Source organism: Marinobacter sp. DSM 26671 (assembly GCF_900112835.1).
In the GTDB taxonomy this organism is placed as follows: Bacteria; Pseudomonadota; Gammaproteobacteria; order Pseudomonadales; family Oleiphilaceae; genus Marinobacter; species Marinobacter flavimaris.
The window spans coordinates 172353-229408 of sequence record NZ_FONF01000003.1; the positions used below are offsets into that span (position 1 = coordinate 172353).

At 59.2% G+C, this 57056-nt stretch carries 57 protein-coding genes (2 of these 57 cut by a window edge); 28 read left to right on the forward strand and 29 right to left on the reverse strand.

The features are described from left to right. A protein-coding gene (locus tag BM035_RS04705; protein WP_008173359.1) for an inositol monophosphatase family protein crosses the window boundary here: on the forward strand, positions 1–266 show its final stretch. It extends 559 nt beyond the left edge of the window; 266 of the gene's 825 nt are visible here — the last part of the coding sequence; its start codon lies off the left edge, out of view; the stop codon is at positions 264–266. Between the two features lie 501 nt (positions 267–767). On the opposite strand, the gene slmA is transcribed toward BM035_RS04705, so the two are convergent. From slmA to BM035_RS04750, 9 genes are all read right to left on the reverse strand, one after another. Beyond that, on the reverse strand, positions 768–1355 hold the full coding sequence (gene slmA, locus BM035_RS04710) for a nucleoid occlusion factor SlmA (protein ID WP_008173360.1): 588 nt from the start codon (positions 1353–1355) through the stop codon (positions 768–770). A 90-nt stretch (positions 1356–1445) separates the two neighbouring features. After that, the gene (locus BM035_RS04715) at positions 1446–2255 is read right to left on the reverse strand and encodes a thiazole synthase (RefSeq protein ID WP_092030486.1); all 810 of its coding nucleotides are present in this window, start codon (positions 2253–2255) and stop codon (positions 1446–1448) included. 72 nt (positions 2256–2327) lie between these two features. Next, positions 2328–2528, reverse strand: coding sequence for a sulfur carrier protein ThiS (thiS, locus tag BM035_RS04720; protein ID WP_064229836.1), 201 nt, complete (start codon positions 2526–2528; stop codon positions 2328–2330). A 26-nt stretch (positions 2529–2554) separates the two neighbouring features. Then, a complete protein-coding gene (locus tag BM035_RS04725; protein ID WP_092030488.1) occupies positions 2555–2914 on the reverse strand; it encodes a DUF423 domain-containing protein in 360 nt (119 codons plus the stop codon). A 43-nt stretch (positions 2915–2957) separates the two neighbouring features. Further along, positions 2958–3758, reverse strand: coding sequence for a symmetrical bis(5'-nucleosyl)-tetraphosphatase (locus BM035_RS04730; RefSeq protein WP_092030489.1), 801 nt, complete (start codon positions 3756–3758; stop codon positions 2958–2960). Then, positions 3751–4581, reverse strand: coding sequence for a 16S rRNA (adenine(1518)-N(6)/adenine(1519)-N(6))-dimethyltransferase RsmA (gene rsmA / locus BM035_RS04735; protein WP_008173367.1), 831 nt, complete (start codon positions 4579–4581; stop codon positions 3751–3753). The genes BM035_RS04730 and rsmA overlap by 8 nt, the downstream gene beginning before the upstream one ends. After that, positions 4578–5588 carry a 4-hydroxythreonine-4-phosphate dehydrogenase PdxA gene (gene pdxA / locus BM035_RS04740; RefSeq protein ID WP_092030491.1) on the reverse strand — a complete coding sequence of 337 codons (1011 nt, stop codon included), beginning with the start codon at positions 5586–5588 and terminating at the stop codon, positions 4578–4580. Before pdxA ends, rsmA begins: the two co-directional genes overlap by 4 nt. Beyond that, the gene (locus BM035_RS04745) at positions 5588–6928 is read right to left on the reverse strand and encodes a peptidylprolyl isomerase (protein WP_092030492.1); all 1341 of its coding nucleotides are present in this window, start codon (positions 6926–6928) and stop codon (positions 5588–5590) included. Before BM035_RS04745 ends, pdxA begins: the two co-directional genes overlap by 1 nt. A gap of 64 nt (positions 6929–6992) precedes the next feature. Continuing rightward, positions 6993–9314 carry an LPS-assembly protein LptD gene (locus tag BM035_RS04750; RefSeq protein ID WP_092030614.1) on the reverse strand — a complete coding sequence of 774 codons (2322 nt, stop codon included), beginning with the start codon at positions 9312–9314 and terminating at the stop codon, positions 6993–6995. Between the two features lie 243 nt (positions 9315–9557). Between BM035_RS04750 and BM035_RS04755 the strand changes: the two genes are divergently transcribed. Genes BM035_RS04755 through BM035_RS04765 form a run of 3 tightly spaced genes read left to right on the forward strand, consistent with a single transcriptional unit; the run spans position 9558 to position 12059 of the window. Further along, positions 9558–10616, forward strand: a complete 1059-nt coding sequence (locus BM035_RS04755; protein WP_092030494.1) for an aminoglycoside phosphotransferase family protein — start codon at positions 9558–9560, stop codon at positions 10614–10616. After that, positions 10613–11311 (forward strand): N-acetylmuramate alpha-1-phosphate uridylyltransferase MurU, encoded by a 699-nt coding sequence (gene murU, locus BM035_RS04760; RefSeq protein ID WP_092030495.1) that lies wholly within the window; start codon positions 10613–10615, stop codon positions 11309–11311. The genes BM035_RS04755 and murU overlap by 4 nt, the downstream gene beginning before the upstream one ends. Then, positions 11298–12059 carry a DnaJ domain-containing protein gene (locus tag BM035_RS04765; protein ID WP_254775367.1) on the forward strand — a complete coding sequence of 254 codons (762 nt, stop codon included), beginning with the start codon at positions 11298–11300 and terminating at the stop codon, positions 12057–12059. The genes murU and BM035_RS04765 overlap by 14 nt, the downstream gene beginning before the upstream one ends. Here the strand turns inward: BM035_RS04765 and BM035_RS04770 are convergent. After that, positions 12056–13012: a DUF3530 family protein gene (locus tag BM035_RS04770; protein WP_092030497.1), complete on the reverse strand. Its 957-nt coding sequence runs from the start codon at positions 13010–13012 to the stop codon at positions 12056–12058. The two genes, BM035_RS04765 and BM035_RS04770, sit on opposite strands and share 4 nt — an antisense overlap. Before the next feature lie 117 nt (positions 13013–13129). Here BM035_RS04770 and rpe point away from each other — a divergent pair, with 117 nt between their 5' ends. The 6 genes from rpe (at position 13130) to trpC (ending at position 18848) form a co-directional block, all read left to right on the forward strand. Then, entirely contained in the window at positions 13130–13816 is a 687-nt protein-coding gene (gene rpe / locus BM035_RS04775) for a ribulose-phosphate 3-epimerase (protein ID WP_008173385.1), read from the forward strand. Continuing rightward, entirely contained in the window at positions 13813–14502 is a 690-nt protein-coding gene (locus BM035_RS04780) for a phosphoglycolate phosphatase (RefSeq protein ID WP_014578485.1), read from the forward strand. The genes rpe and BM035_RS04780 overlap by 4 nt, the downstream gene beginning before the upstream one ends. A gap of 232 nt (positions 14503–14734) precedes the next feature. Next, positions 14735–16222: an anthranilate synthase component I gene (gene trpE, locus BM035_RS04785; RefSeq protein ID WP_092030618.1), complete on the forward strand. Its 1488-nt coding sequence runs from the start codon at positions 14735–14737 to the stop codon at positions 16220–16222. 16 nt (positions 16223–16238) lie between these two features. Beyond that, the gene (locus BM035_RS04790; protein ID WP_092030498.1) at positions 16239–16820 is read left to right on the forward strand and encodes an aminodeoxychorismate/anthranilate synthase component II; all 582 of its coding nucleotides are present in this window, start codon (positions 16239–16241) and stop codon (positions 16818–16820) included. An 11-nt stretch (positions 16821–16831) separates the two neighbouring features. Further along, positions 16832–17860 carry an anthranilate phosphoribosyltransferase gene (gene trpD / locus BM035_RS04795; protein WP_092030500.1) on the forward strand — a complete coding sequence of 343 codons (1029 nt, stop codon included), beginning with the start codon at positions 16832–16834 and terminating at the stop codon, positions 17858–17860. Between the two features lie 166 nt (positions 17861–18026). After that, positions 18027–18848, forward strand: coding sequence for an indole-3-glycerol phosphate synthase TrpC (gene trpC, locus BM035_RS04800; RefSeq protein WP_092030501.1), 822 nt, complete (start codon positions 18027–18029; stop codon positions 18846–18848). A 153-nt stretch (positions 18849–19001) separates the two neighbouring features. Here the strand turns inward: trpC and BM035_RS04805 are convergent, their stop codons facing one another. From BM035_RS04805 to BM035_RS04820, 4 genes are all read right to left on the reverse strand, one after another. Further along, complete coding sequence (locus BM035_RS04805) at positions 19002–19613, reverse strand: DUF4202 domain-containing protein (RefSeq protein WP_092030503.1); 612 nt, start codon at positions 19611–19613, stop codon at positions 19002–19004. Between the two features lie 36 nt (positions 19614–19649). Next, positions 19650–20267: a glutathione S-transferase family protein gene (locus BM035_RS04810; protein ID WP_092030505.1), complete on the reverse strand. Its 618-nt coding sequence runs from the start codon at positions 20265–20267 to the stop codon at positions 19650–19652. 91 nt (positions 20268–20358) lie between these two features. Then, positions 20359–21093 carry an alpha/beta fold hydrolase gene (locus tag BM035_RS04815; protein ID WP_092030507.1) on the reverse strand — a complete coding sequence of 245 codons (735 nt, stop codon included), beginning with the start codon at positions 21091–21093 and terminating at the stop codon, positions 20359–20361. Positions 21094–21134: 41 nt separating this feature from the next. Then, positions 21135–22235 carry a M14 family zinc carboxypeptidase gene (locus BM035_RS04820; RefSeq protein WP_092030508.1) on the reverse strand — a complete coding sequence of 367 codons (1101 nt, stop codon included), beginning with the start codon at positions 22233–22235 and terminating at the stop codon, positions 21135–21137. Between the two features lie 299 nt (positions 22236–22534). Between BM035_RS04820 and BM035_RS04825 the strand changes: the two genes are divergently transcribed. The 4 genes from BM035_RS04825 (at position 22535) to BM035_RS04840 (ending at position 26626) form a co-directional block, all read left to right on the forward strand. After that, a complete protein-coding gene (locus BM035_RS04825; RefSeq protein WP_008173409.1) occupies positions 22535–23500 on the forward strand; it encodes an ABC transporter substrate-binding protein in 966 nt (321 codons plus the stop codon). Between the two features lie 96 nt (positions 23501–23596). Beyond that, complete coding sequence (locus BM035_RS04830; RefSeq protein WP_008173411.1) at positions 23597–24631, forward strand: ABC transporter permease; 1035 nt, start codon at positions 23597–23599, stop codon at positions 24629–24631. An 11-nt stretch (positions 24632–24642) separates the two neighbouring features. Continuing rightward, on the forward strand, positions 24643–25701 hold the full coding sequence (locus tag BM035_RS04835; protein WP_014578493.1) for a quaternary amine ABC transporter ATP-binding protein: 1059 nt from the start codon (positions 24643–24645) through the stop codon (positions 25699–25701). A gap of 82 nt (positions 25702–25783) precedes the next feature. Beyond that, complete coding sequence (locus tag BM035_RS04840) at positions 25784–26626, forward strand: substrate-binding periplasmic protein (RefSeq protein WP_053113159.1); 843 nt, start codon at positions 25784–25786, stop codon at positions 26624–26626. On the opposite strand, the gene BM035_RS04845 is transcribed toward BM035_RS04840, so the two are convergent. Then, positions 26602–27576, reverse strand: a complete 975-nt coding sequence (locus BM035_RS04845) for an META domain-containing protein (RefSeq protein WP_254775369.1) — start codon at positions 27574–27576, stop codon at positions 26602–26604. The two genes, BM035_RS04840 and BM035_RS04845, sit on opposite strands and share 25 nt — an antisense overlap. A gap of 140 nt (positions 27577–27716) precedes the next feature. Here BM035_RS04845 and BM035_RS04850 point away from each other — a divergent pair, with 140 nt between their 5' ends. From BM035_RS04850 to modC, 6 genes are all read left to right on the forward strand, one after another. Continuing rightward, entirely contained in the window at positions 27717–28463 is a 747-nt protein-coding gene (locus BM035_RS04850; RefSeq protein ID WP_053113161.1) for a glutathione S-transferase family protein, read from the forward strand. 108 nt (positions 28464–28571) lie between these two features. Then, complete coding sequence (locus tag BM035_RS04855) at positions 28572–29558, forward strand: sterol desaturase family protein (protein WP_092030511.1); 987 nt, start codon at positions 28572–28574, stop codon at positions 29556–29558. Further along, positions 29518–30486 carry an alpha/beta hydrolase gene (locus BM035_RS04860; RefSeq protein WP_092030513.1) on the forward strand — a complete coding sequence of 323 codons (969 nt, stop codon included), beginning with the start codon at positions 29518–29520 and terminating at the stop codon, positions 30484–30486. The genes BM035_RS04855 and BM035_RS04860 overlap by 41 nt, the downstream gene beginning before the upstream one ends. Further along, positions 30470–31273 (forward strand): molybdate ABC transporter substrate-binding protein, encoded by an 804-nt coding sequence (gene modA / locus BM035_RS04865; RefSeq protein ID WP_092030514.1) that lies wholly within the window; start codon positions 30470–30472, stop codon positions 31271–31273. Before BM035_RS04860 ends, modA begins: the two co-directional genes overlap by 17 nt. Further along, positions 31273–31953, forward strand: coding sequence for a molybdate ABC transporter permease subunit (gene modB / locus BM035_RS04870; protein ID WP_092030516.1), 681 nt, complete (start codon positions 31273–31275; stop codon positions 31951–31953). Before modA ends, modB begins: the two co-directional genes overlap by 1 nt. Continuing rightward, entirely contained in the window at positions 31950–33032 is a 1083-nt protein-coding gene (gene modC, locus BM035_RS04875) for a molybdenum ABC transporter ATP-binding protein (protein ID WP_008173427.1), read from the forward strand. The genes modB and modC overlap by 4 nt, the downstream gene beginning before the upstream one ends. A gap of 82 nt (positions 33033–33114) precedes the next feature. Here modC and crp read toward each other — a convergent pair whose 3' ends face one another. Further along, complete coding sequence (gene crp, locus BM035_RS04880) at positions 33115–33756, reverse strand: cAMP-activated global transcriptional regulator CRP (RefSeq protein WP_007153756.1); 642 nt, start codon at positions 33754–33756, stop codon at positions 33115–33117. Between the two features lie 265 nt (positions 33757–34021). Between crp and BM035_RS04885 the strand changes: the two genes are divergently transcribed. From BM035_RS04885 to BM035_RS04895, 3 genes are all read left to right on the forward strand, one after another. Continuing rightward, positions 34022–34444: an OsmC family protein gene (locus BM035_RS04885; protein WP_008173433.1), complete on the forward strand. Its 423-nt coding sequence runs from the start codon at positions 34022–34024 to the stop codon at positions 34442–34444. Between the two features lie 247 nt (positions 34445–34691). Further along, positions 34692–35486 carry an adenosylmethionine decarboxylase gene (speD, locus tag BM035_RS04890; protein WP_008173437.1) on the forward strand — a complete coding sequence of 265 codons (795 nt, stop codon included), beginning with the start codon at positions 34692–34694 and terminating at the stop codon, positions 35484–35486. A 135-nt stretch (positions 35487–35621) separates the two neighbouring features. Next, entirely contained in the window at positions 35622–36470 is an 849-nt protein-coding gene (locus BM035_RS04895; protein ID WP_008173439.1) for a pirin family protein, read from the forward strand. 5 nt (positions 36471–36475) lie between these two features. On the opposite strand, the gene BM035_RS04900 is transcribed toward BM035_RS04895, so the two are convergent. Further along, positions 36476–37342 (reverse strand): phosphoribulokinase, encoded by an 867-nt coding sequence (locus BM035_RS04900; protein ID WP_092030517.1) that lies wholly within the window; start codon positions 37340–37342, stop codon positions 36476–36478. An 18-nt stretch (positions 37343–37360) separates the two neighbouring features. Further along, positions 37361–41122, reverse strand: coding sequence for a DUF1631 family protein (locus tag BM035_RS04905; RefSeq protein WP_092030519.1), 3762 nt, complete (start codon positions 41120–41122; stop codon positions 37361–37363). Between the two features lie 171 nt (positions 41123–41293). Between BM035_RS04905 and BM035_RS04910 the strand changes: the two genes are divergently transcribed. Next, entirely contained in the window at positions 41294–42364 is a 1071-nt protein-coding gene (locus BM035_RS04910) for an aminopeptidase (RefSeq protein WP_092030520.1), read from the forward strand. Here BM035_RS04910 and argA read toward each other — a convergent pair. From argA to coaBC, 7 genes are all read right to left on the reverse strand, one after another. Further along, positions 42338–43645: an amino-acid N-acetyltransferase gene (argA, locus tag BM035_RS04915; protein WP_092030522.1), complete on the reverse strand. Its 1308-nt coding sequence runs from the start codon at positions 43643–43645 to the stop codon at positions 42338–42340. The genes BM035_RS04910 and argA overlap by 27 nt on opposite strands. Positions 43646–43850: 205 nt before the next feature. Then, positions 43851–45020, reverse strand: a complete 1170-nt coding sequence (argE, locus tag BM035_RS04920) for an acetylornithine deacetylase (RefSeq protein WP_092030524.1) — start codon at positions 45018–45020, stop codon at positions 43851–43853. Between the two features lie 26 nt (positions 45021–45046). After that, the gene (locus tag BM035_RS04925) at positions 45047–46297 is read right to left on the reverse strand and encodes an acetylornithine deacetylase (RefSeq protein ID WP_092030526.1); all 1251 of its coding nucleotides are present in this window, start codon (positions 46295–46297) and stop codon (positions 45047–45049) included. 24 nt (positions 46298–46321) lie between these two features. Further along, positions 46322–47218, reverse strand: a complete 897-nt coding sequence (argB, locus tag BM035_RS04930; protein ID WP_008173452.1) for an acetylglutamate kinase — start codon at positions 47216–47218, stop codon at positions 46322–46324. Positions 47219–47275: 57 nt separating this feature from the next. After that, a complete protein-coding gene (locus tag BM035_RS23115) occupies positions 47276–49918 on the reverse strand; it encodes a phosphomannomutase/phosphoglucomutase (protein ID WP_053113170.1) in 2643 nt (880 codons plus the stop codon). A gap of 95 nt (positions 49919–50013) precedes the next feature. Continuing rightward, positions 50014–50475, reverse strand: coding sequence for a dUTP diphosphatase (gene dut / locus BM035_RS04940; RefSeq protein ID WP_008173456.1), 462 nt, complete (start codon positions 50473–50475; stop codon positions 50014–50016). Positions 50476–50516: 41 nt separating this feature from the next. Beyond that, a complete protein-coding gene (gene coaBC / locus BM035_RS04945; protein ID WP_053113171.1) occupies positions 50517–51716 on the reverse strand; it encodes a bifunctional phosphopantothenoylcysteine decarboxylase/phosphopantothenate--cysteine ligase CoaBC in 1200 nt (399 codons plus the stop codon). Positions 51717–51902: 186 nt separating this feature from the next. Between coaBC and radC the strand changes: the two genes are divergently transcribed. From radC to rpmG, 3 genes are all read left to right on the forward strand, one after another. Beyond that, positions 51903–52577: a RadC family protein gene (gene radC / locus BM035_RS04950; protein ID WP_008173460.1), complete on the forward strand. Its 675-nt coding sequence runs from the start codon at positions 51903–51905 to the stop codon at positions 52575–52577. A 228-nt stretch (positions 52578–52805) separates the two neighbouring features. Beyond that, complete coding sequence (gene rpmB, locus BM035_RS04955; RefSeq protein WP_008173462.1) at positions 52806–53042, forward strand: 50S ribosomal protein L28; 237 nt, start codon at positions 52806–52808, stop codon at positions 53040–53042. Between the two features lie 11 nt (positions 53043–53053). Further along, positions 53054–53209, forward strand: a complete 156-nt coding sequence (rpmG, locus tag BM035_RS04960) for a 50S ribosomal protein L33 (RefSeq protein WP_008173465.1) — start codon at positions 53054–53056, stop codon at positions 53207–53209. Between the two features lie 64 nt (positions 53210–53273). Here the strand turns inward: rpmG and BM035_RS04965 are convergent, their stop codons facing one another. The 3 genes from BM035_RS04965 to BM035_RS04975 form a co-directional block, all read right to left on the reverse strand. Beyond that, the gene (locus tag BM035_RS04965) at positions 53274–54134 is read right to left on the reverse strand and encodes an endonuclease/exonuclease/phosphatase family protein (RefSeq protein WP_053113172.1); all 861 of its coding nucleotides are present in this window, start codon (positions 54132–54134) and stop codon (positions 53274–53276) included. 59 nt (positions 54135–54193) lie between these two features. Then, on the reverse strand, positions 54194–54829 hold the full coding sequence (locus BM035_RS04970; RefSeq protein ID WP_008173469.1) for a thiol:disulfide interchange protein DsbA/DsbL: 636 nt from the start codon (positions 54827–54829) through the stop codon (positions 54194–54196). A gap of 143 nt (positions 54830–54972) precedes the next feature. Further along, the gene (locus BM035_RS04975) at positions 54973–55581 is read right to left on the reverse strand and encodes a c-type cytochrome (RefSeq protein WP_053113173.1); all 609 of its coding nucleotides are present in this window, start codon (positions 55579–55581) and stop codon (positions 54973–54975) included. Positions 55582–55757: 176 nt separating this feature from the next. Between BM035_RS04975 and yihA the strand changes: the two genes are divergently transcribed. Beyond that, complete coding sequence (yihA, locus tag BM035_RS04980; protein ID WP_053113174.1) at positions 55758–56381, forward strand: ribosome biogenesis GTP-binding protein YihA/YsxC; 624 nt, start codon at positions 55758–55760, stop codon at positions 56379–56381. A 7-nt stretch (positions 56382–56388) separates the two neighbouring features. Here yihA and gntR read toward each other — a convergent pair whose 3' ends face one another. Beyond that, positions 56389–57056: the 3' portion of a gluconate operon transcriptional repressor GntR gene (gene gntR / locus BM035_RS04985; protein WP_053113175.1), read on the reverse strand. 331 nt of this gene lie beyond the right edge of the window; 668 of the gene's 999 nt are visible here — the last part of the coding sequence; the start codon falls outside the window, past its right edge; the stop codon is at positions 56389–56391.

Sequence of the window (57056 nt, forward strand, 5' to 3'; positions counted from 1 at the left end):
GCGACCTGCGGCGCATCGGTTCCGCGGCACTGGATATCTGCTGGGTGGCCTGTGGCCGACTGGATATCTACTATGAAAACGTCAGCCCATGGGACTTCGCCGCCGCCCGCCTGATCGCCCTGGAAGCAGGCGCCACCGCTGGCCATTTCAGTGAAGTGCCCGACGGTTATCCTGCCGACCTCTGGGGCCGCGATATCCTGATTTCGGCACCGGCTCTTTGGGAGCCTGTTCGGTCTATCCTGCGGTCTGCCTCTGGGTACGACTGATTGTGCTTGTGATTGCCTTCGGGGGTTGTCACTAGCCTGTTAACTTCGGGGCGGGCACAGGATGGGAACCTGCTCCCCGGAACCGCTACTAGCACATCCATGTGCGCTTGGCGCCGGCCATCCTTGGCCGTCGACATTCCGGGGAGCAGGTTCCCATCCCGTGCCGACGTCGCTACGGTGATATCGCGAATTCATCTTGGGAAATTTGGTAGGTCGGATTAGACGAAGTCGTAATCCGACACAGTGAAGGTATTCCCAAAGTGTTTTGTTGGATTACCGCTTCGCCTAATCCAACCTACAGGCTTCGTGATTCTATTATTGGAGAGATATCGGAAAGACCGGAAAGGCGGGGGCAGGAAGGGCTTTCCCGAAATGTCGGCGGCCATGGATGGCCGACGCCAAGCGCACATGGATGTGCTCGTAGCGGTTTCGGGAAAGCCCTTCCTGCCTTCGCCTCACCACCGGATCTATCAGGCTACCAAAAGGAGGCCAACTCCAAGCTCAGCCCCAAACACCTTCTGCAACCAACCCCCAACTCTCGTCGAAGTCAGTAGAAGGCAACCGCGAGAACGAGGAGCGGATAAACCGCTGGATCCGCCCTTCAACAAAAACCAGTACAAAGTCCGCGCCGCGAGCAGACGTCGTCCGGGGCCGCAGGCCCTGGCGGATTTCGCCTTCTTTGAGGGTTTGCCGTACCTGGGTTTCCAGGCGCTCGAAGAACTGGGAGGCACGCTTGCGCAGGGTGTCGTTCTCGCCCATCAAAGCATCACCGGTCAGCACACAACACAGCCCCGGATTGCGTTCAGCAAAGACCAGCACCAGGTGCACCAATTGCTGGAGACGAACCCGCACGTCCTCCTGCTCCTGCAGGATCACCTGACAGCGAGAGAACACGGCCTCTTCAGCGAACTCGATAAGCGCCTCGAACATTTTCCGCTTGCTGGGAAAATGGCGATACAAAGCCGCCTCGGTAACGCCCACGGATTTGGCGAGGCCGGCGGTGGTGATTCGGGCACCCGGATCGGTCTCCAGGAGTTCCACAAGAGCATGAAGAATCGCCTCGCGGCGACTGGGTTTCTGATCAGTCATGGCAGGACAGCAGCGCTCTGATTTATCGTTGTCGGGGCCGGTCGTTCAATGCCAGCCCTCGGTTATCGTTAGTCAGGATTGTGCCCGAGATCAGAAGAAGGTGCCATCAATGGGCGAGGATGCACTGGCATAGAGTTTCTTGGGCATCCGGCCTGCCAGGTAGGCTTCACGGCCCGCTTCGATGGCAAGGCGCATGGCATTGGCCATCTTGATGGGATCTCTGGCCTGGGCAATGGCGGTGTTCATCAATACGCCATCACAGCCCAGTTCCATGGCGATGGTGGCATCCGACGCTGTGCCGACGCCCGCATCCACAAGCACCGGCACCCTGGCGTTCTCGACAATCAGGCGGATGTTGTACCGGTTCTGGATCCCCAGGCCGGAACCTATTGGCGCACCGAGGGGCATGATGGCCACACAGCCCATCTCTTCCAGACGCTTGGCCAGCAATGGATCGTCGGAGCAGTAGACCATGACCTTGAAGCCATCCTTGATCAGCTCCTCGGCCGCCACCAGCGTCTCGGTCATGTTCGGATAAAGGGTTTTCTCCTCACCGAGGACTTCCAGCTTCACCAGATCATGGCCATCCAGGAGCTCCCGGGCCAGCTTGCAGGTGCGTACGGCGTCTTTGGCGGTATAGCAGCCGGCCGTGTTGGGCAGAATGGTATAACTGCTCGGGGAAACCACATCCAGCAGGTTCGGCTCATCCGGATTCTGGCCGAGATTGGTACGACGAACCGCAACGGTGACGATCTCCGCACCGCTGGACTCAATGGCATGTCCGGTTTCCATCATGTCACGATATTTGCCAGTACCGACGAGCAAACGGGACTGGTAAACCCGTCCGGCAATTTCGAGGGGTCTGTCTTCTGGAAGCTGGAGTTCGGATGTCTCTGTCATAGTGTTCCTGAATCGTTTGAATACGGGAGGATGGAAACCGACGTGATCGGTGGGTTAGGCGGAGCGGGCTGTTCAGCCGCCGCCAATAGCGTGAACGACTTCTACACGGTCGCCATCGCTCAGGGTAAATTCCGGGTGCCGGCTGCGTGGCACGATATCCTCGTTCACCTCAACCGCCAGCCGCTTGCCCGCGAGAGCCATCTTCTCAATCAGCGTGGCAATGGTTGCACCATTTGGCAGCTCCATTGCATCGCCATTTACCTGAACCTGCATCGTGACTCCTGACCCTCTGTATTCATCTACTTGTTCCGGCGGAGACCGGAGGTTATTAACAGCGCCCAGCCCACCATGAAACACACCCCGCCGATGGGCGTGATCGGGCCGATCCAGCGGATGTCTGTCAGCACCAGCAGGTAAAGACTGCCACTGAATAACAGGATGCCGGCCAGAAAGAATCCCGCCGACCAACCCAGCAATTTCCTGGGCAGGCCCTGTCCGGCCAGCAATGCCAGCAGAACCAGCGCAATGGAATGATACATTTGATATGTGACGGCGGTCTGGAAAACTTCAAGGCCCCGCTCACTGACCAGATTGCGCAGCCCGTGTGCACCGAAAGCGCCGGCCATCACTGCCACCAGGGCCAGAAAAGCACCTGCCAACAGCGGTAACCGAAGAATCCCTCTCCTGGCCGGTTGTACGGATTCAGCAGTCACAGTGGATCTTTTCTCCCGAATCCAGGTTCATCATGGTCAGTGCGCCACCCCAGACACACCCGGTGTCCAGGCCGATAAAACGGTCACTACCGGTTTTTCCTTCCAGGGCTGCCCAGTGGCCAAACACCACCCGTACATCGTCATTGCGGGGAAAATGAAACCACGGCTGGTAACCTTCCGGCGCGCTGTCGACGCTTTCCTTGGCCGCCAGTTCCAGAGAGCCATCCTCGGCAATAAAGCGCATGCGGGTGAAATAGTTGGTAATGACCCGCCAGCGGTCCATTCCCTGCAGGGACTCGTCCCAGCGCTCGGGCTGATTGCCGTACATGTGGGTAAAGTATTCCTCGGCGGTTTCGCCCCGGATCACGGCTTCAACTTCCCTGGCACACTCCATTGCCTGGCTGACCGTCCAGATATGGGGCAAACCGGCGTGGGTCATCACCAGATTCCGGGCCGGGTCGTGAACACAGAGATTCTGCTGCCGGAGCCAGTTAACCAGCCGCTCGTGATCCGGAGCGTCAAGGATATCGGACAGGGTGTCTTTGCGACGCGTCTGATGACCGCCCAGGGACACCGCCAGCAGATGCAGGTCGTGATTGCCAAGCACGACGACCGCCGAATCCCCAAGGCTCTCGATATATCTCAAGGTTTCCAGCGAAGACGGGCCGCGGTTGATCAAATCACCGGCCACCCATAGACGGTCACGGGAGGGAGAGAAATCCACTTTCTCCAGGACATCCCTGAGACGCTCGTAACAGCCCTGAATATCGCCGATCGCGTAGTCAGTCATCACTTACCTCGTTTGCCGGATTGGCTGCACCCTTCTCGGTAAAAAGCAGGTCGGCAATCGCCACGAAATCGGCCAGCGCGAGGTTCTCCGGTCGCAGACCGTCATTGATGCCAAGGCTCCGGAGCTGTTCGGCCGACACCATGCCGCCCAGTGCCTTGCGGAGAGTTTTCCGCCGGGCGTTAAAGGCTGTGCGGACCACAGCCTGAAGTGTCGTCAAATCCTTCGCCGGGTGTGGCAGGGTCTTGTGAGGCACCAATCGGACAATCGCCGAATCCACCTTGGGCGCCGGTCGGAAAGCGCCGGGCCCAACTTCAAACAGCGGCTGAACCCGGCAGAAATACTGGGTCATGATGCCAAGACGCCCGTAATTGTTGTCACCCGGCACCGCTGCCATTCGTTGAACCACCTCTTTCTGCAGCATGAAGTGCATATCCTGCACAACACCGGCCTGGGACAGCAGGTGGAAAATCAGCGGTGTGGAAATGTTGTACGGCAAATTACCGATGATCCGCAGGGGGCGATCCACCATGAGCTGGCTGAAATCAAACTTGAGTGCGTCCGCCTCGTGAATCCGGAATTCGGGATAGTTGAAGAACTTGGTGCGCAGCACGGGAATCAGGTCCCGATCCAGTTCTACCACCTGGAGCTTCGGGTTCACCGCCAGTATTTCCTCGGTCAGTGCGCCCAGGCCAGGGCCAATCTCCACGATGGCGTCATCAGGTTTCGGGTTAATGGCGCGGATGATCTGCTCTATGACCCCCGGATCATGGAGGAAATTCTGGCCAAACCGTTTTCTGGCCTGATGGCCGGCTTTGTTGCTCACGAACGGGTCTCTTCAATTGCAGATTTTCGACAACGAGCCATTTGCTCGCCTACCTTCAGGGCCGTATGCAGACTGCCGGCATCGGCTCGACCGGTTCCCGCCAGATCCAGAGCCGTACCATGATCCACGGACGTGCGCACAATCGGCAGCCCCAGGGTAATGTTCACCGCACGCCCAAAGCCCTGAAACTTCAGCACCGGCAGCCCCTGGTCATGATACATGGCCAGAACCGCATCGGCCTGGTCGAGCCAGTGCGGAGTAAACAGGGTATCCGCAGGTAAAGGTCCGGTCAGAGAAATGCCTTCGGCACGCAGAGCCTCCAGGGTTGGCTCGATGGTGTCGATTTCCTCCCGACCAAGGTGACCACCTTCGCCGGCATGAGGATTCAGGCCGGCCACCAGTATCCTGGGCCGGGCAACACCGAAGAACTTTTTCAGATCAGCATCGAGAATTCGCGTTACCTGAGTCAGGCGCTCCGGGGTAATGGCGGCGGATACGTCCTTGAGCGGTAAGTGGGTAGTAACAAGCGCAACCCGCAACTCTTCGGTCGCCAGCATCATGACCACACGATCCACACCGCAGAGCTCCTGCAGGAACTCGGTATGGCCGCTGAACGCGATGCCGGCATCGTTGATAACGCCCTTATGGACAGGCGCCGTCACCATGCCGTCAAAATCGCCGCTGAGGCAGCCGTTAGCGGCGACTTCCAGCGTTCTGAGCACATAAGCACCGCTGCCGGTATCCAGTGTGCCCGGTTCATGATTGGCACAACCGTCCACATGCAGAACCGACAGCAGGCCTGCCTCCATTTCCGGCGAATCTCCGGGCTGCCAGGCACGCAGTTCAACCGCCAGGTTCATTTGCTTCGCCCGGGCCTCCAGCAATGGCCGGCTGGCAACCACCACCACACCTGCACTCCGGGCCTCAAGAGCCAGTTGCAGGCACAACTCCGGACCAATGCCGGCAGGTTCGCCGGCCGTCAGTGCCAGCACCACGGGATTACTCATCAGGAGACTGGCTCTTCTTCCGCCGGTTCGTCCTTGGCGTACTCGCCCTTGAACTCGACAAAGGCCTCATCGCGGATCTCCTGAAGCCAGTTCTGCAGTTCGGTCTCAAACTTGCGGCGATAGATGGCCTGGCGGGCCTCGGCGTCGCGCACATCACCGCTGATGTCTTTCTGGCGGCGCTCCTGAACCTGCAGAATGTGCCAGCCAAACTGGGAACGGAACGGCCCGCGCAACTCCCCAATATCAGCATCGAGCATGGCCTGCTCAAACGCCGGCACCATCTGGCCCGGGCTTACCCAGCCCAGATTACCGCCATCGGAGCCAGACACCGGATCATCGGAGTACTCTCTGGCCAGCGCACTGAAGCTGGCTCCATTCTGAAGCTGCTGGTACAGATCCCGAATCACGGTTTCAGCCTGGCTGTCCGTCGTGGCTTCGGAAGGCCGAACCAGAATGTGACGGACACGGTGCTGCTGGATCATCTGCTGCTGCTCGCCGCCTCGCTTGTCCATCACCATTACCAGGTGGAAGCCGCTGTTGTTTTCCAGGACGTCTGAGGGCTCACCCACCGGCAGCTCCGGCACGACCGGAGCAACCAGAGACGGCAGCTGACCCTCGGCACGCCAGCCCATATCGCCACCTTCCAGGGCATTACTGGCATCAGACTCGGCAACAGCCACTTCGCGGAAATCACGGCCATTGGCGATCTCACTGCGCAGCCGCTCGGCTTTCTCCCTTGCGGCATCCACCTCCGCCTCATCAGAGGGGTCGTCTACGCTCACAAAGATGTACGCCAGCCGGTACTGAGCGTTATTCCCTCCACGGGCCTCCAGACTTTCCAGATAGTTTTCAACTTCCCGATCAGTCACCCGAACCCGGTTGCCGACCTGGCGCTGCTGAACCCGGCTGGTCAGCATTTCCTTGCGGATCTGTTCGCGGGCCTGGTTGTAAGTCACGCCTTCGGCTTCGAGCTGGTTTTCAAACTGCGGCAGGCTCATGCCATTGCGTTCGGCAATGTTGGCCATGGTTTCGTTCAACTCGTTATCGCTGATGCGCATACCGGCCCGATCTGCCATCTGCATCTGGATCGATTCGGTGATCAGCTGGTCAAGCACACGCTCTTCGAGGACCTGCCTTGGCGGCAGCGCCGTGCCCTGTGCACTAAGGCGACTGGTGATAGTGTTGATTCGGGCCTCCAACTCGGTCTGAAGGATGACATCCTCATCGACAATGGCCACTACCTGGTCCAGCAACTTACGCTCGGCCTGAACAGAGAACGGGGCCAGGACGGCTAGAAGAACCAGTAACGCTTGTACACCATGGCGAAGGGTCGCCTTCATAATCACCTCTACAAATAGAATTTGAGCTTTTCTGGCGTTTTGGGGGCCTTAGTCCGGGATCCAGTCAGGGAGTTCCAAAACGACGACGCTCCCTTTCATCAAAACCGTAAATGGCCTCGGAAATACTCGATGAGGCACCATCGCTGCCACCCAGGCCCTTTAGCTGGATCTGGAACAGTATGCGGCTATCGAGCTCCCGGTCATCAGTCAGATAGTTCTGGTGAACCACCTGAACACTCCAGCAGCAGTTATTGTATTCCAGCCCGGCCAGGGATCCGACGGTTCGATCAAGGTCGGAGTCGTAGACCCAGCGGCCGATCAGACTAACACGGTCCGAGACCGGGAAAACCGCCGCGATATCCGACTGTTCCAGTTCGCCCCGGCTGTAAGTGTGCCCCACACTGGCCAGGTACCGGTAGTCAGTGGAGTGAAAGGTTAACTGGCTGCGGCCTTCCTCGGTATCCCCGGTATCAGGATCCCACAATCCGGAGGAGCGGATTTCCAGGGTATCGAGTGGGTTCAGCACGACTTCGCCCGCCAGCGGTGATCGGCTCCGGGTACCGGCACCCTCGCCGAACAACGTCACTTCGCGATCCTCGAAATACTGTACCTGTCCAATACTGAATCGGGCACGCTCCGCACCGGTGAGGAGGTCATTGAAACGGCTGGTCAGGGCAACGGTCAACTGGTTGGCATCGCCTACCCGGTCACCGCCGGTGAACCGGTCCGGTCGAAACAGCTGTTCAAAACGGAAGGTCTGGAGGTCGGTGTCAAAATCCGGGATGTCGTTCTGATCCGGATCGGCATCGGCCCAGGCGTAATAGAGCCGGGGCTCCAGAGTCTGGTTGTAGGGCACATCAAACAGGCGGCTCTGTCGGTCGAAATACAACCCGTTATCCCACTCGGCAACCGGCACGGTGCGATCGAAACTGCCATCCCCCAGCACGTAGTCGTCCAGGTTGTAGCGGGTGTAATCCACGCTTACCGACGGCCGACTGAACCCCCACAACGCCCGCATGGGCAACGCCAGTTCCGGCCGCGCCCGGAAACGCTGCCCGTTGGCCCGATCCAGACCGGTCAGTGCTTCGTTGTCCCGGTAAAACACTGTGTACTGGCTTTCCAGGTTCGCCTCCACAATCCCTGCGCCGGTCTGGCCTGCGTAGATCACTTCCGGCAACTGGGCATAGGGCTTGTCCACATCGGCAATGCGGTCACTGATGGTCTGGTAATCGTTGAGGTAGGCATCGAAATACTGCTTGTCGCTTCGGTAGGTAACCCCGCCCTTTCTTTGCAAGTGAGTGGCCTGGTTAATCTCCAGGCTGCGGTTCAGATCGCTGAGATAGTCCTCATCGCTCACCACGGAAAAATCTCCGTAGCCCCGCCAGCCACGGCCAAAGGCAGCCCGGGTTGTGGCATCCAGGGCCCAGCGCTCACCGGATTCACCGGGGTTTTCCTCCTGAAACGCCGAATCGTTGCCGATGTACCCGAGCTGCAGGGTAGTTTCCCCGAGAGAGCTGAGATACCGGCCCTCGACTTCGTTGAACAGGCCCCGGCCATGAATGTACTGGGGCGTCAGCGTCGCGTCGTAATGGGGTGCCAGATTGAAGTAGTAGGGCACGGCAAGAAAGCCACCGCTGCCGGCACTGGAAGAGCCGAACTGCGGGTAAAGGAAACCGGACTTGCGGCGATCATCAATAGGAAAGCTTGCCCACGGCCAATAGAACACCGGCACATCAAGGACTTCCAATCGAACGTGTTTGGCGGTACCGAATCCTTGCGCCCGATCCAGTCTGATATCCGAGGCAACGATGGCCCAGTCATTCTGGCTGGGGCCACAGGTGGTCAGAAAGCCATCTGCAATGACGACCTGCTCCTCGCTGATGCGCGACAGGCTGCCTGCACGACCGCGCATTTCCGGACCATGCAGCAGGAATGTTGCAGTGTTGATGTCCAGGCGTCCACTATCGACGTCGTAGTTCGCGTTCTCACCGGTGAGAAGGAAACCCTCGCCGCGACTGACCAGCGGCCCCTGCACCGATACTGCACCCTCCTGCTGGCTGTAGCGGGCCTCTGAACCGGTTACCTGAAAGCCGCCCTGGCGAATGCGGACATCTCCCTCAAGGAACAGCGTCCGGTCTATCTCATAGCGAGCGTTCAAGCCGCTGGCTTCCAGCGGTTGCTCGGAATCGCTGCCAACGGCAAACGCACTGCCAACGCCATTGGCGCGACCGGAAGGCAGATACCCCCCTTCGCAGAAAAGGGGCAACGAGGCCCGGGCCTCGGCTGGCAACTCTGCTCTGGGCCGCCAATCTATTTCCGCCGCAGACGGCGGTGTCTGGGCATGCCCATCCGTAACGCCCAACCCAAAAACCGCGGCCAGCAACACACGGCCATACCGGCTCTGCCACCGGGTTTCCGGCGATTGCAGTGGGCGTTCGGGACATGGCACGGTGGCTGGATCCTGTTCCGGGTGAATTGGAGGACGGGCAATAATAAACGCCGCCTAGTTTACACGTGCCCTGAAGGGTTGTTAACGGAAACTCCGCTGCAAAACCGATTTACCCTCTTTATACTCGTCTGCTAACTTTCGCTGTCAGCGACAACTTTTTTCAGGATCGCAACCCGAACTATGGATACCCGCCTGCAGTTGCTGACCAACTGGGTCAGACAATTTCCCGGCTTCGAACAGTGCGAAGCCGAACCGGTTTCCGGCGATGCCAGTTTTCGCCGTTATTTCCGGGTCTGGCAGCACGCAAATCCGACGACCGCTCCCGGGGACGGTGCACCGTTTATCGTGATGGATGCGCCCCTGGAACATGAGGACTGCGAGCCCTTCGTGGCCATCGCCCGGCACTGGCACCGGCAGGGTATTGCGGTGCCGGACATTGTGCAGGCTGATCTGAAGCAGGGCTTCCTGTTACTGGAGGATTTTGGCGACCAGCTGATGCTTGGCCGACTGAACACGGAGTCCGCAGACCAGCTCTACAGGAACGCTCTGCAAGAGCTGACCCTGATCGCGAGCCAGACCTCCCCCAGTGATTACCCGCTACCGCCTTACGATGCCACCCTGCTTGAGCGGGAAATGGCGCTGTTCCCGGACTGGCTTCTGGAGAGGCATCTGGGCATAAACCTGGAAAACAGCGAGCGGGCCCTGCTGGACACGACCTTTTCCATGCTGCGGGAAAGCGCCCTGGCGCAACCGGAAGTGACGGTCCACCGGGACTACCATTCCCGAAACCTGCTGGTTCGCCAAGACCAACCTCGCCCGGGTGTCATCGATTTCCAGGACGCGGTTACCGGGCCGGTCACTTACGATGTGGTCTCGCTGCTGAAAGACTGCTACATCCAATGGCCAGAGAAGCGCATCTGCGAATGGCTGGAAGACTACCGCCAGAGCAGCCTCGAGGCTGGCCTGCACCGTGCGGACCCGGAGACCTTCCGCCAGTGGTTTGAACTGATGGGCATGCAGCGGCACCTGAAAGCTGCCGGCATTTTTGCCCGGCTATCGATCCGCGATGGCAAGCACGGCTATCTCAAGGACATTCCCCGAACCGTTCAGTACCTGATCGTTGCCAGCGGTCGACAGCCAGCCCTGCGTCACTTCCACGAATGGCTGAGCGATACGGTTATGCCCCGGATCGAGACGAGCATCGGCCCGGCCCCGGGTCAGGAGCACCTGTCCCAGTGAAGGCCATGATTCTTGCTGCCGGCAAAGGTGAACGCATGCGGCCACTGACGCTGGCCACACCAAAGCCCCTGTTAAGGGCCGCTGGCAAGCCTCTGATCACCTATCATCTGGAGCACCTGCGGCGAGCGGGAATCCGTGAGGTGGTGATCAATCATGCCTGGCTGGGCGACCAGATTGAGGAAACCCTGGGAAACGGCGAAGGGTTCGGGCTATCCATTCAATATTCCCGGGAAGGCGAGCCGCTGGAAACCGCCGGTGGCATCGTGCGCGCTCTGCCTCTGCTTGCCGGTGACAAATCTGACTGGTTTCTGGCGATCAACGGCGATATCTGGAGCGATTTCGACCTTTCTCGACTGACACCGCCGCCTGACGCAGACGCCCTGCTGGTGGTCACCAGCAATCCGCCACACCATCCCGAAGGTGACTTTCACCTCACTGACCAGGGAGTACTCCATAGTGATGGCCCGGACAAGCTGACCTTCACCGGCATTAGCCTGTTACACCAGCGCCTGTTCGAGGGGCTTACCGATCAGGCGGGGAAACTGGGGCCGGTGCTTCGCGATGCCATGAGCAGAGGCCGGGTAAAGGGTCTTTTCCATCCCGGACAGTGGGTGGACGTCGGCACCCCGGAACGCCTGCAGGCGCTCGACCGGCAACTGGGCTCCAAGGAACCTGAAAGCCATGGCAGGCGATAACAGACAACCGGCACTGCCGCCCCGAATGGAAGCCGAATTTTCCAGCTTGATGCGGGAACTCTCGGCCTGTGGTCACCAGGCACCCGCTCTGATTGAGCGCGCCCGCCTGCCCCGTTGGTGCCGACATTCCCTGTTTTTCTTCCTCGGCTATATCGCCAAGGCAGACGGGCGCGTCACCGAAGCCGACATCGGTTATGCCGAATCGCTGATCAAGGCCATGAGGTTGTCCAAACGCCAGCGCAGGCGAGCCATTGGCTGGTTCCAGCAAGGCAAGTCGGCCGGGCAGCTGCCGTTCATCCGCGGGCTGGCCATGCGACTATCCCGCCGTCTCTGGCCCGCTCCCGCGTTGAAAACCGCCATCTGTCTCTGCCACGCCAGCCAGCTTAACGGCCGCCCGGGCAAACCCAGACGTTATCGCTGCGAAGACGCCATTGACCAGATTGGTCTGCCGGTAAGCATCAGCGAGGACATTTTCGACAGTTATGCCAGCAAGGTCTGGACCCGGCACAGCGAGAACCTTTCCAGACCCACCAGCTATCAGCAGGCCTGTGAACTTCTAGGCGTTACCCGTCGGGACTCCCTGGAAGTGATCAAACGGGCCTACCGCAAGAAGATATCCGAGTGCCACCCGGACAAGCTTGCCCAACAGCAGGTCAGTGACCGCGACCGAAGCCTGGCCAAGGAACGCCTGCTCCACTACCAACAGGCCTGGGAACTGATAAAGCGGCACAACACCCTCCGCCCCTAACGCTCGCGGGATTCCAGCCAGGCGGCAACACGACTGGCCACCCCATCGCCCAGAGTCTCAGGCGCAGGGCTGATCCAGGCAATCGGTTGTCGCTCAAAGCCGCTCATTCCGGCGCGCCGCAACTGCATGCCAATACTCCAGCCCGATTGATCATCAGCCGTCCCTTGTGGATACAGCTCCAACAAATCAGTGCCGAGCGACTCCAGACGGTCCGGCAGACCTGACCGGTCAACGGGATAAAACTGTGGCACCACCCAGATCAGGGCAGAGGCATCGGCGCCATCCAGTACCCGGTTGGTCACATGGATACTGGCTCGCCCGACACCAAGAACTGCCGGAGCTTCATAGCCCCGCTCAACCAGCAGGGCCAGCCCTGCCTGCAGCATCTGGTTGATGCGGCTTCTGTAGCGCGCCTCAAGATCATCGGCGCTCTCGGATGAGGCCATGACATCGATCATGACTGAATCTGATGCCCCCTCCTCGCCCGCGCCTGCTTCAGCCGCCGGCGGCTCCATCACGGGTCGCATCAGGAACTCATTCAGAACCGGAGAGGGCGACTCCAGACCAAGCGTCAGCACGGCCCAGCCCCGGGAAGCCAGCCCCGCTGCCAGTGAGCCGGTTACCCCGGAAGCGGCAGTTTCACCTTCGTCCGACAGAACCAGCACCGCACCGCGAGCCGGCAACCTGGCTTCCGGGTAGAACAGGCCCAGCGCCCTATCACCCTCCTCAAGCTCCAGCCATACCGCTGATTCGGGAAAACGCTGGATCAGGGAGCGTTCGCCGGTGCCTGTCCAGATCAGGGCCCGACTCGCAGACTCTGACGCCTCGACGCCTTCGGTCTCACCGGCCGTCCCGCTCTCTTCCTGCCCGAGGGTGATGGACGGTGCGACACACATCAGCGCCAGGATAAAAAGCCAGAACACGCCGGGCCGGTAAATCTCGAATCTCTGCACAGATACTGATCCTTTGACTGCGAAAAAACGCCACTGAGCTGTTAGACTAGCAGCCATCCTGAATGTGCGGCAGGGACCGCTGACCAAGCCATTATCCATTGTTGTGAGAGAGCCGTCATGAACCCTTACCTGATTGCCCCATCCATCCTGTCCGCCGATTTTGCCCGTCTTGGCGAGGAAGTCGATAACGTGCTGGCCGCCGGCGCCGACGTGGTGCACTTCGATGTGATGGACAATCACTACGTACCCAACCTCACCATTGGCCCCATGGTCTGCGAGGCGCTGCGCAAGCACGGCGTGACCGCCCCCATCGATGTTCACCTGATGGTGTCGCCGGTGGACGACCTCATCCGTATGTTTATCGACGCCGGGGCCAGTTACATTACCTTCCACCCGGAAGCGACCAACCACATTGATCGCTCACTGCAGCTGATCCGCGACGGTGGCTGCCAGGCGGGCCTGGTGTTCAACCCGGCCACGCCGCTGCATTACATGGATCATGTGATGGACAAACTGGACATGGTGCTGATGATGTCGGTAAACCCCGGCTTCGGTGGCCAGAAGTTCATTCCCGGCACGCTCGACAAACTCCGGGAGGCCCGCAAGCGCATCGATGCCAGTAACTACAATATCCGCCTGGAAATCGACGGTGGCGTGAAGACCGAGAACATTCGGGAAATCGCCGAGGCCGGTGCCGACACCTTCGTGGCGGGATCTGCCATCTTTAACACCGACGACTATAAGACCACCATTGATGCCATGCGCGAAGAACTGGAGCAGGCCCGCAGGGTGATCAGCCAATGAGCCTGGCAGGGCTGTTCAATCCACGCTGGCCGGGGGTTGCCCTGTTTGATCTCGACGGCACCCTGGTGGACAGTGCACCGGATCTGGCGGCCGCCGTGGACCAGATGCTGGCGCATCTTGGGCGCTCACCGGCGGGCATTGACCGGGTACGGAACTGGGTAGGCAATGGCGCCAGCGTTCTGGTGCGCCGGGCCCTGGCCGGCCAGGTGGACTGGGAACCGGCGCGACCAAAGGACGAGGCCCTGTTCAAGGATGCCCTGGCGATTTTCTATCACGCCTACGGCACGCTCAACGGACAGCATTCGGTAGTCTACGCCGGCGTCGAGGCCTGTCTCACGCACCTGAAGAACCAGGGCTGCCGGCTGGGCATCGTCACCAACAAGCCGGAACAGTTTGTGGCACCGCTGCTTGAGCAAATGGGACTGGATCACTGGTTCGACCTGACCGTAGGTGGTGACACCCTGCCGGTCAAGAAACCGGACCCCGCCCCCCTGCTTCATGCCATGGAAACCCTGGGTGGCACCCGCGGAACCACGGTCATGGTGGGCGACTCCGCAGCGGATATTAACGCGGCGCTGGCCGCGGGCATTCCCTGTGTGGCGGTGCGGTACGGGTATAACTACGGGCCTGCGGTGGATACTCTGGGCGCCGACGCGGTTGTTGATTCGCTGGCCGAGCTTTTGTAATCTCACAAGGAACTTACATTGAGCACTTCTTTACGGGAGATTCCTGCCGTGCAGGGACTGAATCTGACTGCAGCGCGAGGCATCCTGACAACCCGCGCAACACGATGGTGGCGATGGCGCACCGGCTGAGCAAGCCCGGAGGCTGACTGGCGCCTGCTGGTCGAGCCCGCAGCACCTGATGGAAGCACAGGCTTTCATCCACAATGCAGATCAGATTTCAGGAAACCGTACCATGACACCCGAGCAATTCATCGAGCTCGCCGACGCCGGCTTTAACCGCATCCCTGTGTATCGTGAGGTACTGGCCGACCTCGACACGCCCCTGAGCACCTACCTCAAACTCGCCAGCGGACCCTATTCCTACCTGTTCGAATCCGTTCAGGGCGGCGAGAAATGGGGCCGCTATTCGATCATCGGCCTGCCCAGCCACGAGGTGCTGAAGGTCTTTGACCACCGGGTGGAGATCAGCCGCGGCGGCGAGATTGTCGAAACCGAGGAAGTGGACGATCCGCTGGCGTTTGTCGAGGCCTACCAGAAGCGCTTCCACGCTCCCGACCTGGACGAACTGCCCCGGTTCAACGGTGGCCTGGTGGGCTACTTCGGCTACGACACCGTGCGCTACATCGAAAAACGGCTGCGCCAGAGTTGCCCGCCGGATAAGATCGGCACGCCGGACATCCTGCTGATGGTGTCCAACGAGATCGTGGTATTCGACAACCTGCGGGGCAAGCTGCATCTGATTGTCCATGCCGATCCGGCCATTGAGGGCGCCTTCGAAACAGCGCAGAGCCGCATTGATCAGCTGGAGAACCATCTGCACCGGCAAACCGCTGACGCGCCCCGCACCCCAGAACACCTGCGCGGAAAAGCCGTGGACGAGAGCGACTTCATTTCCGGCTTTACCCAGGACAAATTCGAAGCCGCGGTAGACAAGATCAAGGGCTACGTGCTCGACGGCGATGTGATGCAGACGGTGATCTCACAGCGCATGTCGATTCCCTTCGAGGCGCCACCGCTGAACCTGTATCGCTCGCTCAGGGTGCTGAATCCTTCCCCTTACATGTATTTCCTGGATCTGGGTGACTTCCACATCGTGGGCTCCTCCCCGGAAATACTGGCCCGGGTGGAGGACGAGGAAGTAACGGTTCGGCCAATCGCCGGCACCCGCAAGCGCGGCGCCACCGATGCCGAGGACAAGGCGCTGGAAGCAGAACTGCTGGCTGATCCGAAAGAAATTGCCGAGCACCTGATGCTGATCGACCTGGGCCGCAACGATGCCGGCCGGGTGTCGGAAACCGGCACAGTCCGGCTGACCGACAAGATGATCGTGGAGCGCTACTCCCACGTGATGCATATCGTCTCCAACGTCACCGGCCGGCTGAAAGACAACACCAGCTGCCTGGACGTGCTGCGCGCCACCCTGCCTGCTGGCACCCTCAGCGGTGCGCCCAAGATCCGGGCCATGGAGATTATCGACGAACTGGAGCCGGTCAAGCGTGGGGTCTACGGAGGCGCCGTGGGCTATCTGTCGTTCAACGGCAACATGGACACCGCCATTGCTATCCGTACCGCCGTGATCAAGGACAACACCCTGCATATCCAGGCAGGCGCCGGCGTGGTGGCCGATTCGGTGCCCCGCCTCGAGTGGAAGGAAACCATGAACAAGGGCCGCGCCATTTTCCGGGCGGTGGCCATGACCTACAACGATTTCGACCACTGAGGCGGAGGAACAGATTATGTTGCTGATGATCGATAACTACGATTCCTTCACCTACAACGTGGTGCAGTATCTGGCTGAACTGGGTGCCGACGTGCAGGTGCACCGCAACGATGAAATTACCATCGAACAGATTGAAGCCCTGAACCCGGAACGTCTGGTGATTTCCCCCGGGCCCTGCACCCCGAACGAGGCTGGCATCTCCATGGCGGCCATCCAGCATTTTGCCGGCAAGCTTCCGATCCTGGGCATCTGCCTGGGCCATCAAGCGATTGGCCAGGTCTACGGTGGTGACGTCATCCGCGCCGGCCGGGTCATGCATGGCAAGGTGTCCCCGGTATTCCACAAGGACACTGGCGTGTTCCGGGGCCTGAGCAACCCGCTGCAGGCGACCCGCTACCACAGCCTGGTGATCGACAAGGCCACCCTGCCCGACTGCCTGGAAGTGACCGCCTGGACCCGCAACGACGACGGTTCCATCGAGGAAATCATGGGGGTTCGCCACAAGACCCTGCCCATCGAAGGCGTGCAGTTCCATCCGGAGTCTATTATGACGGAACAGGGCCACGAGCTGCTGCGCAACTTTCTGAGAACACAATAAGAGGCCGACACATGGACATGAAAGAAGCTCTCAACCGCATTGCCTCCAACCTGGACCTGTCCCGGGAGGAAATGAAGGACGTGATGCGTATCGTCATGAACGGCGAGGCCACAGACGCCCAGATCGGCGCGTTTCTCATGGGGTTGCGCCTCAAGAGCGAAACCATCGATGAAATCACCGGCGCCACCGAGGTTATGCGCGAACTGGCCACCAAGGTTACGGTCAAGGCCGAGCCCCTGGTGGACATCGTCGGCACCGGCGGCGATGGCGCCAACCTGTTCAACGTATCTTCCGCCGCCTCCTTCGTGGTGGCAGCAGCCGGCGGCTTTGTGGCCAAGCACGGCAACCGGGCAGTTTCCTCCAAGAGCGGCAGTGCCGACCTGCTGGAAAAGCTGGGCATCAACCTGAGCATGAAACCGGAGGAAGTGGCCCGCTGTGTCGAGGAAATCGGCGTCGGCTTCATGTTCGCCCCGGCCCACCACGGTGCCATGAAACATGCCATCGGCCCCCGTAAGGAGCTGGGCTGCCGGACCATTTTCAACATCCTGGGCCCGATGACCAACCCCGCTGGCGTTAAGCGCCAACTGGTGGGTGTGTTCAACCGGGAGCTGTGTCGCCCGATGGCGGAAGTGCTGCATCGCCTGGGTGCGGAGCACATCATGGTGGTTTGCTCGAAGGATGGCCTGGACGAGATCAGTCTGGCCAGCGCGACCCATGTGGCGGAGCTGAAGAACGGCGAAGTCACCGAATACGACATCACCCCGGACGATCTGGGTATCAAGAGCCAGTCGCTGGTCGGTCTGACCGTGGATACGGCTGAAGACTCCCTGAAATTGATTAAGGCCGCGTTTGGGCGTGGCCACGATGAAATGGCCGAGAAAGCCCGGGACTTGATTGCCCTGAATGCTGGCGCGGCGATTTATGTAGCTGGGCTGGCAAGCAACGCCAAAGAAGGCGTGGATATGGCCCTGGATGCCATGGGCTCTGGCCTCGCTGCCGGCAAGATGTCGGAGCTGGCTGATTTTTCTCAGTGCTTTTAATCGTATAAGCCTGCCGGATTTCGGCAGGACGATCCGGTGGGGCAGGGCTTTCCAAAACACGCCCGTGAATACATCCCTGTAGGGCTTGGCTGCAGCCATCCATGGCTGCAGACAGTTTTGGAAAGCCCTGCCCCACCGGCTCTCGCTAACTATTTGCAGGCCGCTAATGACTGAACGACATTTGGACAAAACTCCCACCATTCTTCGCAAGATCGTTGACCGTAAGTGGGAAGAAATTGACGAGCGGAAACCGAGGGTTTCGGTTGCTGACCTGAAGGCAAGGGCGGGAGATCAAGAACCCGCACGTGGTTTTGCCAACGCACTTCGGCAGCGAATTGAGCAACAGAAACCGGCTGTTATCGCTGAAATCAAGAAAGCCTCACCAAGCAAAGGCATCCTGCGCGATCCGTTCGAGCCGGCCGTTATTGCCGAGAGTTACGAGAACGGCGGTGCCGCCTGCCTGTCCGTGCTTACCGACCGCGATTTCTTCCAGGGCCACGAGGACTACCTGGTCGCCGCCCGCAATGCCTGCAGCCTTCCGGTGATCCGCAAGGACTTTATGGTCGCGCCTTACCAGGTCTACGAAAGCCGCGCCATCGGCGCCGACTGCATCCTCCTGATCGCCGCGTGCCTGACCAAAGACCAGATGCAGGAGCTGGAAGGTATCGCCCATGAGATCGGGCTGGATGTGTTGGTGGAAGTTCACGATGGCGAGGAACTGGAGGATGCGTTGACGCTGACGACGCCTCTGGTCGGCATCAACAACCGGAACCTGCATACCTTCGATGTTTCGCTGGACACCACGTTTGATCTGCATGAACGCATCTCACAGGACAGGCTGACGATTACCGAGAGCGGCATCATGACCCGCAGCGACGCAGAAGCGATGACTGCTCGCGGGATTTACGGTTTCCTTGTGGGGGAATCGTTTATGCGGGCGGAAGAGCCTGGTCAGAAACTTCAAGAACTGTTCTTTCCAAAAGGCTAACTCACAAGTTTAAACAGTTCGGCGGGTACGACCTGCCAAAATCGTGCGGAGCCATGGATGGCGGAGCCGAGCGTACAGGGAGGTATTCACAGCGTATTTTGGCAGGTCGTACCCGCTGGACTGTGCACAAAAGTTCGCAACAGGCATTTGATGCTAGGCGTCGGCCAAAGCCTCCTGCAAAAGTTCCAGAAGGTGCGCCGGCATCCCCTCTGCCAGCTTGAGTGCCGCCTCGTACCCACGGGGCGACATCTTGCCCCAGGTCCGGCGCACTATGCGTAGCCACTTCTCCCGATCGTAGTCCGCTTTTTCCTCATAGAAATCTGCGAAGTAGCGTTCCAGGAAGACCATGCAGGCCACGTCCTCCAGCAGTTGAGTGTCGGCATCCTGCCTCAGTTCCCGCTTGGTCAGGATGGTCTCCACCCGATCGCACTCCTCCTTCGGGTAGCCACAATCCGCCATGATTTCCCCAGCACGCTGACCATGCATACGACCACAGGCCTGGCGCCACTGGTAATAGGCTTTACGACCTTCCGGATAGTCCTTCCGCGGCATGGTCCAGCGCTCGATGTGCTGGGCGCGGCAGGCGATCTGCATGCGTTCGGAAGGATCGGATTCAAGCTCGAACAGCCAGCGGGTCATGTGCAGGCTGTAGGCGTATTCCTTCGGGAGGCGTTCGTTGTCGAAAGACTCCTGATTGGGATCGGCCTTATTGGCTGCGTCAATAAACGCCAGCGCGCACTGGAGTCTTGAATCCGTTGTGGTCATTAAGATCTCTCTTCTGGTTTCTGACTGGCCTGTGGCTCAGACCTGGGCAGAAGGGCGTTCCTTGATGCGGTCGTACCAGGCCTGCAGATTGGCCTGCTCAGGTTTGATCCGGATGCCCACCACCCGGGCGAATGCCACTGTTGTGAAGGCATTGATATCGGCGGCCGTAACGCGGTCGCAGCAGATGTATTCCTTGCCTTCGAGCTGCTTGTCGAGGAAGTGCATGAACTTCTCAACGCTCTTGCCGCACTCCTCGCCCCACTCCTTGATCGGGTTCATCCGGTCCTTGAAGTAGCCGGTGGTGTGCTGGAAACACATGCCAGTAGGCATGAAGAAGAACAACTCTATCCACCGGAGCCACTGCTCAAGCTGGGCTTTTTCAAGCGGGGTGTCGCCCATCAGGGTCGGCGTGTCCGGGTAGCTCTCTTCGAAATAGCGGCAGATTGCCATGGTCTCGGCAATACAGGTGCCGTCATCCAGTTCCATCACAGGCACTTTCTTCATCGGATTTCGGGCGACAAATTCAGGTGTCAGGTTTTCACCCTTCTGCAGGTCAATCTCGATGAATTCGGCCTTTTCCAACAGGCCTTTCTCGGCCATGAACATGCGCACGCGGCGGGGGTTAGGGGCGGTTTTGGTTTCGAAGATTTTCATTATTATCGGCTCCGTTCCTGATCAATGGCGGCTTTGACGGTTCAAAACGAGAAGACTGACCGGAAAGAAGAGTTGCGTCAAGCAACCGGCGTTACCGGGGCAGCCAGTTGCGGATCTGCTGGATAATCCACTCCGGGTCGTCCAGTGGAAGGTCATGGCCAGCATCCGGGTGCAGTTTCATGGTCCATTGCCAGCGTTCCTCCAGCGTGGAACTGCAGCGCCAGTGAACGATGCGATCGCCGCGGCTGGCGAGAATCAGGGCATCTGGCACAGGACGCTTTTCACCGGGTTTGTAGCGGGCGGCAGCCGCCAACTGGTTGATCGCATTGCGGGTACTGACGGGGCGTTGTCGTTGTATGCTGTACCACTGTTTTGCCAGTGACAGAGGCACCTCACGGTTAGATGTGAGCCGGAGAATATCCCGCTCACGGTCAAACAACTCCTGACGGGCCAGCAGCCGCAAAATTCGCGGCCAGACCCCGGGCCGCATGCGTTGCCAGGGCGGGCTGAAGCCGGAACTGGTATTGATCAGGACCAGGTTCTGGATCTGACCATCCGCAGCCTGCTGGGCCCAGTCCAGGGCCACCATACCGCCCATGGAAAGTGCCAGGATGCTGAAAGGACCGGGGATATGGCTGGTGTGCCTGGAGACGGCCTCCCGAATCGACGCTACCGTTGCCGGACTGTCTTCTCGATATCGCACGCCCGTCCCGGGCAGGTCGACCAGATGGAACTGGTGCTCGGGAAATGCCTCCCCAAGGCGAGCCGGGAAGCTGCCCCAGTGGGCGTGTTCCCGAGTCAGACCCCGCAAGAGAATCCAGTGCATACGATAGTTCCGATTGATGGATGCCAGGGCCGGCTGGATCGCTAGTGAGTATCGCGATACCAGTGCATGATCGCGGCTTCTTTCAGCATGGACTCCTCATCCCGAGCCGGCAACCAGTTTTCGTGGCTGGCGGCGGCGTTAATCAGGAAGTCCATCCAGGTCAGGTGACTGCGCAGGACCCGCTTGTGCCGGTGCGGAACCAGGGGATTGAAAAAGCCGTCGAGTCTCAGCAACTGACGGGGCCGCTTGCGAATCCAGCGCCAGGAGCCCATTTCCAGGGTCAGGGGCAGGAAAACACCGGCATTTTCGCGATTGACCTGTTTGTAGAAGTAATCCCACAAGTCGCCATGGGTGAGATAGTGGCGGGACTGGGGCTCGAAACGGTAGTCGTGATTTGGGTATGACTGCTCCCAGATAAGCTTCAGCGCCATAACCGATGCGACTCGACGCATGGGTCGACGCCGGTAGGCGTAGGGAAACCAGATCTGGTCCTGCATCCCGAATCCGGAATGGCAGTCCAGTGCCACACTGAACGGCCGCCCCGGCAGCAGCTGTTTTATGACCGCCTCAAGAGCCAGGTTTTCGGGCTCCATGCCCTGTTCAGGGTCGCCGGTGTACCACGGCAATCGGGGTGAAATTCTCTGGCCGCCGAGCAGGAATGCGCTACGTTCCTGAGCCTGGATCGGTGCATTGCGCATCAGGTCCACGCCGTTGGGATTACTGCGCTGATTCAGGTACATACCGCCCGGGTTAAGGATCGGCAAAAGGGTAATTCGAACCTTCTGCAACAACCCCAGCAAATGTTCGTCCCAGGTCACTCTGGCAAGCAGCGACTTCAGCCAGGCCATCACTACCTGGCTTCCAATGCGTTCAAGCCCGTGCACGCCGCCAACAAGCAATACCGCTGGCACATCGGGCCGGGAAGAGCCGATATCGACACGGTAGATGGGCAAGGAGAGGTCCTTGAGGGCGACCCGCTCCACCACTTCGGTTGTGATGAAATCCGGCGCTTCCGCCAGGATGCGCTCCAGGCCAACGAGCTCCGGCAGGAAGGTTCTCAGTAGCCTTCGCTGACGCCCATCCCGGGAGGCCTGCTCGTGGCTGATTGATGTGTGAGGTGTCAGGTCGCGCAGCTCTGTCATGCTGTTCTCCGGGTTCAGGTACCCGGAGTGTATCCATCGATTACTACACCTTCTTGACAGTTCTCCCGGGGCATAATGTGTCTCTTTTAAAGACGCATTTGGAATACGTCCTTGTAACTGAGCTGAGGTTCGTTATCCTTACAGTTAAGTATTAACCGAGACCTCGTGATTTGTTCGACCTTAACAGCGACCATGAAAGAGCTGTTTTCCCGATCCCTATGGATCGCGGTCCCCTCGTATCGGCACTAACACCGACAACACCCTCCAAAAATCACAAACCCTGAAAAGGAGAAGTGACTATGCGAAAGCTTAAGTCTGCTGCACTGCTTTGCGCGCTATCCGTACCTGTCGCGGCCCAGGCCAATTGCGGCGAGGTATCCATTACCGAAATGAACTGGGCGTCCAACACGGTCGTCACCAACGTGGCCACCTTCATCATGGAGCAGGGTTACGGCTGTGACGTCACCATCGTTCCTTCCGATACCGTTCCGGCGGTAACTTCCGTTGCCGAAAACGGTGAGCCTGACATCGTCACCGAGCTGTGGCTGAACTCCGCGGGCGAGGCCTACCTGCGTCTGGAAGAACAGGGCAAAGTGGAGCGCCTTGGCAAGGTTCTCGATCCGGGCGGTGTTGAAGGCTGGTGGATTCCCACCTACCTCGCGGAAGAGCATCCGGAGCTGAAGACCATCGAAGGCATCATGGCCAATCCTGAGCTCGTTGGCGGCACCTTCAACAATTGCCCGGACGGCTGGGGCTGCCGAGTTGTGAGTGACAACCTGGTTCGCGCCCTGGATCTGGAAGAGTCCGGCATTGACGTATTCAACCATGGTTCCGGTGAGACCCTGGCGTCCTCCATGGCGTCCGCTGTCCAGAACAAAGAGCCCTGGTTCGGCTACTACTGGGGTCCGACTGTTCCGCTCGGCAAGTACGACATGACCCGGGTTGATCTCGGCGACATCAAGCCGGACGTGCACCAGAAAAACCAGACGCCGGATGTCGACAATCCGGGCGTATCCGACTTCCCGGCGGCAACGGTCCTGACGTCGATCACTACCAGCTTCAAAGAACGCGAGCCGGAAGTGGCCGAGATGCTCAGCAAGCTGACGTTCAAGACCGAGACCATGAGCAGCATCCTGGCCTGGATGGACTCCAACAATGCCTCGGGCGAAGAAGCTGCGGTTTACTACCTCAGCAACAACAGCGACGAGTGGTCAACCTGGCTGAACGACTCCGCACGAGAGCGGTTGGCCAACGTTCTTAACTGATTGACCTGCCCCTCCCGGGGCATCCTTCGGGATGCCCCGGGTCGTTTCCCGAAAACCGTTCTGATTCCAGACGTGCGCAGGAGAGACTGACCGCCCATGGCAACCTACGATTCCCTTTTTTCATCGCTCGGCCTTGAGCAATGGTGCTCGGAAGGCAAAAGCAGCGGCCCCATGTCGATGGCCGACCTGCTGAATAAAACCAAGGGAGAGAGCGCCGAACCGGCCTCTATATGGGAACTCCCGTTTCCGTCCATGGACGCCCTGAACGAATCCTGCTCCGCTTTCCCCCAGTCCCGGGAACTTACCAAGGGCCTGGAACAGGGATTTCTGGCAATAAAGGACAGCCTGAGTCTGGTTCTCGATCCATTAACCCAGCCTCTTAGCTGGTTCCTGGATGGGGCACTTTACGCCATGCTGAACACGCCCTGGTGGATCGTGATTCCACTGTTACTGGCGGTTGTTTACGTGGTCACCAAATCCTGGAAACTGATGCTCTTTGTAGGCGGCAGTATCGTGCTGCTGGCCTTCATCGACCATTATGATTACGCCATGCAAACACTGGCGATCATTTTTGTATGTGCCTTCCTCTGTGTCTTGCTGGGGGTACCCATAGGCATCGCCATGGCACGCAGCAATTCCCTGCAACGGATGATCATACCGGTGCTGGACATGCTGCAGACGCTGCCACCTTTTGTGTATCTGATTCCGCTTATCTTCCTGTTCAGTGTTACCGAATCAAAGCTGTACGGCATCGCCATCATCCTCTACGCGATTGTTCCTGTGATCCGGCTGACGAACCTGGGCATCCGGCTGGTAGACAAGGACGTGATTGAGGCCGCAGACGCCTTTGGCATGACGCCCCGACAGAAACTCTACAAGGTGCAGATCCCGTTGGCGCTACCCAACATCATGGCAGGGGTTAACCAGACCATCATGATGAGTCTTGCCATGGTTGTTATCGCATCCCTGGTTTCCGCGCCCGGGCTTGGCGTTCTGGTCCTGCGGGGCATCCGTAATCTGGAACTGGGTGTTGGCCTGGTATCCGGCCTTGGCATCGTGATCCTGGCGGTTATTCTCGACAGGGTAACCAAGGCGTCCCTGGCACGAATTAACGTCTCCCAGAAGCAGTGAGGAAAGCCCCCATGGCGAAAGACATCAAGATTTCGATCCGGAACCTTTACAAGATCTTCGGCCCGACCCCGGATGTTGCCCTGGAGTATGTTCGCAAGGGCATGGGCAAAGCCGATCTGCTGGAGCAGCAGCGACACGTACTCGGTCTGCGTGATATCAACGTGGACATCCACGATGGCGAGATCACGGTCATCATGGGCCTTTCCGGCTCCGGAAAGTCCACACTCATCCGGCACCTGAACCGACTGATCGACCCCACGGCCGGCGAAATCCGTGTCGATGGCGAAGACATCATGAGCTACAGCGAAGAGCAGCTGCGAAAGCTTCGCCGCGAGCGGATGTCGATGGTGTTCCAGAAGTTTGCCCTGCTGCCCCACAAAACCGTGCTCGAAAACGCCGGCATGGCCAAGGACATTCGCGGCTATACGACATCGGACTTTGAGGCCGACGCCCGAAAATGGCTTGCGCGGGTTGGTCTGGAGGGTAACGAATACCAGTATCCACACCAGCTGTCCGGTGGCATGCAGCAGCGGGTGGGCATCGCCCGAGCCCTGGTGTCCGACGCCCCGATCATGTTGATGGACGAAGCTTTCTCGGCACTGGATCCGCTGATTCGGTCCGATATGCAGGACCTGTTGCTGGAGCTCCAGGAAGAACTGCAGAAAACCATCGTGTTCATCACCCATGATCTTGATGAGGCCCTGAAACTGGCCGACCACCTGGTCATCCTGAAAGATGGCGAAGTAGTGCAGCAGGGAGATCCCCAGGAAATCCTGCTCAATCCCGGCGATCCCTACATCGTCGACTTCATCAGCGATATCAATCGGGCACGGGTGCTGAGGGTACGATCGGTCATGAGCCCCCCGGATGACGGTGAGGCCACGTTCGCCGGTGACATCTCGGAAAAGGACAACCTTGAAACGGTACTGCTGAAATCCGACGGGGATATGTCTCTGAATTTCCGGGTAGTCCGGGACGATCAGCACGTGGGCACACTGCACATGAAAGACCTCGCCCGGGCGCTGGTGCCGACCGCCGCGTCGGCTGACAGGAACAAAACCGCCGCCTAGGGGCTTTTAGCCATTACAAAACCGCGACCAGGGTCTATGCTTCAGGGAGAGCCGACGTCATCGGCATCCCGGTTTTATCACCATGGCAAAAACCCTGGTTCTTTCCATCGCGCTCTTTCTTGCCGCCTGCTCGCAGCCAGAAGACCCGCCACCGCTGGTTCCTGAAACAGCGGCAAAGGCAACGAAGACCGCTCCCGCTGCGCCGGCTCCCACAGAGCCGCGCCATAGCGTCGTCATTGCCGCTGATCCCTGGTGTCCTCACAATTGTGAAGCCGGCTCCGAGCACGAAGGCTATATGATAGATATTGCCAGGGAGGCGTTCGGACTCGCCGGTATCGATGTCGAGTACGTGAACATGAGCTGGGCACGGGCCCTGCAACAGGCCCGGGACGGGTATATTGATGCGGTTGTAGGAGCCCTTCCGGGGGATGCGCCGGACTTCGTGTTTCCGGACGCCGCTACTGGTTACTCGACGATCGCGCTCTACACCCACCCTGACAACAACTGGCAGTACGCTGGCATCGACTCACTCAGCCAATCCAAGCTGCTGGCGATCAACGGCTACGCTTACTCACCGGAACTGGACAGCTATATCGAGAAGTACCAGGACGATCCGGAGCGGGTCTGGGTGCTGTCCGGGCCGGCACCACTGAGCCGGGCAATCGAACTCCTGCACCAGCAGCGCTCTGACGTATTCCCGGAAGACCGCTATGTGATGCAGTGGCAACTGGAGCAGGAGAACAACACGGAAAGCCTGCGAATGGCCGCGGTGATCCACGAGTCGCCGATCTACGTTGCATTTTCACCGGTCGGCCGTGATTCCGCCCAGCTCGCAGCGCTCCTGTCAGAGGGAGCGAGAGCCCTGCAAAGCAGTGGGCGGGTGGAAGAGATCCTGACGCGCTATGGACTGTCGTGGTCAGACTGAAACGCCCGGATCGACTCACCGCCCGGTGTCGACAACAGCAGTTGGCCCTGCTGCCCGATCCGCACTGAACTCACCTGGTCCAGCAGGTTCAGAAACCGCTCTTCCTGATTCATCAGCGCGGGCGCACAGGCCATCCGTGTTGATGCCAGTGGACCTATAGCCATGCCCTCACCCCTGAGTTCATAGGTGCCAGTGTATCGGTTGCAAGATGCCCTGCCCGCGATCCGATTGCCCTCAAGAAACTCGATCGTGATCCGGGACCGATCGATGATGCCTGCGCCCGCAAGATCCTCAACAACCCAGATTGCGCCCCGTAACAGACGTTGGCGATCACCACCACACCCCCTGAACTCATCATCACCAACCTGCAGGCGCACCTGCGCGGGATATTGAGCCCCGGACATGCTGTCGTCACAGAGCTGACGGGCGACTGTCAGGGTAATGGGTAGATCTGCCAGCGTCGCCACAAATGTCCGCCCATGCCGGTTGGCTGTTTTGACTTCAACCGGTACCCGACGGGTTCCCTGTTCCTCGAAAGGCCGTGTTATCAAGAGCTCACCGCCTTCGAGCGTCGCGTGCCAGAAAGGCTCATTCCCCCGCGCCTCAAACGGCATTTCCAGATCGCCTGGCTGCAAACACTCCGGATAGGTTTGCCCCTTCACTGTCAGGGTCGCTTTTTCAGCCTTGCTCCAGAACCGCGTCTGGTCGTCGCCGGGGGCTACGTACAATGCGCCCGAGGCACTTATCTCCGGCTTGAGCAGAATACGTCGATCCAGATAGTCGATGCTGATCAGATCGCTGTCGTCCGTGCCGGAGACGGCAATATCGAGTTGCCCGCAAGCATAGCTCGCGGAAACCGGCTGACTGGTTTTGGATAGAGAGGAGCAGGCGGAGATGGCAAGGCTCGCCGCAGTGACGACGGACAACATCAAAACTCGTCGTGAGTGCATGGTCAGTTCCCTTGTTTGAGCGTCTTTTCGGCCTACAGTTTAGAACCCAACGACCGATGAGGCCACCATGGGCATCTGATGGGACTTCTTATACCGCCCCACCGGCAGTATGCTAGAACGCTGAACCAAGGAGACACCCCATGGCACTGAAACTTTACCAATTTGCCATTTCCCACTACTGCGAAAAAATACGCTGGGCCCTGGACTACAAGGGGCTCAACTACGAAACGGTGAACCTGCTGCCGGGACAACATGTGAAAACCATCCGGAAACTGACCGGTGAAGCCTCCTCTGTGCCGGTACTGGACCATGACGGCCACGTGGTTCAGGGCTCAGCGGCCATTCTGGATTACCTGGACCAGACGTTTCCCGAGCACCCGCTGACACCGGCAGACCCGGACGTTCGTGAGCAGGCGCTGGCCTGGGAGCGCCGGCTTGACGAGGAAGCGGGGCCGGCTATCCGCTGCTATTCCTACCACCACTTCCTGCAGCGCCCCAAAATTGTGGTGCCCATGCTGGCCGCGGGAACGCCTTTCTATAACCGGATACTGCTCAGCCTTGCTTTCAGCCGGGTTGATGAAGTCATGCGTCAGTGGATGAAGATCAACGAAAAAACCTCTGAAAAGTCCCGCCAGGTCATGGAAGAGTTGCTCACCGAGCTGGCTGCCATCTACGCCGAGAGGCCTTTCCTGGCTGGCGACCAGTTTTCGCGCGCAGACCTGACCGCAGCCGCCCTGTTTGCACCCATGTTCCAGCCAGCACAGTATCCGGTGCCATGGCCGAAAACTGCGCGAATTCCCAAAGACATCAAACATTGGCTGGACCAGTGGCAGCCACAGATCCGGGCTCTGGAAAAAGTGTACGAAGACAACCGTCGACCAGGTTGAGTACCGGATTGTCGGAATCCGTTAGCCAATCTGGCGTGAACCGACATTCCGGTTTCCGGGTTACGTGCCAGAATAAACGGACTTGATGAGGAAACCGGCAGAAACCCGATGGCTTTGACCGACATGATACTGGCCGTTCTGGAAGACAGCGGCCTGCTTTCTCTCTGGGCGATGGCTGCGCCGTGGCTGGCGCTGGATGAACGCCAACTGATCTTTGTGATTGCAACACCGGTTTTTGTGGGCGTTACCCTGTGGGAATACCTGAAGATTCGCCACGATCCGCAGCTAATGGATACCCGGGAGGCGGTCAGAAACTTTGCCCTAGGCGCCGGCTATCAGGTGACCGAACTGCTCTTCGCCGGCCTCATTGCCTTCCCTGTCTATGCCCTGTGCTACCACTACCGGCTGTTTGATCTGGAATTGAACGGATTCACCGTGCTGCTGGCTTTTCTGGGCGTGGACTTCTGTTTCTACTGGATGCACAGGGCCAGTCACAGGGTGCGCTGGTTCTGGGCGGCCCATGTGGTTCACCATTCCTCCGAGCGGATGAACTTCTCCACTGCCATGCGCCAGAATGCCACCAACATTTTCAACGGCATGTGGGTGTTCTACCTGCCCCTGGCGCTGCTGGGACTCAATCCTGTCTGGATCGGCGTAGCCTATGCCCTGTCGCTGGTCTACCAGTTCTTTATTCACACCACTTTGGTCGGGAAGCTGCCCGGCTGGATCGAACTGGTGTTCAACACGCCCAGCCATCACCGCGTCCATCATGGCCGAAATCCCGGCTACATCGACCGTAATTACGGCGGCACGCTGATAGTGTGGGATCGCCTGTTCGGCACGTTTGTCGATGAAAATGCCCAGGATCCGCCCGAGTACGGCATCACCCGGCCTGTTCGCTCCAATAACCTGATTGTGCTCTGGACCCACGAATACGTGGACCTGTTCCGCGACATGGCACAGCCCGGCGGATTATTGTCTCGCCTTACCCATCTATGGAAACCGCCGGAGTGGCAACGCCCGGCTGCGGAGAAAAACAACAAGGAACCGGGTCGTGACAACGAACGAACACCCTCTGACGCTGAGCGCTGGTGATGACCACAGCATAGCCGGAACAGTCTTTACCCCGACGGCTCCCACCGGCCTTCTGATCATCAGCCACGGCATGGCCGAGCATGGCGACCGTTACCAGTCCCTCGCTCGCTGGCTCTGTGAACGCGGCATGGCCGTTATCACCTTTCACCACCGGGGCCATGGCCCGAGTTCAGGAGTCGAGAACCTGGGGCACTATGCGGACCAGAACGGCTGGGCCAGCGTGTTGGCCGACCTGCACCAGGTGGTCCAACACGCCCGTTCACAGTTTCCCGGGCTGCCGGTCAACCTGCTGGGCCACAGCATGGGCTCGTTCATTGCCCAGGGTTACGCCCAGAGATACGGTGATTCCCTGGATACACTGATCCTGAGCGCTACCAACCGGATTGATCGGGGCCAGCTATTGGCATCCCGGGCCCTGATCGGCCTGATCCGACTGCTCCGGGGCAAGCGGCACCGTAGCCCGTTGATTACCCGCATGACCTTTGAGCAGTTCAATCGCCGGTTCCGCCCCAACCGGACCCATGCCGATTGGCTCAGCCGAGATCCGCACCAGGTTGACGCCTACGTTTCCGATCCGCTTTGCGGGTTCCAATGCTCAACCGGGCTCTGGCTGGATTTTATCGGCGGCATGCTGGCCATCAAACCGCCGACCTGGCGCAAAGACCTGCCTGTGCACCTGTTCTCTGGAACGGCGGACGCGGTTGGTGAAATGGGCCGCGGCGTGCGCCAGCACTTTCAGGCCATTCGAGAGGCGGGCGTTGGCCATGTGACCCTGAGGTTGTTTGAGGGCGGGCGCCATGAGATGCTCAACGAAACCAACCGGGACGAGGTGTGGCAATACTTGCATTCCCTGTGCCTGCATAGGGACAATGCGTCTGCCCAATCAACCGCCGAACAGAAAGCCCTGCTCCATGCCAGAGCCCCATGAACGCCGCACCAGAATCTGCCGCCCAATAACCCGGGCTTTGGCATGCCTGTGCGTGTTGTTCAGTTTTGCTTCCGGAACCATGGCCGGCGAAGTCAGTATTGGTGTGGCCGCAAACTTCACCGATACCACCCGGGAACTGACCAGGCACTTTGAAGCGGAAACCGGTCACCGGGTATCCGCCAGCTTTGGCTCTACCGGCAAACTTTACGCCCAGATCAGGAACGGCGCGCCCTTCGACGTCTTCATGGCGGCCGACGTGCTCAGGCCAGAGCTGATCGAAGAGGCCCAGGCCGGGGTCAACGGAACCCGCTTTACCTATGCCCGGGGCAAGCTGGTGCTCTGGAGTCCGGCGCCCGATGCATTTGAGGATGCCCCGCGCTATCTGGAGCAGCAACCCTTCGCCAGACTGGCCATCGCCAACCCGAAAACCGCACCCTATGGCCTGGCTGCCCAGCAGGTTCTTGAGCACATCGGCCAATGGCAAACGTTGCAACCGAAACTGGTCCGCGGTGATTCCATAGCCCAGACGTTCCAGTTTGTTGTCAGTCGCAATGCCCAGGCCGGTTTCGTGGCCGCTTCCCAGGTGAAAGTCTGGGACGAGGATGCCGGCACCCTATGGCAGGTGCCTCAGGCCTATTACCAGCCCATTGACCAGCAGGCCATCCTGCTGAACCGGGGCGCCAGCAATGAAGCAGCCCGCGCCTGGATGGATTTCCTGAAATCCGATACTGCCATCGGCATCATCCGGAGCTATGGTTACGACCAAGGACATGACGCGATCAACTGATGTTTGAAACCTACTGGGATCCAGTCTGGCTGACCCTGAAACTGGCCACGACAACCACTCTGCTGCTGTTGCTGATAGGCACGCCCATCGCCTGGTGGCTCGCCCGAACCCGGCACTGGCTGCGCCAGCCGGTGGCGGCCGTGGTCGCGCTGCCTCTGGTTCTGCCGCCCACGGTCCTTGGCTTTTACCTGCTGCTGGTGATGGGGCCGGAAGGCTGGGTTGGCCAGGTCACCCGGTCGCTCGGCATCGGGCTGTTGCCGTTTACCTTCGAGGGTCTGGTGGTGGCTTCCGTGATCTATTCCCTGCCGTTTACGGTGCAACCGCTGCAGAATGCCTTCGAGTCGGTTGGCGACCGTTTCCTCGAGGTCGCTGCCACGCTTCGCGCCGCGCCCTGGGATCGCTTCCTGTTTGTTGCCGTGCCCCTTGCCCGCAACGGTTTCCTCACTGCCGCCGTACTGACCTTCGCCCATACCATTGGCGAGTTCGGCGTGATTCTGATGATCGGGGGTAACATTCCCGGGGAAACCAAAGTTCTCTCCGTTGCTATCTATGACCACGTGGAATCCCTCGAATACACCGAGGCACACTGGCTTTCTGCCGGCATGGTAGTGTTCTCCTTCGTGGTTCTGGTCACCCTCTACGCGCTGAACGGTAAGGCCCGGTCGGGAGCACTGAGATGAGCGAAAAGAAAAGCATCTCTGCCCGCTTCCGTTGCGCGTTCCCCGGGTTTGGTCTGGACGTTGACCTGACCCTGCCCGGCACGGGCATCACCGCCCTGTTCGGGCATTCCGGCTGCGGCAAGACCACTGTTTTGCGCTGTATGGCGGGCCTGCACCGCGCAGAGGGAGCCATGACCGTTCTCGACGAACACTGGCAAAGCGCTGATACTTTCCTGCCGGTTCATAAACGTCCCCTCGCCTATGTATTCCAGGAAACCCACCTGTTTCCCCATCTGACCGTGCGCAAGAATCTTGAATTCGGATACCGGCGTATTCCGGCCACGGACCGGCAGATCGGGTTTGACGAGGCAGTGAACTGGCTGGGACTCGGCGGCCACCTGGACCGCATGCCCGCAGGCCTGTCCGGGGGCGAGCGCCAGCGGGTAGCGATAGCCCGCGCGCTGCTGACCAGTCCCCGGCTGTTACTTATGGACGAACCGATGTCAGCCCTGGACAAAGCCAGCAAACACGACATCCTGCCCTATCTGGAGCGTCTTAGGGACGCCCTGGCCATCCCGATCGTATATGTCTCCCACTCTACCGCAGAGGTGGCCCGGCTCGCCGACCATCTGGTGGTCATGGAGGACGGCAAGGTGTTAGCCAGCGGGCCGACCCGGGAGACACTTGCACGCATGGATAACCCGTTCCGTCTCGAGGACGACGCGGGCGTGCTTGTGGAGGGGACAATAAGAGAACTGGATCAGCGCTGGCACCTGGCGCGCTTTGAGTTCGACGGTGGCTCCCTGTGGCTGCGCCGGGACAACGGCATGAAAATCGGGGATCGGGTCCGGATCCAGTTGCTGTCCCGGGACATCAGCCTGGCTCTGGAAGAGAACCCTGACCAGAGCATCCAGAACCTGGTTCCGGCAACCATTGACCGGATTGAGCCGGACGTTACCCCCGGCGTCAGTATCGTCCGCCTGCTCGCCGGACCCACACCGGTCATGTCCCGACTGACCACCCGGGCTGTTGACCAGCTGGCTCTGGAACCCGGCCGGCAGGTGTGGATGCAGATCAAGTCCGTGGCCCTGGCCGACTGACACCGGCGCCCCTGCCCCAACCAGAAAGGCCGCTGATATCAGCGGCCTTTCTGGTTACATCGATGCTCTGCTGTCCGGAGACTCAGCGGGTGCCGTACACCACCATCGTTTTGCCCTTGACCCGAACCAGGCCCTGATCTTCCAGGGTCTTCAGAACCCGTCCAACCATCTCCCGGGAACAACCCACGATACGGCCGATTTCCTGGCGGGTAATCTTGATCTGCATGCCGTCCGGATGGGTCATGGCATCCGGTTCCTTGCAGAGATCCAGCAGGGTGCGGGCGACTCGACCGGTCACATCCAGGAACGCGAGATCACCCACCTTGCGCGTGGTCTGGCGGAGGCGGGAAGCCATCTGTTCGCCAATGAAATACAGAACCCTGGGATCCTGCTGGGCAATCTCACGGAATTTGGTGTAGCTGATCTCCGCCACTTCGCACTCGGTCTTGGCCTTTACCCAGGCGCTGCGGGAATCCATGTTGTCGAACAGCCCCATTTCACCGAAAAAGTCACCGGCGTTCAGGTAGGCCATGATCATCTCGCGACCATCGTCGTCTTCAATGATAACCGTCACCGAGCCTTTGACGATGTAGAACAGGGAATCGCTCTTGTCCCCGGCATAGATAATCGTGCTCTTGGCTGGGTAACGGCGGCGATGGCACTGCGAAAGGAAATAGTCGAGATGCTTTGTTTTCTGCTCAACCGGCTTGACGATAGTGGCCATAATGCGAGTCGTGCCTCCTCAGATACTGGCGGGTCCCAATGTTTGTTATGCACCCGGCTTTCCTTGCGGGTTCGTTCTTTTTTACTGCAAAACTGCGCAACTTATAACAAGAAGGTCTGTTGCGGGCAACCGGAAAGAGTATACAACATGTATCCGAGATCGGCCTGCCTGGCGAAGCCGGTTGTGCTAGCATCCGGCCACAGGTCATCTTTATCGGGGCCAACACACCAGTTGGTCCCGCGTCATCACAACGGAGAGTCGTCCCATGAAAGCAACCGTAGACTGGACCGGCAACGCCAGTTTCAAAGCCACCAGCGGCAGTGGCCACAGCGTGCAGCTTGATGGCCCGCCAGACCACGGCGGTGAGAACCTGGGCCCGCGCCCCATGGAAATGCTGCTGATGGGGCTCGGAGGCTGTTCGGCGTTCGATGTCATGAGCATCCTGAAGAAAAGCCGCCAGGACGTGACCGCTTGCCACGCCGAGCTCGAAGCAGAGCGGGCCGACGCGGTTCCGGCGGTGTTTACACGCATTCACCTGCACTTCGTAGTAACCGGAAACAGCCTGAAAGACAATCTGGTCAAGCGGGCCGTGGGCCTGTCGGCAGAAAAGTACTGCTCCGCATCTATCATGCTTGAGAAGGCCGGCGTCGAGATCAGTCACAGCTACGAGGTTCACCAGGCGTCATAACACGTGTGAGAAATCTCGCCAGGGTCGCTCATGGACCGATTTCCCGGGCCGGATGCAGGGGAAATCACGAATGCTAAAATGTCATTGCGAATACTATTCAACGTCACTTGCGGTGTGCATAATACGCACCCTCTCCGCCGGTCTGCGCAAAAGGTGAACAACCCGGTCAGTAGTCGGTGGCGGCCTCGGCAGAGCTCAGCAATGCAGCTCTGCAGTCATTCATCTCCACGATCCGGAGGGGCTGAGCATGGAATCAAAACTCCAGCTGCATGGTTTCAACAACCTGACCAAATCCCTGAGCTTTAACATCTACGACATCTGTTATGCGCAGACCGAAGAACAACGCAAGGCCTATATCGACTACATCGACGAGATGTACAACGCCGAGCGCCTGACCCAGATTCTGACCGACGTCGTCAAGATTATCGGCGCCAACGTTCTTAACATCGCGCGTCAGGACTACGAGCCCCATGGCGCATCTGTCACCATGCTGATCGCCGAGCACGAGCTCACCAATGGTGAAGAGCCCGACAACGAAGAGTCTCCCGGACCGCTGCCGGATACCATCGTGGCTCACTTGGACAAGAGTCACGTCACGGTGCACACCTACCCCGAAAGCCATCCCCACGATGGCGTGAGCACCTTCCGGGCTGACATCGACGTATCCACCTGTGGCCTGATCTCACCGCTGAAAGTGCTGAACTACCTGATCCACAGCTTTGATTCTGATGTCGTTACCGTGGACTACCGGGTTCGCGGCTTTACCCGTGATGTGGACGGCACCAAGCACTACATTGATCACGACATCAATTCGATCCAGAACTACCTGACCGAAGATACCCAGAACGCGTATCAGATGATCGATGTGAACGTGTACCAGGAGAACCTGTTCCACACCAAGATGATGCTGAAGAACTTCAACCTCGATAACTATGTGTTCGGGGTGAACGCCGGTGATCTTGATCCCGCCGAAGCGCAGTCCATCGAGGACCGTCTGCGTCGGGAAATGCTGGAAATCTTCTATTCCCGCAACGTCGAATGATCGCCTCCTGTGGCGCCCCGCCCGGGGCGTCACGGGTCCTTCAGTTTTTTTGATGTCACCCCCCAGATTTCTGCGTTTTATTCTCTCCTCCCATCCCGTTTAAATAGAGCCAAGAGCTAACGAGAGGAGGACATCATGACCCTGCGCTCCCTGAAACAGATCATACCCGCCCTGGAAACGTCCGACGGTGCCGGCGTGCGCATCAAGCGTTCCATTGGCCAGCAACAGAACATTCGCCTTGACCCGTTCCTGATGCTGGACGAGTTTGGTTCCGCCGAGGCCGCCGACTATATCGCAGGCTTCCCCTCGCACCCCCATCGGGGGTTCGAAACCGTGACCTATATGATCGAGGGGCACATGCTGCATGAAGATCATCTCGGAAACCGGGGCGACCTGCGCAATGGTGGTGTGCAATGGATGACCGCCGGTCGCGGCATCATCCATTCGGAGATGCCCCAGCAGGAAGAAGGCGTGATGCGCGGTTTTCAGCTCTGGCTGAACCTGCCAGCGGCGGAAAAAATGACGAAGGCCGGCTACCGGGACATCCAGCCGGAAGAGATTCCGGAGCTTGCCTTCGACGGTGGCAAACTGAAGCTCATTGCCGGCTCATTACAGATCGATGGCCAGGCCCATGCAGGGGCGATGCCCGATCGCACCACCCAGCCGATCTACGCGGATATTCACCTGGCATCCGATGGGAGCCTGAGACTGCTCCTTCCGGAAGGCCACAACGCCATGCTCTATCTTTACGAGGGTAGCGCGAGCCTGGGGGAAAGCTCGCTGCAGCGAAGCGCCGCCAACGTTCTTTCCGACGACGGCGACCAGATCGAACTCCATGCGGGGCAAGCCGGAGCGCGACTCCTGCTGATTGCCGGCAAACCGATCGGCGAGCCGGTGGTCCAGTATGGTCCGTTTGTGATGAATACCCGAGAAGAGATCGAACAGACGCTCCGGGATTACCGGGATGGACGCCTGACGGCCTGACGGCCTCAGGCAAACGGCTTTCTTGCCATCAGCCGCTGCACCATCGGCCGTACGATCAGGTCCATGGCCAGCGGCATTTTTGTGCCCGGAACCACCAGGGTGTCGTGTCTCGACAGGCTGCTGCCTGCAATCACCTGCAGCAGATAGGGAAAGTCCACCTCTGACTGATCCCGGAACCGGATCACCAGCATGCTTTCGTCCTCAGTGGGAACTTCCCGGACGATAAAGGGGTTGGAAGTATCGACCAGGGGAATGCGCTGGAAATTGATGTGGGTGTGCGAGAATTGGGGCACGATGTCGTGCACATAGTCATCCATGCGGTTGATGATAGTTTCCACCACCGCCTCCTGGCTGTAGCCCCGCTTGTGCGTGTCCCGGTGGATCTTCTGGATCCATTCAAGATTCACAATCGGAACCACACCGATCAGCAGGTCCACATACTGGGCGATATTGCAGGTTTCGCTGACCACACCCCCATGAAGCCCCTCGTAGAACAGCAGATCGGTATCGGCGGGCAAAGGCCCCCAGGGCGTGAAGGTGCCGGGCTTGTGCCCGGCTTCAACCAGCCTGCGATCCTCATCGTGAACGTATTGACGATACCGACCGTTGCCGGTGTGGCCGTAGTCGTAGAACAGTGCTTCCAGCTTGTCGATGTGATTGGCGGCCAGCGCAAAGTGGTTGCGCTCACCGAACTGGCCCTTGGCCGCAAGCCGGGCCATCTGTTCACGGTTGTAGCGATGGAAACTGTCACCGCTGACCATTGCGGCGTTCAGCCCCTCACTGGCAAACATCCGGCTGAAAATCTGGCCGGTGGTCGTGGTGCCCGCTCCGGACGAACCAGTAACCGCGATGATGGGATGACGTTTTGACATAGAGGCAGGTTGCCGGAATCAGGTGAGGCTGTCGAGCAGACGGGGTTTTTCAACCACGAAGCCCTGAGCGTAGTCCACACCCAGCTGTCGGAGCATGTCCAGAACGTCCCGGGATTCAACCTGGGAGGCAATCACTTCCCGGTTCATGTAGTGGGCCATGTCCACCATTGAGCGCACCATTGCCCGGTCGGTCTCGCTGGTCGACAGCTGGCCAGTAAAGGCACTGTCGATCTTGATCAGGTCTACCGGTAACGAACGCATGAACTCGAACGAACTGGGGCCACTGCCAAAGTTGCCGAGACAGAACCGGCAGCCAAGTTCTTTCATCTCAATGATGAAGTCCGCCACTGACTGGACGTCGTTGATCGCCGAGGCCTCGGTAATCTCGAACCACAGCCGCTCGATAGGCGCATCTTTCTCACTCAGCTTTTCGTAGATGAACTCCAGCAGCGACTGGTCATTCATGGAATAGCCGGACAGGTTGATGCAGACGCCGCCGAAATGCCTCGGGTCCGGCGCCTGCTCCCTGAGCCAGTCCAGCATGTGACCAACAACCCAGCGATCCACGGCCTGCATACGGTCATAACGCTCGGCCATGCGCACGAAGTCCCGACCGGTAATGAGGTTGCCTTCGTCATCGTACATGCTGATCAGCACCTCATACTGCGCGGCCATGGAGGACTTGGCATGCAGAGGGATGATCTTCTGGCAGCGCAGCAGCATGCGCTCCTCGTTCAGGTCGCTGAGGCTGGCAACCTTGGCGGCAATCTGCTCCTGACGGGCCTGGTCATCGGCGTCCAGGGCATACTCCGAAACCTTGCCGTGGCCCTGCTGGCGGGACGCGGCAAGCGCCTGCTCCGACGCCCGTAACCAGCGTTCAGCACTGACCAGGGCCGGCAACGTGGGGACCACACCGGCGCTGGCAGAGAGCCGGTAGTCGCGACCACCAAAACTGAACTCGGCGGCCTCCACTGCCCGGATGAGATCTCTTGCCGCGTCGCTGGCACTCTCGGACGGCACCAGCATGGCAAACTCATTGCCCGCAAGTCTGGCCACGGGCATACCGTCACCGACGTGGCTGCGCAGGATATCGGCAATCCGTTTCAGGGTCTCATCACCGGCCTGGTAGCCGGCGGTGTCGTTCAGCAGGCGGAACCTGCGGAGATCCAGGCGCACCAGGGAGCGCTCATCCTCCCGACGGGCCAACTGCTGATCGAGCATGCGTTCGAATTCCCGACGCCCGAGAAGGCCGGTCAATTCATCATGGGTGGAGGCCCAGGACAACTGGTCATAGACCTTGCGGACCATTCGATCGATACTCTCGTCCACCAGGGGCCGTTCATACTGGCTATCGGGCACGATGATGCCTTTTCGCATCTGCCGGGCCAGGGCCTCCAGCTCCAATTCCACCACTCGCATGCCCTGGTGATTCACAAAGACAAAGCGGCTGAAGCCCCGGGCCACCCAGACCAGACGAATGTACTGGGGTTCGTCCGGTTTTTCCTGGTCGCGGAGCCAGTCGCCGGTTCGCAATTTCTGCGCCCGGTTGATCCAGCGCTGAAGACTGCGTTGCTCCCGGTCAGACAGTTTTCTGGCATCCGGTTGCTCCGGCTTTGCCACTGGCACTTCAACCAGTTCGGGGCTTTTTTGCGGACTGCGAACCAGGAACTGCTTGAGCTCGTCCCGGATTTGCGAAGAAGGCATGTGGTTGCTGGAAATAGAGGCAAGACCATCCTGGATTACCCGCAGCAGCTCGGGCAGATTAATGGAGCTGTTCGGATCATCAGCGAAGGATAGGAGCGAATCGATAACGGCCAGGTAATCATGCCACAGCTGGCTGTCAGGCCCCTGCCGGATCCAGGTCAGCGAAAGCAGATCCCGCCAGCCACCATCCAACAGGCTGATTACCGCCTTTGGCACCTTGCGCCCACCCAGTTTGTTGTCCAGCACATCGGCCACAGCCTTTTTTGACTCGGCTACCTTCTGGGCACCCTCTGCGGCCGCTGTCACTCGCTCAACATTCCGGCGATAGACAAGATTCTGGCGATCAATCAGGGTGTCCAGTTCCTGGACCGTTTGCTCGAATACCCCGGTGTCCTGCTCGAAGTCCGTTGTAATTCGCTCTACCAGCTCATCCACGCGACGCTGAACCACCGGATTGATGCGCCCGCCCTTTACCCCTAGCTGGGCCAGACGGTTCATCACCCCGCGTACCGGGCTATCCTGATCGTCAAAGAACGCAGGGTCCCTCATGACAACTTTGAGAACGGGTACTTCCAGCTGCCGCATGCGCTGCTGGGCATACTCGCTGAGCTTCGGGCTTTCCACCACCGATTTGAAAAACCGGTCGACCACATCGACCGTTTCCTGCTGTTCTTCATCCAGCCGGTTATCACCGCTTGCCTTTACTTTCTCTACCACCCGCTCCTTCAGGGGAGCCAGCTCCTCGCCAGTATCCACGGGCTGAGATTGCAGCTGCTGGAGTTCTCGCTGAAATTCTCCGGACGACAGAGGCCTGGCATTGGGCTGGAACGGCAAAGGCTCCGGATCGCCCCGGGCCACACGGCTCGCGCTCAGGGTATTCAGCAGGTTACGCACCGTAGCGAACGCAGTCTGGGCCGCCTGGGCATAACCCCGAAACTCGCCCCCCAGCATGCCGGCTCTGCGACGAGACTGGGACTGTCCGGCGTCTTCGGCACCCGCCTTCGGCTTTGACTCTGCAGCAGCACTCTCCGCGGCAACCGGCTCGGGCTCCGCGGGCTCTTGTTGTGCCTCCGGCTTTGCCCCGGCCTGCTCGCTCAGATACTTGCTGAGATCCAGGTCCGGCAGAACACCGTGACGAATCAGAATATCGTTGAGTTCTTTGTACAGAGGTCCCAGCTGCTGCAACACGGTCTGTTCAAAGACCCGCAGACAGACTTTCTCCACCTCCCGGGTCGCCTTGAGCTGGCTGAGGCCATTATGGAAGGCTTCGCAGACCAGGGAGGGCCCGAGGGGATTGTGGTGTCCCGTGGCGTTCGCGATGCCAAGTTTGTCCAGGCGAAGCTTGAGCTGCAGCAGATCGCCCCGATACTGGGTATCCGCCTTGGTCACCATCACCCGGATCGTCAACCAGTCCTCGAATTCGCCCTTGTCGACCACGGACAGCTCGGACCCCGGAAACCCCTTGGGGGCGGGCTTCAGTGGTGATTCCAGGCTGCGAGCCATCTGATGCCAGATGACCCGTTGCCGGGCCTGAATCTGGCCCGAGGCATCCATGTATTCATTGGCCTGCTGATCATTTACCGCTCTCTGGGCCGCCAGTTTGAGACCCTCCACCATTTGCACGAAACAGGCGTCCATCAACGGCTCGATAAACTGGGTCACCGCCTTGGCGGACTGATGCAGCACAAACTGTACGCGGTCACTGGGCGCGCGGAGCGAAGAGCGATCCTGACTTCGGGAGCCCCCGCATTGCTGCAGCATGGCATCAACCGCTTCCGGGTTCGGGCGGCTGAAATTGACCCCCATGGCACCATCAATGCGCCTGACAATACTGACATGAAGCTCGTGGCGACGGGCGCCATCCAGGCCACGAAAACGTACCACCAGTTCCGGCGGTGTGCCGGAAGCAAAAGCCCGGTCCAGCTTCTTCGAGGTTTCACTCGAATAGCGGACGAAAAGGCCCTCCGCACAAAAATCGGCGATCTGGCACGGCCAGGCCTCACCGGTTCCCAGATCAATCTGGGCGGCAAGCTTGATAGGTTGGCGGGGGCTGCTACGACGTTCTCTCGGATCCATGAACTACCTGATATCTCGCAAAGCCGGACCAGTCACCGGACACAATGCCCGGTACCGACTCACGTCCCTGAAACGATGGCGGATGCCACCGGCTGCTACTATAGAGACCATGATTGTACTATAGCGGCCTGGCCCCCACAGGCAAACCAATCCACTATAACATCCTGACCCATGAAACAGCTTAGTCAGATCTATCTACTTTTGCTACTGGTAACAATGCTTAACGGCTGTTCGACCATTGGCTACTATTCGCAAGCTGTCAGTGGGCATATGTCCCTGATGATGTCCGGAAAACCGGTGGAGAAGGTCTTCTCAGACGACACAACGCCGATAGAGCTTCGGGAAAAACTCGCTTTGGCTCAACAGGCCCGGGAATTCGCCGCTCAACGACTGGCCCTGCCGGTGGGAGACGCCTTCAGTGACTACGTCCAGCTTGAAAGACCCTGGGTGGTGGTAAACCTGGTGGCTGTGCCGGAGTTCTCGCTGGAGCCACACCGCTGGTGCTACCCGGTTCTCGGCTGTCAGGCCTACCGGGGTTACTTCAGCCTGGAAGATGCCCGTGCCGAGGAGACGCAATTTCTCAATAACGGCTTCGACACCTTCATTGGCGGCGTGACCGCCTATTCCACCCTCGGCTGGTTTGATGACCCGCTGCACACTGGTTTTACCCGCCTGGCGGAGGACCGCATGGTCGCCCTGATGTTCCATGAACTGGCCCACAGGGTGGTCTACATTGCCGATGACACGGCATTTAACGAAAGCTTCGCCACCGCCGTGGAGCTGGAGGGGCTCAGACTCTGGTTATCGGAACAGGGAAAGCCCGGCCAGTTCCGGGAGGCGTTGGGCCGTCTTGCTCGCCGCAACCAGACCCTTGCCCTGGTGGAGGACTTCAGTGCCCGGCTGGACGTTCTTTATGCTCAGCAGGACGTCTTGCCAGACCAGCAACTGCGGAATCGCAAGGCGGCCATTTACCAAGAGCTGGCTCTTGCCTATCAGGAACTTTCCGCAGAGTGGTCCGAACCGGGCCCGTTCGGACCGGTACCAGTCAGCCTGAACAATGCCAACCTGGCGCTGTTTCGTCAGTACAACCAGCACGTACCGGCGTTCCGTCAGATGCTTCGGAATGCAGGCTACGACTTTGCGGACTTTTACAAGGCCGTCGAGACGCTGTCAGAGCAACCGGAACCCCAGAGGTCTGAACATCTGGCCGCCCTGTCAGAGCGGTTTGAAGAACACCTTTGAGTTCCGCTGGGTGTTATAGGCAGCCAGCTTCGGCCCGGGCAGGGCCTGCACTGTCGAAGGCTGGAAGCCCCGCTCCCGGAACCAGTGCTCCGTCTGGGTGGTGAGCACGAACAGCTTCTGGATACCCTGCCCCCTGGCCAGCTTCTCCACCATTGCCAGAATCTCATCACCCCGTCCGGCCCGGCGATAGGTCGGGTCTACCGCGAAGCAGGACAACTCGCCGGCACCCTCTTCAGGGTAGCTGTACAGAGCGGCACAGCCCACGATAGTGCCGTCGCGCTCCGCCACAACAAAGCGGTCAATCTCGGTTTCCAGCATCTCCCGGGAGCGGCGAACCAGAATGCCCTGCTCCTCCAGCGGCTGGATCAGCTCCAGAATCCCGCCGATGTCCTCGACCCGGGCCTGGCGGAACTGCTCGTAGTGATCGCCACTGACCAACGTGCCGGCGCCATCCCGCGTGAAGAGCTCCTTCAGCAGGGCGCCGTCATCCACATAGCTGATGATGTGGGCGCGACGTACGCCCTTCACACAGGCATCACAGGCAGCTCGCAGCAAGTCGGCATCGTGACCGGTCACCACACCGGCCGCCAGACGCTCGGACGCCTGGCGCGCCGACAGCTCCCGGATCAAAGTACCGTCCTCTTCCTGTAACCCGGGATCATCAATAAACACCATCAGCTTCTCGGCCTGCAGTGCCGCTGCCACCTGGCTGCCAACATCCTCGTAGGAGAGGTTGAAGGCATCCCCGGTGGGCGAATAGCCCATGGGCGGCAACAGGACAATGTGACCAAGCTCCAGCAGTTTCTCGATCCCGGCCACATCCACCCGGCGCACCTTGCCGGTATGGCCAAAATCAATACCGTCGAGCACACCCACGGGCTTGGCAGCCACATAGTTGCCGCCACTCACCCGGATACGGGCATTATGCATCGGCGAATTCACCAAACCCATGGAAAGGTGGCTCTCCAGGTAGGCACGCAGGCCACCGACGGCCTCCATCACCATGCTGAGGTGCTCTTGCGGCGTAATCCGCAGACCTTTTGAAAACGACGATTCGATTCCTGCAGCATCCAGCCGCGTCTGGATTTGCGGGCGGGCACCAAAGGCAACGACCAGCCGCACACCAAGGCTGCTCAGCAGCGCGATGTCATGGATGATGTTGATGAAATTCCCGTGTTCAATCGCATCCCCCGGAATGGTCAATACCACCGTCCGCCCGCGATGGGCGTTGATGTAAGGGGATGAATGGCGGAATCCATGCAGCCAGTCGTTTGATTTCAAACCTTTCTCCTGGTCTCTCGTTATCTTCTAAAGGCAGGTACTTTATCTTGAGGAGTTTGCCGAGTCCTGTCGAGGAGGGTGTGCCAAAACACGCCCGTAAATACGTCCCTGTAGGGCTCGGTCGCGCCATCCCTGGCGCTCCACGGTTTTGGCACACCCTCCCCGCCAGGACTCTCCGCAGGCGTCGGAAGTGCCTGCGCCACACTCAGAGACAGAACTGTCGGATCAGCCCTCGCAGTACTTGAACGGTTGGATCAAGCTGGGACAGCTCTATAAATTCATCGGGCTGGTGCGCCTGATCGATGGATCCGGGACCCATAACAAGAGTCTCCAGGCCAAGCTTCTGGAGCCAGGGCGCTTCCGTGGCGAAAGCAACCGCGTGGGCGGTATGACCCGTCAGTTTCTCACAGGCTTTGACCAGAGCGGCATCGGCCGGAGTTTCGAACGGTGGCACGCCGTCAAAGAGCGGCTCGAATTCCAGGGACAGTTCCCGGCGGTCCGCGATCGGCTGAACCTTGCTCAGGATGGCCTGGCGCAGGGTTTCCATGTTCATGCCCGGCAAGGGGCGCAGATCAAAGTGCAGCTCACACTGGGCACAGATACGGTTTGGATTGTCACCACCGTGGATGCAGCCAAGGTTCAGGGTTGGAAACTGTACCTCGAAGTTCGGGTTCCGGTACTTTTCCTGCCAGCCTGACCGGAGTGCCAGCAACTCGGTGAGCGCTTCGTGCATCCCTTCCATGGCGTTGCGGCCGAGGGCCGGGTTGGAGGAATGACCGGACTGGCCCTCGAATTTCAGGCGCTCCATCATGATGCCCTTGTGCATGCGCACCGGTTTCAGGCTGGTTGGCTCGCCGATGACCGCGTAGCGGGCCTTGGGCTTGCCAGCTTCGGCCAGGGCCCGGGCGCCGTCCATGGAGCTCTCTTCGTCGGCGGTGGCCAGTATGATCAGGGGCTGTTTGAGATCTTCGTCCACAAAGGCCCTTGCTGCTTCAATGGCCAGCGGGAAAAAGCCTTTCATGTCGCAGGTACCCAGCCCGTACCAGCGATTGTCCCGCTCGGTCAGGGTAAAGGGATCGCTCTGCCAGCGTTTGTCATCAAAGGGCACCGTATCGGTATGGCCGGACAACACAAGACCGCCCGGGCCGCTGCCAAGGGTTCCGATCAGGTTGAATTTTCCGGGCATGCCTGGCACTTCCAGGATTTCCACGGAAAACCCGAGGGCTTCGAGCCATTCTGCCAGGGTTCGCACCACGGGCTCGTTACTATGATCCCATTTTGCCGACGCGCTGCTGATTGAGGGCAGAGATATCAGGCGGGCAAGCATGTCACGAATGCCCGGCACCACTGCGGATTTGCTATCGGACTGCGACATAGTTTCCTCTCAGATTCCCATTGGAATCATTGTGCACGGCCACGCCGCCAGACTTCAAAGTTGGTAATCGCCCGGATCAACATCGGGTAGGCGACTTCACCGCCAGCGATAACCCAGGCCACTTCCAGCTCGCGTTCGCTGACGCTCACCAGACGCCCTTCCACCACGTTCTCGTTGGAAAGCGTTACCCGGACCTGCCGGTCAACCCATTGTTCGGCGGTTTCAAGATTCGCCGGATACCAGGTTTCGGTCTCAGGATCCTCCCGTGGCACCACCGGCTCGACGGCCACCTCTGGTGTTTCCTGAACAACCGGCTCAGCCTCGGCCAGATAGACGTCCGGCACGCCTGCACCGTTGTAACGAACTGGCCAGCTCATGCCCGCACCCTCGTTTTCAGCCGTTCTTACAGGCACTCCGAGCAGAGGCTGGGCCGGCTGCACATCTACCGTGAGCTCACCGCCCTCCAGCAGCCACTGCCGGTACAACGCTTTCAGCTGGACACTGGCGGCCAGGCCCCGGGCTTCAAGCCCGGCAGACAGCGCCTGCACTGCGCGCCCGGCCCATTCTCCGGTTTCGATACCGGCTTCGCGGGCGCAATAGGCGGCGATGCGACGCATCAGGCCACCATCACGCAAGGTCAGCGTCATCGGCTCGGCGCCACCGGAAACGGTCAGCTCGGCATCCTGGATTCGGATTCGGGCATCACGCCAGTCCAGCTCCAGACTGCCGGTGCTGACGGTATTCAACTCAGCATGGAGATTGCCCGGAGTCTGTCGCACAAAGCCATCCCCGGCGAGTGCTGTGATGCCCATGCGGATCAGGTCACCGCTACCCAGCTGTTGGCGCGGATCTGGCGCGCAGGAAAGCGCAAACAAGGCCGGATCGCCCTCGCTATTGGCGCCTTCTGCAGTAACCCAGTTACGAAGCATGGTCGGGTCGAGGGTCAGGCCAAGGCCGTCGAGTCGCAAGGTCCATTGTTCCGGCATGCCAGCCGGGTCGAACAGGACAGAGAGCAAACTGACGGGTGAGCCGGTATCAAGCTCCACCCTCGCCATGTCCAGAGGCTGGGTGAGCTCGAAATCCTGCCAGCTGGCGTCGTTGAGAACCAACCGGCCCTCAACGCCGGAACTGATGCTGCCCCTGTGCAGAACACCGTGGGGCTCCAGCGCCTGTCTCGCCTCGGCCATGCGCTGATCCGCCAGCCACCAGACCCCCGCCTTGAATGCGGCAAAGCCGACCAGAACCAGTATTACCAGCGTCGCAAGCAGGCGCTTCATCCGGAGACTCCTTGTCGGGTGCCGTCAGTTACGGGAAATCAGGGTGCCGACACCCTCATCAGTGAAGATCTCCAACAGACACGCATGAGCGACCCTGCCGTCGATAATATGGGACGTGCGCACGCCATTTTCGACGGCACTCAGTGCACAACGGATCTTGGGGAGCATGCCACCATGAATGGTGCCGTCCTCGATGAGATCATTGACCTGCTTGGCCGTGAGCCCGGTAAGCACCTTGTCTTCCTTGCTCTTGAGGCCGGAGACGTTGGTCAGCAGCATCAGCTTCTCGGCCTTCATGGCCTCGGCCACCTTACCCGCCACCAGATCGGCATTGATGTTGTAGGAGGCGCCATCCGGTCCCACGCCAATCGGTGCAATCACGGGAATCAGGTTGCTGCGGGTAAGCATCTCAATCACATCCACGTTGACACTGGCGACCTCGCCCACATGGCCGATGTCGATAATCTCCGGGCGTTCCAGTTCGGGAGAGCGGTCGACCACCTCCAGCTTGCGGGCTCGTATCAGATTGGCGTCTTTGCCGGTGAGCCCCACCGCCATGCCGCCGTGAGAGTTGATCAGGGAGACAATTTCCTTGTTCACCTGGCCACCAAGCACCATCTCCACCACGTCCATGGTTTCGGAATCGGTTACCCGCATGCCGTTGACGAATCGGGACTGGATGTTCAAACGCTCCAGCAGCTCGCCGATCTGCGGGCCACCGCCATGGACAACGATCGGGTTGATGCCTACAAGTTTCATCAGCACCACATCGCGGGCAAAACTGCTCTTCAGGTCTTCGTTTTCCATGGCGTTACCGCCGTACTTGATGACCACGGTCTTGCCGGTAAATCTCTGAATATAAGGCAGGCCCCGACTAAGTACCGAAGCCACCTGCATTGCCGTTTCACGATCCAGCGCCATGTTTTTGCCTTGTTGATCCTGTATTGAAACTTGCCTGTGAAACTCGGTGACTGCGAATCAGAAATCCGCCACCAGATCCGGCGCTGCCTTCTGCAGCTGGTCACGGAACACAGACTTGATACGCTCCAGTGCCTCGTCGGTCTCCGCTTCAAAGCGTAAGACCAGCACCGGCGTGGTGTTTGATGCCCGGCACAGCCCCCAGCCGTCGGCGTAGTCCACCCGGATGCCGTCGATGGTGCTGATATTGCCGTCACCGAAATCCCCGGACTCGCCGAGGCGTTTGATAATGTCGAACTTGGAACTTTCCGTCACTTCGACATTCAGCTCTGGCGTACTGATGTCATCAGGGAAATCCTCGAAAACTTCATCGCTGTGACGATCCTCAATGCCCAGAATTTCCAGCAGGCGGGCCGCAGAATACAGACCGTCATCAAACCCGTACCAACGCTCGCCAAAGAAAATATGACCACTCATTTCCCCGGCCAGCAAGGCGCCAGTCTCTTTCATTTTTGCCTTCATCAGGGAATGACCGGTTTTCCACATGATCGGTCGGCCCCCGGCTTCTGAAATCACCCCGGCCAGCCTGCGGCTGCATTTCACATCGTAAAGGACATCGGCCCCCGGATTCCGTGAAACCACATCCCGGGCAAACAGCATCATCAGCCGGTCCGGCCAGATAATCTTGCCAGAATTGGTTACTACACCGAGACGGTCACCATCGCCGTCGAAGGCCAAACCGATGTCGGCCCCTTCCGATTCAACCCGGGCAATCAGATCCGCCAGATTCGCCGGCTTACCTGGGTCGGGATGGTGATTCGGGAAGTCACCGTCCACCTCGCAGTAGAGCGGAATCACTTCGCAGCCCAACTCCTCGATCAGCATGGGTGCCAACTCACCGGCAATGCCATTGCCGGCATCGACGACCACCTTGAGCGGTGCCGCTACCGCAATATCGCCAACAATCCGGTCCAGGTAAGCACGGCGCACATCCTCGGTGCTCTGGCTGCCCCTACCGCTGGCAAAATCTCCGGTCTGGATGCGCTGATACAGTTTCTGGATGGCCTCACCTGAAAGGGTTTCGCCACCCAACATGATTTTCAGGCCGTTATAGTTGGCCGGGTTGTGACTGCCGGTCACCATCACGCCAGAGCCAGTCTGGAGTTCGTGGGTGGCAAAATAGAGGACCGGTGTCGGCACGGCCCCCACGTGAATCACGTTGCACCCGGCTGCCATGACACCGCGTGCCAGAGCATCAGCCAGATCCGGGCTGGAATGGCGGCCGTCATAACCAATGCAAAGGCTGTCGACACCGCGCTCCCGGGCCTCCGAACCGATGGCCCGACCGATGACTTCAACGCCCTCGGCGGTCAGGGTTTCGCCGACAATACCCCGAATGTCATAGGCCCGGAAAATATCCTGGGAAAGCTCCACTTGAGGCAGGGCCACCTCTTCCACGTCCGGAGTGTCGCCGGAACCAAAGACGGTATCATCGCCGCTGCCGAAGCCCAGAACGTCCTCATCGCCATCAAGCATGTCGATATCGGGCATGTCCTTGTCCTGGAACAAAGGCTCATCGCCGCCCTTGGCGGCACCACCGCCAGACTTTCCGGAACCGGCCGGCCTGGGTTTGGCGGTTTCTACAGCCTTGGCGACCCGTTTATCAACCACCTGTGACAAACGGTAGAGCACCTCACCGGTTGAGGCGACCATATCCCAACGGAAGGTCGGCAGCTTTACCCGCTCTCCGCCGAACACCTTGTGCGCCCACTGGATCAGGGCCGTCACATCCTGACGCAAGCCCTTCTGGGCCCCGCCCAGCAGTACCCAGACGATGATGGCAGCGATCAACGCGGGCACGCCGACCAGAAGCGCGATCATTACCGTATCAACCGGCGCTGCGGACGATTTTGCAGGGGTGTAGGCTACGGTCCAGTCCGGATTGGAAAGCCGGCGGGATTCCGCGTTTCCGGAGCCGCTGCCGTTACTGACCACGGTGCGGGATGAACCGGACACGGTCTGCACCAGCGCGAGCTGACCACCGAGGCTGGAGTTGACCACTTGCAGCAACGGCTGGATCTGGCCGGAGTCGAAGATAATCAGCAGGCTGCCGATGACCGCATTGCTGGTCGGATTGCGAACCGGGGCTGCCATCTGGACAAACCACCGGTTATCCCGTGGAAACGCGTCGGGAAACAGTCGCTGGCCGGTTTCAGCGCGCCGGGCCAGCTCAAGCCCGGAGAAGCCCAGCAGGCCCTCACTGCTGGAGGTGCGTGGAATGTCACGGTAGGGAAACAGATGCACCGCCTCGATGCCGGGCAGTGAATCCGCCAGCTGCACCTCGGTCGCCGGAATCTCGTTCCGGCTGCTCAGGGCCTGAACGACATGGGGCTGCGTCGCCAGACCATTGACGCTTTTCTGGACCTGGTCAAAATACTGGTTCAGTCGAAGGGCGGCGGCATCCGCTTCCAGAACTTTCAATGACTCGAAGCGTTCCTTTGCAGACGGCTGAACCACCAGAAAATGAAGCAAGGCAACGGCAATCACCCCCGCAAGGACCACGACCAGCGACTGGCTCACCGCCACGGAATTGAGTCTCTTCAGTTTGGGTCCCGAAGAACTGGTTTTTTCCTTCTTCACCGCCTTCTTCGCCGGCTTTTCATCAACGGACGCGTCGGCATCTTTCTTTTTACCCAGCTTCATAGTCCATCCTGCAGTTGTAATTTTATCGTCCTGGACAAGCAGTTATCCGCAAAGTATAGACGCCGGCACAATGTTCTGCGTGGCCGGCTTCCCGGTCACCTTGTGCCGGTGGAGCCAAAGCCGCCTTCACCGCGGGCGCTGGCGTCGAATTCCGAAACCACCTCAAAATCAGCCTGCACAACGGGTACCAGCACCAACTGTGCCAGACGCTCCCCCACATCCACGGTAAAGCTGGTGCGCCCCCGGTTCCAGCAGGACACCATTAACTCGCCCTGGTAATCCGAATCAATCAAGCCCACCAGGTTGCCAAGCACTATACCGTGCTTGTGGCCGAGCCCGCTTCGGGGCAGGATCATGGCCGCCAGCGATGGATCGGCAATGTGGATCGACAACCCTGTCCTGATCAGTTGGGTATCGCCCGGCTCGAGGGTCAGCGGCTCGTCCAGACAGGCCCGAAGATCAAGGCCTGCGGAGCCTTCGGTGGCATACTCGGGAAAGGGAATCTGGCTGCCAATGCGATCATCCAGAATACGTACCTGAAGATTTTTCCTGCTCATGAGGGGTCCTGTCGATTGTAGTGCAGGTGCGCTTCGCTGAGTCAGCGGGCGGCCTGACCAAGATGTTCACCTATCATCGCCACAAGCTGTCGGGCAATGTTCGTTTTGCTGTCGGGACCGATCGACGTCTGGCCACCCGGCCAGAATACGCTCACCGCATTGTTGTCGCTGTTAAAGCCCAGCCCGGGCGTAGACACATCGTTGGCCACGATCATGTTCAGTTTCTTGCGTTGCATTTTGTCGGTGGCGTAGCTCGCCACATCGGTGGTTTCGGCCGCGAAACCTACGCTAAAAGGCGCATCGTCGCGGCCGGCTATGGTAGCCAGGGTGTCGGGATTGCGCACCAGCGAGAGCGCCATGGCGTCACTGGACTTCTTGATCTTGTCTCCGGCACAGGTTTCCGGACGGTAATCGGCGACCGCAGCTGTCGCAATAAACAGGTCACAGCCCTCATCCACGGCGTTTGAGGCTTCCTGCAACATGTCCTCGGCCGTTAACACCGGACGAACCTCGACACCGTTAGGCGCGGAAAGCGCTACCGGACCACTGACCAGAATCACCCGGGCACCTGCCTTCTGCGCCTCGCTGGCCAGGGCATAACCCATTTTCCCGGAGCTGTGATTGCTTATATAGCGCACCGGGTCGATAGGCTCTCGGGTCGGGCCTGCAGTAATCACGACCGTCTTGCCAGCGAGCACGCCTGTGCGACCGTGATCGACAAGCGCAACAATGTCCTCCGGCTCCAACATTCTCCCTGGCCCGGTATCACCACAGGCCTGCGCTCCCTGAGCCGGCCCCCATAATTCGATCTGGGGATCCTCTTCAAGCAGCCGGATATTTCTCTGGGTACGGCCATTGCTCCACATTGCCTGATTCATCGCAGGCACCACGGCAATGGGCGCCTCGGTTGCACAACAAACGGTGGTTAACAGATCGTCGGCCATCCCCTGGGCAAGGCGGGCGATAAAATCGGCCGACGCCGGCGCAACGACCAACTGATCAGCCCACTTGGCCAGTTCAATATGCCCCATACCAGCTTCCGCCTCAGGGTCCAGCAAGGACGTCCTCACGGGCTCGCCACTGAGGGCCTGAAAGGTCAGTGGTGCCACGAACGCTTCCGCCCCGCGGGTCATAACAACCCTCACCTCATGGCCCGCTTTCTTTAACTGGCGAACCAGCTCGGCACTTTTATAGGCAGCGATACCACCGGTTACTCCCAGGAGGATTCGTCTGGCGGCCATAGGGGCTCCGTTTCCGCATAAAATGAAAGGCTTATAAGATAGCATGCTCAGGCCGCAGCGACAGCCTGCCAGACCCGGCATACGTTTACCGATTGTTAGTTTTTAAAGTAACCTTTGTAACCCTGAGATGCCCGTCGCGGTGCAGGAAGCACCAGGGCAGGAGACAACCAATGCAAGGAAGCCACGATGTCAGACCCCGCCTGGCCCACGGACGAACGTCCACGGGAACGCCTGCTCGCCCACGGACCGCAAACCCTCTCCGACGCCGAACTGCTCGCCCTGTTTTTACGCACCGGCACCACCGGCATGCCGGTCATGGCATTGGCTCGCCACCTGATTGAGGAGTTTTCCGGGCTTCGGGGGTTGCTGACGGCTTCCCGTCGCCAGTTCTGCGATGTCAAAGGTCTGGGAACCGCCAAATACGCCCAGGTTCAGGCGGCCATGGAAATGGCGCGCCGGGTCATGGATGAACCATTGCGCCAGGGTGATCCCCTGCGCTCTCCCGAAGATACCCGCCGCTTTCTTACCAGTCGGCTCGGCACCTACCCGCACGAGGTTTTCGCAGGCCTGTTTCTGGACAATCGCCATCGCGTTATTCAATACCGTGAGTTGTTCCGGGGCACCATCGATGGCGCGGCCGTCTATCCGCGGGAAGTGGTGCGACAGGCTCTGGAGGACAATGCAGCAGCGGTGATTTTCGCTCACAACCACCCGTCGGGCGTCGCCGAACCGAGCCAGGCCGACATTTCCCTCACCCGCCGCTTGAAAGAGGCCCTCGGACTGGTGGATATCAGGGTTCTTGACCATATGGTTGTTGGCCATGGTGAGGTAGTATCTCTCGCTGAACGGGGTCTGCTGTAAAGCCCGATGGTTAACCGTGCACGTCAATGCCGGAAAACTGGCCAAATTCCCAACAATTTTTTGCGTTGGGGGGTGAGTTCTGGTATAAAAGCGTCCCTTTCTGGCGGCGTCTGGCGAGCAGCGTTCAGTTTAGAGGCGCGAATGGGGGCGTAATAGCTCCTTAGCAACCAGAGACGCATTAAAAACGAATTCGTATTATTGAGACCATTGCTCAGGTCGGAGGCAAGTATGTCCAGAGTTTGTCAGGTTACCGGTAAGCGTCCGGTATCCGGTAACAACGTTTCCCACGCGATGAACCACACTCGTCGTCGTTTTCTGCCGAATCTGCAGAACCATCGTTTCTGGGTTGAGTCCGAGAAGCGTTTCGTGAAGCTGCGCGTATCCACCAAGGGCATGCGCATCATCGACAAAAAAGGCATTGACGCTGTGCTGGCCGATCTTCGTGCCCGCGGCGAGAAATTTTAAGGAGCCGCATCATGCGCGAGAAAATCAAGCTGGTTTCATCAGCAGGTACTGGTCACTTCTACACGACCAAGAAGAACAAGCGTAACACTCCGGAAAAAATCGAGATCAAAAAGTACGATCCGGTTGTCCGCAAGCACGTTGCGTACAAGGAAGCCAAGATCAAGTAATTCCTGATCCGGCATCCAAAAAAGCCCGGCCAATGCGCCGGGCTTTTTTTTGACTTGATGCTATTCAGAACTTCTCCAGGTAGCCCTCCGGCAACGCCACATCCATGGCGATGGGCAGGTGATCCGACATCGGATAACTCACCACCTCGGACCGGCGGATCTCGAGTGAAGGACTTACCAGGATATGATCCAAAGCTTTCTCCGGCCGCCAGCTGGGGAAGCTATGGGCGGTATCCGGTAGCGGCACCAGATCGGTTTCCCTGAGGGGCGTCTGAGTCAGTAGCTGTTCGGCATGGGCGTTCATATCTCCCATCAGAACCACATGCCGGTAGTCGGCAATCAGCTCCCGGATGTAACCCAGCTGGCGTTGCTGAGCCGTCTTGCTAAGGGAAAGGTGCATCAGCACCAGCACCAGTGGATCATGCTCGGTTCCGTATCGGGCGATGATGGCGCCCCGGCCCGGAATCAGGCCCGGCAACTTGTGTTCGGTAACGTCAAGGGGCCGATACCGGCTCAGCAGGCCATTGCTGTGCTGGGCGATCTGACCGAGATTCCGGTTCAATTGCTGGTACCAGTAGGGAATGCCGGCCGCTTCGGCCAGATATTGCACCTGGTTGATATAGCCGCTGCGCAGACTGCCCCCATCGCACTCCTGCAAAGCCACCACGTCGTACCCGCGCAGCAGGGAGGCAATCCGATCCAGATTTTCGATACGGTTACGGTGAGGCAGTATGTGCTGCCAGCTTCGTGTGAGGTAATGACGGTAGGACGAGGTGTTGATTCCCACCTGAATATTGAAGGTGAGCAGGCGGATGTGCCGTTTCGGTTCGAACTCCGGCACATGCTCGGTCCCGGAACAGGCACCCCTGGGCCCGCCGGCCGGCCTCAGGATGCCATTCAACTGCTTTCGGATATGCTTGTACATAGTGGCGGCCTCAACCGGCCGGCTGGTCTTTGCAATGGGGCCGGAATCCGTAACGGGGGTTATTCCACCTCGCCACGCTCTTTGGCGACAAGGTAGTCCACCACGTCGAGAACGGCCTCATGGCTGCCGGCCATGGATGCACTGACAGTGTACTTGCCATTAACCAGCATAGTCGGCGTTCCGGTAATCCGCGCGCCACGGATTTTCGATTGAGCTTTCTGCATACGGGCATTCACGCCAAAGCTTTTGTAAGTGCTGACAAACTCATCCGGATCTACACCGTAATCCGCAACAAAGTCGGCCAGGGCTTCAGGGGTATTCAGCGGTCGACGCTCACCGGCAAGCGCCTCGAACAGGGCATCGTGCACCTTGTCCAGCTCCCCCATGGCCTCAAGCGCATAAAAAGCGTAGGCGTGGGGTTCCCAGTTTCTGCCCAGTGCCGCAGGGATCTTCACGTAATTGACGTAATCAGGAGCACTGGCCGCCCACTCCTCAATCAGAGGTTTGAAGTTGTAACAATGGGGGCAGCCATACCAGAAGACTTCCGCTACCTCGACACCGGAATCGCTTTCGGTTCTTACCGGGTTATCCAACCGGTTGTAATGGGTCCCTTCTTTCCACTCTGCAGCACTGGCCAGGCCAGAAACAGACAGCGCCAACAGGAGCAGGAAAGCCGTTCTGAAGGATCGAAACATGAAAAATCTCCGGTTATCTGAATATCGTTTTGGGAGGATTATGACCCAGCGTACCTGAAAAGTTCCACAGGTCGGCAGTTACAGAAAAGAAAGGCAGCAAAAAACCCCGCACCAGGCGGGGTTTCTAGCTGCAGACCGGCGGCTTAGTTCAGGCCGGAAATGTAGCTGGAGACCGCTTCGATCTCGGCATCGGTCAGCTTAGAGGCCACGTCCATCATGATCGATGCGTTCACGCCGCTGTCCCGCTCACCATCGCGATAGGCTTGCAACTGCTTGACCAGGTACTCTGCGTTCTGGCCACCGAGCGCCGGGTAGCCGGCCGGCTCGTTGCCAACACCTTGAGGGCTATGGCAGCCGGCGCAAGCTGGGACACCCGTTGCCATGTTGCCGCCACGGTACAGGGCAGCACCCTGATCAACCAGATCCGGATCGGCCTGGCCAACAACCATGTCTTTGGAGTTGAAATAAGCCGCCAGATCCTGCAAATCCTGATCGTCCATGTTATCCAGAATACCGGTCATTTCCGCGATATTCCGCTCTTTATCCTTGATCAACACCAACTGGCGATACAGGTACTTCTCACCAAGGCCAGACAACTTCGGGTATACGCCCATCACCGGCTTGGCACCGCCTTGACCGTGACAACCAGCACATACCGCTGCGTTCTGTTCGCCTGCTTGAGGATCTCCCGCCCCGTGCGCCATCGCTGTGAGGCCAACACCGAGAACTACTCCTGCGATCAGTTTTTTCATGCTCGCTCCGCTTCTCTCATCTTTTAAGGGTATTCTTCGCTACGCAGCCGGCAGGCACTGACCAGTCAGGCTCAAAACCGGGGCTGACAGCGGTCGCGCACAGCGCGCCGCCCGGAATTGGTGTAGCATTATACATTAATCCCTGATAACTGAAATCCAAAGGAAAGCCAACCGCTGTGGACCCTGATCTGACTCAAAAAAGCCTCTCATTTAACAGCGCCCGATTCCTCATCAGCGCCTCCCGTCTGGACGAGTGTCCGCCCGATTTCGGAGCGGAAGTTGCCTTCGCCGGCCGATCCAATGCCGGAAAGTCCAGCGCACTGAACGCGATCACCGCCAACGGCAAGCTGGCGCGAACCAGTAAAACTCCGGGGCGCACCCGACTGATCAACTTCTTCTCTCTGAACCGCGAGAACTGCCGAATGGTCGACCTGCCCGGATACGGCTATGCCAAAGTATCCCGGGACATGAAAGACGATTGGCAAAAGCACCTGGGCCACTATCTGAATGACCGGCGCTGTTTACGCGGCCTGGTTCTGGTGATGGACATTCGCCACCCACTGACCGATTTCGACCAAATGATGGTGGAATGGTGCGAACATAACAACCTGCCGCTGATGATTCTGGCCACCAAAGCCGACAAATTGAAATACGGCCAGGCCAAGACCGCCATGCTGGGCATTGCCAAGAACCTGAAATCGTATTCCTGCGTCGAACATCTGATCATGTTCTCTGCAACGTCAAAACGGGGCGTGGACGAATGCCGGGAGGCCTTGATCGAGTGGCTGGAAGCGGAGTAACAAGGAATTAAAGGGTGCCACCGCATTCTATCCGGTAACCGAGGTCAATCACCTGTTCGCCCATGTCCGCGCCGGACAGGCGAGCGATCAGGGCCTCAGCCGCCCTTTGGCCCACCTGCTCACGTGGCGTAATGACACTGGCCAGCGTCGGCACCATGACCTGGCCAACATTGTGGCCGTGAAAGCCTGCTATCGCCATCTGACCCGGCACTTCGATACCCTGCCGCTGGCACTCGAAAAAAGCGCCTATAGCCACGTCGTCGTTGGTGCAGAAGATCGCGTCAGTGTCCGGCGCTTCGATGAGTATGCGTTGCAGCAATGTGGCGCCGACACTGAATGATGAGCGCTGTTCACTGCGCAGGGTAACGGGAATCAGCCCCTGCTCCTCCATGGCGCGGGTGTAACCCTCCTGTCGTTGCAACGTGCGAGCATCCAGCCGAACCGCTAGGTACACAACATGGCGGCGACCACGGCGAATCATCTCCCGCACCATGTCATAGGCCGCACGCACATTGTCAAAACCCACCGCCTGCTCGAAGGGCGTCGTGTGGGTGTCCATGATTTCCACCGTGGGCACGCCCGCAGTCCCCAGCATTCGCAAGGTGCGGTCGGTGTGCTGGCTTTCCGACAGGATCACGCCATCGACGTTGTAGGACAGTAGCGAGGCCAGACTGC

Coding starts and splice junctions, on each gene's coding strand:
- slmA (WP_008173360.1), bottom strand. CDS start 1,355: ATGACTGATCAGAAACCCAGTCGCCGCGAGGCGATTCTTCATGCTCTT.
- BM035_RS04715 (WP_092030486.1), bottom strand. CDS start 2,255: ATGACAGAGACATCCGAACTCCAGCTTCCAGAAGACAGACCCCTCGAA.
- thiS (WP_064229836.1), bottom strand. CDS start 2,528: ATGCAGGTTCAGGTAAATGGCGATGCAATGGAGCTGCCAAATGGTGCA.
- BM035_RS04730 (WP_092030489.1), bottom strand. CDS start 3,758: ATGACTGACTACGCGATCGGCGATATTCAGGGCTGTTACGAGCGTCTC.
- pdxA (WP_092030491.1), bottom strand. CDS start 5,588: ATGAGTAATCCCGTGGTGCTGGCACTGACGGCCGGCGAACCTGCCGGC.
- BM035_RS04745 (WP_092030492.1), bottom strand. CDS start 6,928: ATGAAGGCGACCCTTCGCCATGGTGTACAAGCGTTACTGGTTCTTCTA.
- BM035_RS04755 (WP_092030494.1), top strand. CDS start 9,558: ATGGATACCCGCCTGCAGTTGCTGACCAACTGGGTCAGACAATTTCCC.
- BM035_RS04765 (WP_254775367.1), top strand. CDS start 11,298: ATGGCAGGCGATAACAGACAACCGGCACTGCCGCCCCGAATGGAAGCC.
- rpe (WP_008173385.1), top strand. CDS start 13,130: ATGAACCCTTACCTGATTGCCCCATCCATCCTGTCCGCCGATTTTGCC.
- BM035_RS04780 (WP_014578485.1), top strand. CDS start 13,813: ATGAGCCTGGCAGGGCTGTTCAATCCACGCTGGCCGGGGGTTGCCCTG.
- trpE (WP_092030618.1), top strand. CDS start 14,735: ATGACACCCGAGCAATTCATCGAGCTCGCCGACGCCGGCTTTAACCGC.
- BM035_RS04790 (WP_092030498.1), top strand. CDS start 16,239: ATGTTGCTGATGATCGATAACTACGATTCCTTCACCTACAACGTGGTG.
- trpD (WP_092030500.1), top strand. CDS start 16,832: ATGGACATGAAAGAAGCTCTCAACCGCATTGCCTCCAACCTGGACCTG.
- trpC (WP_092030501.1), top strand. CDS start 18,027: ATGACTGAACGACATTTGGACAAAACTCCCACCATTCTTCGCAAGATC.
- BM035_RS04805 (WP_092030503.1), bottom strand. CDS start 19,613: ATGACCACAACGGATTCAAGACTCCAGTGCGCGCTGGCGTTTATTGAC.
- BM035_RS04810 (WP_092030505.1), bottom strand. CDS start 20,267: ATGAAAATCTTCGAAACCAAAACCGCCCCTAACCCCCGCCGCGTGCGC.
- BM035_RS04815 (WP_092030507.1), bottom strand. CDS start 21,093: ATGCACTGGATTCTCTTGCGGGGTCTGACTCGGGAACACGCCCACTGG.
- BM035_RS04820 (WP_092030508.1), bottom strand. CDS start 22,235: ATGACAGAGCTGCGCGACCTGACACCTCACACATCAATCAGCCACGAG.
- BM035_RS04825 (WP_008173409.1), top strand. CDS start 22,535: ATGCGAAAGCTTAAGTCTGCTGCACTGCTTTGCGCGCTATCCGTACCT.
- BM035_RS04830 (WP_008173411.1), top strand. CDS start 23,597: ATGGCAACCTACGATTCCCTTTTTTCATCGCTCGGCCTTGAGCAATGG.
- BM035_RS04835 (WP_014578493.1), top strand. CDS start 24,643: ATGGCGAAAGACATCAAGATTTCGATCCGGAACCTTTACAAGATCTTC.
- BM035_RS04840 (WP_053113159.1), top strand. CDS start 25,784: ATGGCAAAAACCCTGGTTCTTTCCATCGCGCTCTTTCTTGCCGCCTGC.
- BM035_RS04845 (WP_254775369.1), bottom strand. CDS start 27,576: ATGCACTCACGACGAGTTTTGATGTTGTCCGTCGTCACTGCGGCGAGC.
- BM035_RS04850 (WP_053113161.1), top strand. CDS start 27,717: ATGGCACTGAAACTTTACCAATTTGCCATTTCCCACTACTGCGAAAAA.
- BM035_RS04855 (WP_092030511.1), top strand. CDS start 28,572: ATGGCTTTGACCGACATGATACTGGCCGTTCTGGAAGACAGCGGCCTG.
- modA (WP_092030514.1), top strand. CDS start 30,470: ATGCCAGAGCCCCATGAACGCCGCACCAGAATCTGCCGCCCAATAACC.
- modB (WP_092030516.1), top strand. CDS start 31,273: ATGTTTGAAACCTACTGGGATCCAGTCTGGCTGACCCTGAAACTGGCC.
- modC (WP_008173427.1), top strand. CDS start 31,950: ATGAGCGAAAAGAAAAGCATCTCTGCCCGCTTCCGTTGCGCGTTCCCC.
- crp (WP_007153756.1), bottom strand. CDS start 33,756: ATGGCCACTATCGTCAAGCCGGTTGAGCAGAAAACAAAGCATCTCGAC.
- BM035_RS04885 (WP_008173433.1), top strand. CDS start 34,022: ATGAAAGCAACCGTAGACTGGACCGGCAACGCCAGTTTCAAAGCCACC.
- speD (WP_008173437.1), top strand. CDS start 34,692: ATGGAATCAAAACTCCAGCTGCATGGTTTCAACAACCTGACCAAATCC.
- BM035_RS04895 (WP_008173439.1), top strand. CDS start 35,622: ATGACCCTGCGCTCCCTGAAACAGATCATACCCGCCCTGGAAACGTCC.
- BM035_RS04900 (WP_092030517.1), bottom strand. CDS start 37,342: ATGTCAAAACGTCATCCCATCATCGCGGTTACTGGTTCGTCCGGAGCG.
- BM035_RS04905 (WP_092030519.1), bottom strand. CDS start 41,122: ATGGATCCGAGAGAACGTCGTAGCAGCCCCCGCCAACCTATCAAGCTT.
- BM035_RS04910 (WP_092030520.1), top strand. CDS start 41,294: ATGAAACAGCTTAGTCAGATCTATCTACTTTTGCTACTGGTAACAATG.
- argE (WP_092030524.1), bottom strand. CDS start 45,020: ATGTCGCAGTCCGATAGCAAATCCGCAGTGGTGCCGGGCATTCGTGAC.
- BM035_RS04925 (WP_092030526.1), bottom strand. CDS start 46,297: ATGAAGCGCCTGCTTGCGACGCTGGTAATACTGGTTCTGGTCGGCTTT.
- argB (WP_008173452.1), bottom strand. CDS start 47,218: ATGGCGCTGGATCGTGAAACGGCAATGCAGGTGGCTTCGGTACTTAGT.
- BM035_RS23115 (WP_053113170.1), bottom strand. CDS start 49,918: ATGAAGCTGGGTAAAAAGAAAGATGCCGACGCGTCCGTTGATGAAAAG.
- dut (WP_008173456.1), bottom strand. CDS start 50,475: ATGAGCAGGAAAAATCTTCAGGTACGTATTCTGGATGATCGCATTGGC.
- coaBC (WP_053113171.1), bottom strand. CDS start 51,716: ATGGCCGCCAGACGAATCCTCCTGGGAGTAACCGGTGGTATCGCTGCC.
- radC (WP_008173460.1), top strand. CDS start 51,903: ATGTCAGACCCCGCCTGGCCCACGGACGAACGTCCACGGGAACGCCTG.
- rpmB (WP_008173462.1), top strand. CDS start 52,806: ATGTCCAGAGTTTGTCAGGTTACCGGTAAGCGTCCGGTATCCGGTAAC.
- rpmG (WP_008173465.1), top strand. CDS start 53,054: ATGCGCGAGAAAATCAAGCTGGTTTCATCAGCAGGTACTGGTCACTTC.
- BM035_RS04965 (WP_053113172.1), bottom strand. CDS start 54,134: ATGTACAAGCATATCCGAAAGCAGTTGAATGGCATCCTGAGGCCGGCC.
- BM035_RS04970 (WP_008173469.1), bottom strand. CDS start 54,829: ATGTTTCGATCCTTCAGAACGGCTTTCCTGCTCCTGTTGGCGCTGTCT.
- BM035_RS04975 (WP_053113173.1), bottom strand. CDS start 55,581: ATGAAAAAACTGATCGCAGGAGTAGTTCTCGGTGTTGGCCTCACAGCG.